Source organism: Algoriphagus chordae (assembly GCF_003254055.1).
Lineage (GTDB): Bacteria > Bacteroidota > Bacteroidia > Cytophagales > Cyclobacteriaceae > Algoriphagus > Algoriphagus chordae.
In genome coordinates this window covers 57,042-114,712 of sequence record NZ_QKZT01000007.1, presented here as the reverse complement: position 1 = coordinate 114,712, position 57,671 = coordinate 57,042, and the positions used below count along the sequence as shown (strand labels likewise).

Genomic DNA, 57,671 nt, shown 5'->3' with positions numbered 1-57,671 from the left:
TTTATTCTCGTACTCTTCTTTTTTGAGATTTCTTCGTTGATGGCCCAGCAGGATCCTCAATTTACGCAGTACATGTATAACGGCATGTACTACAACCCTGCTTTCGCAGGAAAAGATGGAGGGTATAGGTTTTCTGCCTTGCATCGCTCGCAGTGGTTGAATTATACGACCAACTCGGGACAAGGTGGAGCACCAGTCACACAGTTGGTGACTGCGCAAGGAAGACTGGAAGGTAAAAATATTGGCTATGGTCTTACCTTAGTCAATGATAAAATAGGTGCTATAGGTAATTTGGAAGTTAATCTCCAGGCTGCTTATCACAAGAAATTTAATAGATCTACATTGAGCTTTGGCGCGTATGTAGGAATGTATTCTAGTTCGATAGATTATGGTGAGCTGATTGTAGTGAATCCTGAACCTAATCTTCCAAGTTCGGGAAAGGAGAGCCAGATTAATTTCAATGTAGGCGCTGGTTTGTTATTTGATGCAGGAGACTATTATATAGGATTGAGTAGTAGACACATCAACGAACCTAACTTTGATTTTGGGGATGGTTCTTATGCTAATCAGTTGAAAAACCATTCGTATTTGCTCGTCGGTTATAGGTTTAGACCTGTAGGGCAACTTTCTATTGAGCCTAGTTTATTATTAAAATCAGTGTCCTTCAATAATTTTTCTTATGAAGCTAGCGTTATTGCTACGCATCAGAATAAGATAAGTGGAGGGATTGGATTTAGAGGAGATGAATCGGTGTCCTTAATCCTTGGATATAGTCTGTTGAAAGACAATTCTCTTAAATTGGGCTATTCGTTTGACATGGTATTTAGCGGCGTAGAGGCTAAATCTCCTACAAGTCATGAGTTGATGCTTCGCTATACATTGTCAGATGTGAGTAGAGAAGTACAGCGGGTAATCCAGCGGACACCAAGATTTAGGTTTTGAAAATATCTGAAATAGAGCAGATTTGAGTATGATAAGTTTTAACTAGATGTTATCATTGCACTACAATTGGCAGGTTATTTGCATTATTGTGCCAAATTCAGCTAAATTTCGAGTCTTGAAAATACTTTACACAGCGTAATTATTTGATGAACGAAAAAACGTCATTTATGTATAGAAAAATTAATGTTCGCTTACTGCCCATAACCTTAGGGTTGGCACTGGTGACGCTTTTGCCGAGTTGTGGCCTTTTTAACAAGAAAGGTTCAGCTAGCGAAAAGATGAATAGAAGAGGAGAAGTGACGGGTGTACCTAAGCGTACAAACTGGCAACAGAATCTTCCTTATGATATGGTGCCAGTAAAAGCAGGGACTTTTTGGATGGGGCAGGCTGATGAAGATATCGCCTACACGCAATCGGTTTTGAATAAGCAGATTACCATATCAGAATTTTTCATAGATAAGTATGAAGTGTCTAACAATAAGTACCGTCAATTTTTGGAATCCGTAAAAAGCGGAACTTTGGAGACTGGTACTCCTACTACCTTGAAAGATCCTCCTCAATTGAATTATGATGAGCTCAAGCCAGATACGACAGTTTGGTCTACTAGCTTTGCTTATCATTATGGAGATCCTTTGATGGAATTTTATTTTGATCACCCAGCATTTGATAATTACCCAGTTGTAGGTGTTACTTGGGATCAAGCCAAAAAGTACTGTGAGTGGAGAACCTATCACCAGAGAGCAAATGATGATAGTGATTTTGATGGCCCAGCATTTCAGCTTCCATCAGAAGCAGAGTGGGAATATGCAGCTAAAGGAGGCAAGGAAGTTGCCAAGTATCCTTGGGGCGGTCCTTACTTGAAAAACAAGAGAGGTTGCTTGATGGCCAATTTTAAGCCAGGAAGAGGTAATTACATTGACGATGGCTTTGCATACACTGCTCCAGTTGATGTGTTTGCTCCCAATGGTTATGGATTGTACAATATGTCTGGAAATGTCGCAGAGTGGGTACTTGATGCCTATGCCACTACCTCTAGTTCTATTACTTGGGATTTGAACCCAGTATATGATGTTCCATCTGAGCCTAGAAAAATCGTAAGAGGTGGTAGTTGGAAAGACATCGCTCATTACTTAGAAACTAGTACAAGAGCATACGAATACGAAGATGTTGCTCAGGCACACATCGGATTTAGAACGAAGATGACGTTTATTGGCCGCTCTGGCTCAATGGATGTGAAAAGTTCATCTAGAAGAAGAAGATAATCTATTATCAAAAAAACGAAAACAACTACCTAACAATTTATTATATCATTTCACATGGCTAGTAACAGCAACTCATTTTCAGCAAAATTTTATTCTAGCATCATGCCAAAAATCTATGGCATTGGTGCTGCTATAGTTATTCTTGGTGCGATGTTCAAAATCTTAGATTGGACTGGAGCCAATTGGATGATTGGTATTGGACTTTCTACTGAGGCATTAATATTTTTCCTTTCCGCATTTGAGCCAACTCATACTGAGGTGGACTGGAGTAAAGTATATCCAGAACTTGAAGGCGGTGCGCCAGGTTCTCCAAGAATGCAAAAAGTAGTAGCTGGTGGAGATCAGGTTTCTCAGAAGCTTGATGAAATGCTAGCAAACGCTAAAGTGGGTCCAGAATTGATCGAAAGCTTAGGTAAAGGAATGCAGAATCTTGCTACCTCAGCTCAGAAAATGGGTAACCTTTCAGATGCGGCTGTAGCTACGAATGAATATGCTACGAATGTAAAATCTGCTGCCAAGACTTTGGTGGATATGAACGCATCTTACAGCAAAACTGCAGCGGCTCTTACAGAAATGTCCTCTGCTTCTCAAGATGCAAAAGCATACCACACGCAGGTGGTGACTGTTACTAAAAATCTTTCTGCTCTTAATTCAGTCTATGAGATGGAGCTTCAGGATGCTAACAGCCACGTGAAGACATTGAATAAGTTCTATGCAAATATGACTGCTGCTATGGAAGGTCTTACCGAAGCTGGTAAAGAAACCCAAGCATTTAAAACAGAATTATCAAAATTGAATCAGAACGTCAGTTCATTGAATAAAATCTATGGTGGAATGCTATCCGCTATGAAAGGTTAATTTCTCTTCAATTCATTTTAAAATCCATTAAAACTAAAAAATGGCAGGAGCTAAAGAGACACCTAGACAGCGGATGATTGGTATGATGTACCTGGTATTAACGGCCCTATTGGCCCTCCAGGTAAGTAATAAGATCCTCCAGAAATTCGTCTTGATTAATGATGGGATGGAAAGAACTTCCCAGAATTTTATCAATAAAAATACAAAGACCGTTGAGTCTATCGCCTATACGGTAGAGCAGCAAGGAAATAAGGAAGTGGATGTGCCAAAAGTGGCAGCATCTGAGGATATTAGAGAAGCAACATCTGAAATCTTTGATTACTTAGAAGCAATCAAAGAAGATTTGATTGTGCAGTCCAACGCAAAGAATGATGAAGGAAACTTCGTTAATGCAAACTTGAAGAATACGGAAATCACCGGTAATATCTTTGTGAATAATGGTAAAGGCGCAGAGATGAAGACAAGGCTAAATGAGTATCCTGTAAAAATTACAGAGATTTTATCTAGTGTAGGTCTTGGGGATTTGAAATTCGATGCTATTGCTAAGGATGCTAAGGACATAGAGTTGTTCAATAATGACAGGGAAGCGCAGAATTTGAGTTTTGAGAAACTTAACTTTGTGAAATCTCCAGTAGGTGCAGTAATTGCTCTGATCTCTCAGTATCAAAATGAAGTATTGAATATAGAAAGTGAGTCATTAACTGCAGTGCAGAATACTATTGGTTCATTCTTTTTCAAGGCTGATGTGACAGAAGCTAGAATTGCTGCTTCATCTAACGTAGTAGCAGCGGGTACAAAGTTCGAAGCTGATATGTTTATCGCATCAAGTTCTACCTCAGCGGCACCTACGATGACTATTGATGGTCGTTCGGTTACTGTAGATCCAAAAGGATTCGGTAAAATAGAATTCACTGTTACTCCAGCAGGTCAATATGACGAGCGTGGATTGGCAAAAAGAACACTGAAAGGAGAGATTATAACTAGCATCGGTGGAGAAGATAAAGTTCTTCCTGTGGAGTATGATTACTTCGTTGCTCAGCCAGTTATAAAGGTTTCCTCAGAAGTTGTTCAGCAGTTATATGCAGATTGTGCTAATGAGTTGTTGATAGAGGTTCCTGCTTTGGGAAATACTTATTCTCCAGAGTTTGCTGTAAGCAATGGGCAGTCTATCAAAGGATCTAAGCCTGGACAATTGACAGTTATACCTGGAGCATCTGGGAAAGTTAATATCGGTGTAAGTAGTGGAGGTAATAAGATTGGTACTGTTGATTATGATATCAAGCCAGTTCCTGCTCCTACCTTAGTTCCTGCTACATCCAATGGATCTGAACTTGATTTGAGCCAAGCTCAGGCGATCAGCTCCCTAATGGGACTTAAGATGCTCGCTAAAGCAGAACCTACTTTCGCTAGAACAATGGCTAAAGATGCCGCTTTCGAAGTGACTGGTGGTGAAATGAGATTGTTGAGAAACGAGGTTCCAAGACAGACAGTTCAAATCACTAATGGTAATAGTTTAGCGATGCGTTCGTTATTAGAAAGTGCTAGAGCTGGTGATGTAGTTGTATTTGAAATCAGACAGGTTACCAGAACTAACTTCAGAGGAAATAAAATTCCTTCAGAATTAAGACAAGTTGTTCCTATTCGAGTTAAATAAAACTCAAAGTGGGATTAAGATAAACGAATGATTATGAAAAAGTTTCTTCCAAAATTAATCTTGTCCCTGCTGATAGCAGCAGGCATTGCACCTCTTACATCTGAGGCGCAGATAGCTGCTACCAGTGTGAATCCATCAGGCTTTGGCGATCGTCAGTTTGATATGGACACCATCTACTCTGCCAAAAGAATCAGAGAAGATGATAAGATGTACCAGATAGGCGTATGGAGAAGAATTGACCTTCGTGAGAAATATAATAGACCGCTTTACGGAGCTGGAGATACAAAGTCTAATGGTATTGTAAATCAGATTTATAAGGCTATCGTTGAGGAGAATGCACTAGAGGTTTTTGGTGATGAGGATTTTACACAGCCACTTTCTATTGCTGAATTCCAAGATAATTTCTGGTTGAATGCTACCGGAGATAGTATCTTTGCCAAGCAGCTTTATTACTTAGATTTCAAAGAGGATTTTGTATTTGACAAGCATCATTCAGATATGTTATTTGACATCAAGTATCTTGAGTTGGTAATGCCTTCTGAGACGAATTCCAATGCGGGTCAGAAAACTATTGCTTTCATTCGATATAAAGATTTCTACAATTACTTCAAAGATCATCCAGATGCTAGATGGATTAACTTCCAAAACCAAGCAAAGAACTTGACTTATTCTGAGGCTTTTGAAACTAGGTTGTTTAGATCTGTGGTCAGAAGGTTTACCAACTCCGAGGATGCGTTGATCGCTGATTTGGTACCGCTAGACAGTCCAAATCCTGAGGTGCAGGCCTATGTGGATGCGATTAACTTTGAATACAAACTATTAGAATACGAAAATTCCCTATGGGAGTGGTAATATAAAAAGGGGCTTCATGCCCCTTTGTTTTTTTCTTTCCATGCGATCAAAGTCTTTGCTCGACTGGCACCAATTACTTCCGCAATTTCCTCTTCGGTTGCTTCACTTATTTTTTTCACGGATTTAAACTGACTTAATAACTTATCCGCTGTGTTCTGCCCAATCCCAGGTATAGCAGTCAGTTGTGTCCCAAAAGCATTTTTGCTTCGCAAATTTCTGTGAAAGGTAATCGCAAAGCGGTGAGCCTCATCACGAATTCGCTGCAATAGCCTTAAGCTCTCAGATTTCTTATCTATGTGAATTGGGTAAGAATCCCCCGGGAAATAAATTTCTTCCAAGCGTTTTGCTATTCCGATAATTGGCATCTGGCCATAAACTCCTAATTCTTTCAGGGCATCCACAGCAGACGATAATTGGCCTTTTCCGCCATCTATTACAACCAGCTTCGGCATAGGCTTGCCTTCTTCTAATAGACGCTTATATCTCCTCCCAACCACCTCTTTCATGCTGGCAAAATCATCTGGGCCAACTACTGTCTTGATGTGATAATGCCGATATTCTTTAACAGCTGGTTTTCCATTTAGAAAGCACACCATACTTGCCACAGGATTGGTACCTTGGATATTTGAGTTATCAAAACACTCAATATGATCAGGGATTTCAGGTAGGCTGAGGTCTTGCTGGAGTTGTCGTATTACACGATCCTTCTTGTCTTGATTCAGTCCAAGAAGTAATGCCTTTTCCTTTTTATAGTACAAAGCATTTTTTAATGAGAGTTCTATCAATTTCTTCTTGTCACCAATTTTGGGCACAAATACATTCAATCCCTCGATTGGCTCAGTCAATTCGATATTTAGTAGCACTTCTTCTGCATCGGTTTGGAACTGGTCTTGCAGTCGGATCAAGGCTGTTAATAGCAATTGCTCGTCCGATTCATCCAGTTTTTTCTTGAGCTCCACATTCTTCGAGGTAGTCAAGGAGCCATTTTTCACATGCATAAAATTGACATAGGCACTCTTATCGTCGGAGACAATAGTACATACATCCAGGTTGTTAATCGAGGGACTTGCTACTAGGGATTTGGCTTGGTAATTTTCTAGTGATTCTAGTTTTTCCTTAAACAGCTGTGCCTTTTCAAATTGCAAATTCTCAGCCTGATACTGCATTTCTTGCTTGAAATAAGTCTTCGCAACAGCTAGATTTCCTTTCAAAATATGTTTTGCCTGCTCCAAATCTTGTTGATATTCCTCTTCTTTTTGAAGGCCCACACATGGCCCTAAGCAATTACCAATGTGGTATTCTAGGCATACCTTGTATTTGCCTTCCGCTATTTTATGTGGCGCTAGATCCAGCTTGCAGGTTCGTATGGTGAACAACTCCCGTATCAATTCAAGCACGTTGTTCATCGCTTTGACACTTGCAAAAGGCCCGTAATAAGTGCCTTTTTTAGGGATTACTTTCCTGACAGGGAATATCCTCGGGAAGTTCTCCTTGGTCAATAGGAGGTATGGGTAGGTTTTATCATCCCTCAGTAGGATGTTATACTTAGGATGAGATTTCTTGATCAGGTTATTCTCCAGCAGTAGCGCATCAAATTCGGTGTTTACTAAGGTTATTTCTATCCTTCGAATCTCTTTGACCATTTTTCTAGTCTTGAGATTGACTCCTGCATTTTTATTGAAATAGCTACTGACTCGTTTTTTGAGGCTTTTGGCTTTGCCGACGTAGATCAGTTCATTTTCCTCATTGAAATACTTATACACTCCTGGATGATCAGGGAGACTAAGGTGTTCAGTAGGTAAGAATGAAGATGAGAGCATGGTCTAAAATTAAAAAAACAGCCTTGGATTAAGGCTGTTTTTGAAAGAGGATTTATGTTTTTCTAGAAATCATTTTTCTTAGCATCGTAATCAAAATCAGCAAATCGTTGACTTTCTGTTTCATAGACATCACAATCGATCTCTATGCTCAATGGACGATCTGGTCTAGGGAAAGGCCCCTTAGTGTAACCAAGGCTTTCATCTCCATAGACTTTTATCATATAATTCTGCCAGATCGGTCTTGCAGTTCTACCGCCTTGGCCTGCTATCCAGCTTCTGAAGTGAATAGCGCGGTCATCTCCACCTACCCAAACACCGCTGACTAGGTCTTTACTCATTCCCATATACCATCCATCGGAAGCATTCTGAGTAGTACCTGTCTTGCCACCTAATTCGAGTCCATTTCTTAAGTCAAAATTAACACCTTGACTGGTTCCACCTCTTTCCTCAAACCCTCCTCTTAACATGTAAGTCATTAAATATGCATGTTCTTCACTCATCGCAGGTCTTTTCTTAGCGGTGAATTGCTGGATTACATTTCCGTTTTTATCCTCAATTCGGTCTATGTAGAAAGGAGTAGTATGCTCGCCTTTATTGACGAAAGTCCCAAAAGCTCCTACCATTTCGAAAATAGACACATCATTTACACCAAGGGCCAAAGCAGGTACTTCTTGAAGATCACTTGTGATGCCTAGCCTTCGAGCAGTTTCTACCACTATTTTAGGGCTTAATTTCTTCATCATATAGGCTGTGATGGAATTGACCGATTGAGCCATTGCCTGTCTGATAGTCATTTTCTCATAGGTGAACTTGCCGTCTGCATTGTCAGGACTCCATGCTGGCTGATCTGGGATATACACTTCCACTGGCTGATCGATTACGCTATAGCAAGGGCTATATCCATTCTCAATCGCGGCAGCGTATACAAAAGGCTTGAAAGTAGAGCCCGGTTGTCTCTTACCTCTTAGTACATGGTCAAACTTGAAGTATTTGTGATCTAATCCACCCACCCATGCTTTGATTTGTCCAGTGTGGGGATCCATACTCATAAAGCCTGTTTGAAGGAATTTTTTGTAATACCGCATGGAATCCATAGAGCTCATTAGTGTATCAACTTCGCCTTTTTCCCATGAGAATACCTTCATTTGCTTCTTCTCATTTAGCTTTAGGTTGATAGAATCGGTGTCGTTTCCGTATCTAACCTTGAGCAATCTATAGGCCTCCGTTCTTTTTACAGCATCTTCTATGAAATTTGGAATGACACGATTATCACCATCCACCCAAGGATCCCGTTTGCCCATTTCTTTATAAAAAGCAGCTTGAAGTCCTTTCATGTGATCCGCTACAGCTTCCTCAGCATAGCGCTGCATACGACTATCAATAGTCGCATAGACTTTTAATCCATCACCATAGAGATCGTAAGCAGTTCCGTCTGATTTGAGATTTTCTTTCGTCCATTTTACCAAATCAGCCTTTACGATTTCTCGGAAGTAAGTTGCCAAGCCCTTATTCTGGTTGGCTACACTATAGTTCAATTCTATAGGTAAACTCGCTAAAGAGTCAAACTCAGCCTCAGTGAGCACATCATTATTTCTCATTTGTCCTAATACTGTATTTCTTCTTCGAAGAGAATTTTCAGGATTATATACAGGGCTGTAATAGGAAGGAGCCTTGAAGAGTCCCACAAGTACTGCAGATTCCTGAATAGCTAGATTGTCAGGAGTCTTATTGAAAAAGGTTTTAGCGGCAGTTTTGATTCCAAAGGCATTGGAACCAAAATCTGAAGTATTGAGATACAGAGTTAGAATCTCATTTTTGGTGTAAGATTTTTCTAATTGGGTAGCTACTATCCATTCTTTGGTCTTAACAATAAGCATACGTAACCCAGGAATTGAACTGAGCAATCCACCGCTGACATCTGTTCTGGTCTTAAAAAGGTTTTTGGCAGTCTGCTGACTTAGTGTAGATCCACCACCGGCATTTTGACCAAGTAAGATAGATTTGACAAAAACCCGCATCATTGCTTTCATATCTATACCGGAGTGATCTTCGAAACGAACATCTTCCGTAGAGATCAAAGCATTAACTAGATTGGGCGAAAGGTCTTCATATTTCACAGGACTTCTGTTTTCTCGGAAATATTGTCCTAGAAGCACTCCGTCTGCCGAGTATAATTCTGATGCGATCTCAGAATCGGGATTCTCTAGCGCTTTGAAATCTGGAAGAGATCCAAATAGCCCAAGGAAATTGATACTGACCATCCAAACAAACAGAATGAAACCAAGAAATCCTGCAATAAAGGCGATCCAAAGGAACTTGATTGTTTTGGATACCCAGGTGGATGTTTGGGGTTTTGCTTTGTTACTCATAGTTTACTTATAAGCGGACTTAAAGAAAGTCCTGTATTCTTCTAATTCTTCTAATTTTTTGCTTTTGCTCAGCACCTGAAAGTTTTCAATTGAAATCACAAATGAGTTTGACTTTACCTCATCAGAGAGTCCTTCAGATTTGAAATCTTTTAGAAACTCATTGTAATATACTTTCGCTTTTTCAGCATTTGAAAAAGGGCTAATGATGAAAATCGCATTCTCCCACTTATTCATATTTCCTGTTCTCAGTCTTTCCTTAGGGAAATTCTTTGAATGGAAATTCTCCAAATCTGCCAATAAATTCTTTGCAGCATCTGCTTGCCCAGGTTCCATTGCCAGCACAAAGATATGGGTGCTGTTTTCATTGTATTCGTAAGGTGACTCAGACAAGTCTTCATCTCCTCCATTTTCAGCCAATTCCTTATTTTCTACTTGGGTGGAATCAGCAGCTTCAATGTCTTTTGGATTAAGCTCCGCCAACTCTGCCTCGGATAGTAATGGTTTTAGCATAATCCTTGCCAATTCTACCAAAGCTTCATCTTGAGTATTCTGAATATAATTTTCCAGCCGTTCTCGATACCTGACACGGCCCTCAGTTTGGCCAGTATTCATAATATCCAAGAGTAAAAGGCGCTCGGTATTTCGCGTAAGGGGGAATTCTTCCAGGGCAGACTTTATAATGCTTTTGCTCGTTTGATATTGCCCAGCGTAATAGGCATTATAGGCTATTTCGTATCTTTTTGAAGACTCTACATAAGCCAAATTACCAGAGGCTGCATCTGGATTATTTACCGAAAAAGTATATTGAGAGTCCGGATACTCTCGATTCAGACCTGTGACGTATTGCTGTGAATTTCCTCCCAGATCTTTTTGCGCCAAGTATAATAAATAGTAAGCTTCAGGCTTTCTGGAGGAGTTAGGATACTCCCGAACCAAGGTTTCTAAATAATCTATGCTTTGCACCGTTTCTTTCAAATCAAAATATAGGAGTTTCCCCAATTCGAAATAAGACTCCTCTAGTTCATGATTTAGGGTTTCTATTTGCTCTGGAGAATTGGGGATATTTGCCAATAGATCTTCTACGGTTGGAAGTTGAGAGACAAGACTTTCTTTTTCAGTCCCCGTTGAATCATTTTCTGAAGGCTCCGGGATCGTAGGTTCTGTACTTTGGAAGCTCACTGCGCTTCTCCTCCAGTTGTCTTGTAAGGGTCTGTTTCCCCAAGTACGTCGGAAATCTATCGCTCCCTGCTGCATAGCTACCCCATTATCAAAATAAAATGACGAGCCCGAGCCTCTATCACTGAATGCTAATAGATTGTCAAAAATACTGGTGTTTTTGGGCTGCTGAAGTGCTTGTGCCTCGCTTATCAGTCGTTCTTCTTCCGATTGGATGTAATTTTCAGCGACTAGTTTTTGCTCGTCGGGAGTCAAGCTTGCTAAGCTGAGCAGACTATCATTCCCTTGAATTCGCTCATAATGGAAAACATACTGATCAAGAGATTCTTTTTGACTTGTGATTTGGATAGCGACTGGATCAGATTCATTGATAAAAGTGAGTGCGGAATCTAGGTAATACTTGGAGGCTCTATAATCGTGAAATTCATCAAGATTTATTACCGCCAGTTTCTGATAAATATAGCCTTTCACCCGTGGGTTGCTCCCTGGTTCCTTAGCCGCCTGATGTAGTAGATCTAAAGTGAGCTCGGTATCACCCTGCTTCTGCTCAAATAAAGCCCTTTCGTAAATAACTACGTCTTTTAAATCTTTGTTTTTAGGATCTTCATATAGATCGTCATAGTACTTTCGGACTTTCTTGAGATCCTTTGAAGCATTCAGTTCTGCTACTTGTTGGGCGTATAGCTGCGCATAGAAGCTGCGCTCATAAGGAGGATTTCCTTCTAAGGCCTTGCCATAGTACTCGTGCGCCAATGCATCGAACCCTTCTCGCTGGTAGCGCTGTGCTAGAATGAAGTTAATTCTAGACTCTTCTTTCTTATTTTGAGAATATTCTATTGCCTTATCCAAAGCCCCAATTACACCACTTTTATCACCTCTTTTTTCATAGTAATAAGCGAGTGTTCTATAGAGTTCATAGCGGTTCTTCTCGGATATCTTACTTTCCTTAGAAAGATAATCAATGGTGAAGTTTGCGTTTTCAAATTCTCCTTGATCCACATAGAGACGAAGTAAGGTGATCAAAGTCTGATGTCTCAGGTCCGGGGTTTTGGAGTTTACATTGATATATTTAAAGGTGTTCTGCGCATCATCAAAGTGCGATTGATAATAATCGAGCTTCCCGAGTATATAGTAACTGTCATCAACCCATTTACTGATTTTATGCCATTCGATGGCTTTTGAAGCTAATTCCCGGGAAGATTGAAGTTTTTCTGAATTAGCCTGGATAGTCGCAGAATCGAAGGGAATAAATACTGGAAGTATCTGAGTGTAGTCCTCTTTGTAATTTTGGAAAACTTCCGTTTCTACCTCTTGCAATTTGACATCCGCAAGATAATAGGCATTGAAATGTGCAGTGACATTATGAAATGTCCTGTTTGTAAAGGTGTTGCGTTCGGAAGAACACGCTCCGCTAAAAAGTAAAATGACTATCGCTAGTCTAGAAAATATTCTCATGAGTGGTTTTGCCCAATTCAAGTAGCAAAATAGGTTTTTTGCTTTACTTAGTGAACGAATTCACTGGTCTATTATTTGTATCGTTTAAACTCAGTATCATTTACCTCAAGATTTTTAATAAATTAAGACTTCTACAGCAGCAATTATGAGCCAAGATCACAAAGATACAAAACCAAAAAGTACCCCAGTTTATGTAAAATACATTGGGCTTTCTTTCCAGCTTTTTGGGATAATAGGAGCAGGCACATGGTTTGGATGGTGGCTTCAACAGCGATCTGACATGAAGTTTCCAGTATGGTTACTAGTATTTTGTTTTCTGTCGATAATCTTGGCTTTCTACCAGCTGTGGATGTCGATGAAGCAGGATAATAAGTGAGTTAATAAAAATGCGCTAATTTTGCAGGCAAAAGTCAAAAACTATGCGCTTGCCAAAAAACATGCACCTTCAATTCCTGCTTTTCTCAGCTGCAGTTGCGGGGTTGATCGGTTTATTTTGTGTTTTATTGCCTGATATTGTACACGAAAAAATCTGGAACATTTATTTTTTCATGGTAATTATGTCTTTTTTGATCAGCTTATTGAATGGGTTTCTCTTGAAATCATTTGCTGAAAATTTCTTCAATATCATGGTTTTAGCTATGATTCTGAGATTTATAGCCACAATAGTGTTTATAGGAATAGCTGTTTGGCCAGGAATGGAGAATATTATTTTGTTTATAGCAGATTTCTTCGTGGTTTTTTTGTTCTACTTAGTTTTTGATATCTACACCTTTCTGTCTAACTTGCGCCCGATTTCAAAGTAGCCCTCAAAAAAAAGAGTTAATGAAGCGTAAATTACTGGCCCTAAGTCTTTTAATTTCAGCATTTTTGCTTGTTTTTAATAGCACCACTTTCGCCGCAGGGCAAGAAGAAGACAAGACTAGCTTCATCATGCATCACGTGAAGGATTCGCATGAGTGGCATTTGGTGACTTTGGGGCATACTCATGTTACTTTGCCACTTCCAGTGATCGTATATTCTGGTGATCGTGGTTTGGAGTTTTTCAAATCTTCTGATTTCCAAAATCACGAAACACATGCATTTGGTGAAGCTTATGCACATGAAGGGTATTTCATCGATGAGCACGATCACCTAGGTAGATCGGATGGAGGTAGCTTTATAGAATTCTCTATTACCAAGAACGTGGTGATGCTATTTATAGTCTTGATCGTCGTAGGTTGGTTGGCACTTTCTGCTGCTTCATTCTATAAGAAAAATGGTGCTGTAGCTCCAAAAGGGGCTGCTGCTATCATAGAGCCGATCGTTATTTTCGTAAGAGATGACATCGCAAAAGAGTCTATTGGTCCACAGTACAAGCGTTTTGTACCATATTTGATTACACTTTTCCTTTTTGTATGGTTTGGTAATTTACTAGGGCTTATCCCCGGTGCTGCCAACATGACTGGAAATATTGCGGTAACTTTTGTATTGGCGATCTTGACCTTCATCATTACCAATGTGAATGGAAATAAGGATTACTGGAAGCACGTCTTTATGACGCCAGGTGTTCCGCCATTGATGTTGTTGATCATTGTTCCTGTAGAGATTATCGGTTTGTTTACCAAGCCTTTCGCCTTGATGGTTCGTCTTTTTGTAGCGATCACAGCAGGACACATTGTAATCCTAGGCTTTATAGCTTTGGCCTTTATCTTCGAATCGTATACTATTGGTGTCGCTAGTACACTGATGGTTACCTTTATAAATCTAATTGAGTTGTTAGTAGCCACTATTCAGGCATATGTATTTACGTTGTTCTCAGCGATGTACATAGGTTCTGCGGTAGCTGAGCATGCTCATGCAGATCATTAATTTTAGTAATTTCTTTGTTCAATTTATAAATTCAAACTTATGTTAACTATTATCTTGTTGACTGCTGGTTACGCTCTAATGGGAGCTGGTATCGGTGCAGGTATTGTTGCGATTGGCGCAGGCCTAGGTATCGGTCGTATTGGTGGTCAGGCTATGGAAGCTATTGCTCGTCAGCCAGAAGCTGCTGGTAAAATCCAGGGTGCAATGTTGATTATTGCAGCCTTGATTGAGGTAGTTTCTCTATTCGCAGCAGTTATCTGTTTGTTGATCGCGCTAAACATCGCGGAGATCGCTTAATTTACTTTGAAAAGGGATTGGCGTTTGGCCTTTCCCTTTTCTTTCTTCTATTGAACAATCTGAAATAAAACATACCCCATGGATTTAATCACACCAGGTACCGGTCTTATTTTCTGGCAATTATTTGGCTTTTTAGGCCTACTTTTCATTCTAATCAAGTTTGCATGGAAGCCTATGCTAGCGGCCTTGGAGGAAAGAGAAAGCAGCATCAATAATGCATTGAAAGCAGCTGAAACAGCTAGAAATGAAATGGCAAATTTGAAAGCTGAGAATGAGAAACTTCTTGCTGATGCTAGACTGGAAAGAGATACTATTTTGAAGAAAGCACAAGATGCTTCTGTAAAAATGATCGATGATGCAAAGAACGATGCTGTAAAAGCTGGTGCTTTGATGATCGAAAATGCCAAAGCAGTCATTGAAACTGAGAAAAAAGCTGCCTTGGCAGACGTGAAATCTCAAGTTGCTGCTTTGTCTCTAGAGGTTACAGAGAAATTATTGAGAAAAAATCTATCTGACGACAAGTCTCAAAAGGATTTGGTAGATGGATTTATCAAAGAACTTAAGCTTAACTAATACTCCTCCATGTCAAACCAGAGAGTAGCATCCCGCTATGCCAAGTCAATCATGGAACTTTCTTTGGAAAAAGGAAGACTAGAGGAGGTGCACACAGATTTTCTAAGGCTAACTGCCTTGGCAGATAGCAATCACGAGTTGAGCGCGGTTCTAAAGAATCCAATTGTCAATTCTGATAAGAAACTGAATGTGCTGAAAGCGCTTTTTGCTAAAGGAGCTGATCCACTTACATTGACTTTCTTCGAGATTGTTTCGCGTAAGAATAGAGAAGAAATTCTGCTAGATGTAGCAAAGGAATTTGAAAACCAGTATAATCTACATAAATCTATTCAGGTAGCTGAAGTGACTACTACGTTCCCTATCGGTGACAAACTACGTAAGGAGTTTGCGGAAGTGGTGAAGGAGATTTCCGGTAAGCAATCAGTACAATTGGTGGAGAAAATAGATCCAGCCTTGATAGGTGGATATATTTTGAAAGTAAATGACCGTCAGCTTGACGAGTCGTTGAGTAGCAAACTGAGACAGTTGAAAACTCAGTTTATCCAAAATCATTACGAAAGTAAAATCTAATCAAAAGCATTAATCTTAATATATCATGGCAGAAGTAAGACCTGATGAAGTTTCGGCAATTTTAAGAGAGCAACTCTCTGGTGCAAGAACCGAAGCAGAACTCGAAGAAGTGGGTACAGTCCTTCAAGTGGGGGATGGTGTAGCTCGTATCTATGGACTTTCTAAGGCGCAGTCCGGTGAATTGCTCGAATTCGACAATGGTCTGAAAGCAATGGTTCTGAACCTTGAAGAAGACAATGTAGGAGCTGTACTTTTCGGTGATTCCAAATCTGTAAAAGAAGGAGATACCGTAAAAAGAACAAAAAGAATTGCCTCTATTCAAGTAGGTGAAGGAATGCTAGGCCGTGTAGTGGATACCTTGGGTAATCCTATTGACGGTAAAGGCCCTATCACTGGTGAGTTGTACGAGATGCCATTGGAACGTAAAGCTCCAGGTGTAATCTATCGTCAGCCAGTAACTGAGCCTCTTCAAACAGGTATCAAATCTATCGATGCGATGATTCCAATCGGTAGAGGACAAAGAGAATTAGTAATTGGTGACCGTCAGACTGGTAAGACAGCGGTAGTTATCGATGCTATCTTGAACCAAAAAGAATTTTACGATAAAGGTGAGCCAGTTTTCTGTATCTACGTTGCAATCGGTCAGAAAGCATCTACCGTAGCAGGTGTAGTAGCAGCTTTGGAAAAAGGCGGTGCACTTCCATATACAGTAGTTGTAGCTTCTCCAGCATCTGAGCCAGCTCCAATGCAGTTCTTTGCGCCATTTACAGGTGCTTCGATCGGTGAATTTTTCAGAGATACAGGTCGTCCAGCATTGGTTGTCTATGATGATCTTTCTAAGCAAGCAGTAGCTTACCGTGAGGTATCTCTACTTTTGAGAAGACCTCCAGGACGTGAAGCATATCCAGGTGATGTATTCTACCTTCACTCAAGATTGCTTGAAAGAGCGGCCAAAATCAATAAATCTGATAAGATCGCTAGTGAAATGAACGATTTGCCAGATTCTATTAAGCATTTGGTAAAAGGAGGCGGGTCTTTGACTGCACTTCCTATTATCGAAACTCAAGCTGGTGATGTTTCTGCATATATCCCGACTAACGTAATCTCTATTACAGATGGTCAGATCTTCTTGGAGACTAACTTGTTCAACTCTGGTATCCGTCCTGCGATTAACGTAGGTATCTCGGTATCTAGAGTAGGTGGTAACGCACAGATCAAAGCAATGAAGAAAATTGCCGGTACTCTGAAATTGGATCAGGCAGCTTTCCGTGAATTGGAAGCATTCTCTAAGTTTGGTTCTGATCTAGATGCAACTACCAAGCGTACAATCGAAAGAGGTAGAAGAAACCAAGAAATCTTGAAGCAGGCGCAGTACTCACCAGTACCAGTAGCGCATCAGGTAGCTATCATTTATGCCTCTACAAAAGGCTTGATGGACACAGTTCCTGTAGAAAATGCTAGAGCTTTTGAAAAAGAATTCTATACACTTTTGGATACTTCTTATCCTGAGGCGCTTCAACTGATCCTAAAAGGTGATGTGGATGGAGCTGGTAAAGTTCTTTCTAAGGCAGCTGCAGAATTGGCTCCTAAGTTCTCTAAATAATTGATTTGAATTCCGGAAGGCGAAAGTCTTCCGGTTAGTTAATACCCAAGCACAAAGCAAGCAAGATGGCTAACCTTAAGGAAGTAAAGGAACGGATAACCTCAGTAGTCTCTACTCAGCAGATTACTAAGGCCATGAAAATGGTTTCCGCCGCCAAACTTAGAAGAGCGCAGGATAAAATCGTACAGATGCGTCCTTACTCTCAGAAGTTGACCCAAATCCTGAACAACGTATCCGCTGCTTCTGATGGAGCCGCAGATATTGTATTTGCTGAAAAGCGTGAAGTGAGAAATGTATTGATCATTCCAGTGACTTCAGACAAAGGACTTTGTGGTGCTTTCAATTCAAATGTTATCAAAGGAGTGAATCTTGCTATCGCAGGACAATTTGCTGGAAAGGATATCACTATACTTCCTATTGGTAAAAAGGCTTTTGAATCTTTCAAAAAGCGTGGATTCAATATGGTGGCTGATTATTCTCAGCTATTCCATGACCTTACCTTTGGAAATGCTCGCAACGCAGCTGAATATGCTATGAACGCATTTATTGCTGGTGAATATGATCAGGTAGTGTTGGTTTTCAATGAATTCCAAAACGTAGCGACTCAGGTGGTTAAGGTTGAGCAGTTTTTGCCTATGGCAAATGATGATTCTGATGATGAGAAAACGCCTGACACAGATTACATCCTCGAGCCATCTAGAAAATACATTATCGAAGAGTTGGTGCCAACTTCTTTGAAGATCCAGTTTTACAAGGCTGTTCTAGAAAGCAATGCCGGTGAGCATGGCGCTAGAATGACAGCGATGGACAAGGCAACAGACAATGCCGGTGAATTGTTGAAAGAGCTTAGATTGATGTACAACAGAACACGTCAGGCAGCAATTACCAATGAAATACTTGAAATTGTCTCCGGTGCAAATGCACTTGAGGATAGTTAAAATACGATAGACCTATTTTCCAAAACCACAGCTCGCAAGGGTTGTGGTTTTTTTATGAACTGTTTATAACCACATTGGCCGCAGTGGTTTCGTAGAGAGCAGAGTTTGGAGTAATCCTGCTTCTCCAGAAACTGGACATCTTTTTCTGATTTTGTCCTAAATTTTGTTCTACTTAGCGCGGCAATAGGATAGCCAATCTATTTAGTTTTAAGGACTAAGATTAAATGCTAGCACAATCAACTCCCCCTTGATTTCATGAGTTCTTTTGGAAATTAAAATTCTTTAAAGGGGGTAGGGGGATTTTTATCGTACTTCTCGAAATTGTTCAAATCAACCAATAACCTTTTTATTCCCAAAATTGGTTCTTTTGCCCTAAATTGCTAATTAATTATATTCCTCCTATGAAACATCTACTCCAGTTATTTGCTCTAGTCTGTATCATCCAGATTTTCTCCTGTACTCCCCAAGAACCTGAACAAGAAAAACAACCAAACATTATCGTCATTCTAGCGGATGATTTGGGCTATGGAGATGTGAAAGCTTTTAACCCTGATAGCAAAATACCAACACCGCACCTAGATCAATTGGCCTCAGAAGGAATGATTTTCACTGATGCACATACGCCTTCAGCAGTGTGTACGCCTACCCGCTACGGCTTTATGACAGGCAGATATAATTGGAGGAGTACGCTCAAGTCTGGCGTATTGACAGGGAATTCCAAAGCCTTGATACCTGATGATAGAAGCACCATGGCTTCTGTGCTCAAAGGCCAAGGATATAATACCGCATTTATAGGTAAATGGCATTTAGGTTGGGACTGGGCTACTCTGGACGGAGATCCGCTTACGGCTGAAGGCTGGGGGCCACATGATTTCGATAAGATAGATTTCACCAAACCGGTGACGCATACCCCAAATGACTTGGGTTTTGACTACGCTTATGGTCATAATGGGTCTTTGGATATGGCTCCTTATGTCTATGTGGAAAATGGGCAAATAACTGCGATTCCAGATACAGTAACTGTAAATAAAGGCAAATATTCCTGGTGGCGAGAAGGGCCAACGTCCCCGGATTTTGATCATGAGAAAGTAACTCCTAATTTCTTCGAAAGATCGATCCAGTACATCACTGAAAAATCCAAGGAGGATAAGCCGTTTTTCCTGTATCTAGCACTACCATCACCGCATACGCCGATCTTACCTCCAGCAGAATGGCAAGGTAAAAGCGGTTTGGCTCCCTATGGCGACTTTATGATGATGATCGATGATTATATAGGTCAGGTCAATAAAGCTTTGAAAAAGGCCGGAATTGAGGAAAACACACTTGTTGTATTCACGAGTGACAATGGAGGTTCGCCAGCAGCAGGTCTGGATGTAATGCAGGCAGCTGGGCATTTTTCCAGCTATATCTACCGTGGGCATAAAGCAGATATTTTCGAAGGAGGACATCGAGTTCCTTTTATTGCCAAGTGGCCAGCTAAGATTCAGAAAGGGACTTCAAGGAGTGAAACGATCTGTTTGACTGATTTGATGGCAACAGGAGCGGAGCTTTCTGGCTATACGCTTAAAGACAATGAAGGTGAAGATAGCTACAGTTTGGTATCGCTTTTTGATGCAAATAACAAAGTGGAGCAGTTCCGTGAAGCCACTGTTTCACATTCCATCAATGGTTCTTTTGCGATCCGTCAAGGCGACTGGAAATTGATTATGGCCAAAGGTTCAGGAGGATGGAGTATTCCTAAGCCTAATACTCCAGCAGAAGAAGGTCTTCCAGATGTACAGTTGTACAATTTAGCTTCTGATCCAGGTGAGACCAATAATGTCTATGCTGACAATGAGGAGAAAGTTGTTTCGCTAAAAGCACTCTTGATCAAGTATATCAAAGAGGGCAGAAGCACCCCTGGCGCTCCACAATCCAATGATCATATCGATGGAGAATGGAAGCAGATTGGCTTTGTGGAGTAGTGGTAGCCTAATTAGGATTTACAATAAAGTTGTTGCTTCACTTTTATCAGGAAATTACAAAGAGTATTTAAGAAATTCAGGAATGAGTTCGACCGCCTTCGGGGTCGTGGTTTCTTTCGTCATTTTTGTAAACCATGGGTTGCACCCATGGCTAGTAATGGTTTGACCCCGTTCGGGGTCTTGCTTTTACATTTGGATTCATATTCACGACTACGAAGTGGTCCAACTTTCAATAACCGCGGGTGAAACCCGTGGGAATTAAAGAATATGATATGATAACTCCAAAGGGGTTGAACTCTTCAATTTGTAGAATCAGAAGTAGCTGAAAAAAAACAAAAAAATGTACTTTCAAACTAACTTTAGGGGGGTGAAATTCCTCATTTTAATTAAATGTAAATTCTAGGTCTGTTAAAATGTTCAAAAAGCTACAGCTACTCTTCTATTTTTTACTATTTTTTTCTGTTTCATCCTGTCAGAATAAAGAAGATTCTCATGTAGAAAGGACTTTTGAAGAGGTGTCATTCTACGAGATAAATCTGGATCAATTTACATCACCAGTTGAAGACTATGTTCAGTACGTTAAGAACTGGAAAGGAAAGGAGGTTTTTGCCTTCCATATTCGCGGAAAGGATGAAATAAAAATTTATGACCTAGCAAGCGGTGAATTGTTCGATACATTCTCATACAACTCCAAAGGTCCTACTCCATTTCAAGGGATATATGATTTTCATATCATTAATGAAGACAGTATTTTTCTAAATAAAAGATATCTCTATACGACTTATTTGGTCAATAGTCAATATGAAGTGACTTCAGAATTGAATTTTTTAAAAGATGATATTGAAGTTGATGCTAAAACCAGAATCCCTGTTAGTGGGGATACGTTTCTGCCTGTATTTTCTCATAATAGGATATTTACACTAGTAGATGGAGTGGCATATCTAACTGCTTCTTCTGATAAAAACGCAAGACAATCAGAATACTTTGACCTAGGAACCGTTCTGGTTTCTTATGATTTGGCAGAGGATTCAATCAGCAAAATGCTTGGATTTTCTGAAAAATTAAAAAATAATGCTTGGGGACCTCTTCACGCAAATGCATATGCGGATTACAATACAGAAGGAAATAATTTCATTATCAGCTATGAAGCGGATGATAATTTATATTTGGTGGATAAAGAATTTAAGGTTATCCAAAATTTCGAAGCTACACCAAATAATTACAACGACATTCTGCCAATTTCTGCTTCTGCTATTAATAATGAAGCGGCTTATTTGGCACATTATAACGAGCAGTTTCGATTTGGTTCAGTACTCTACGATTCTTACAGAAAATTAATTTACCGAATTGCCTTAGAGCCAAATCCAGATTATGGGATGGAGTTTATTAAAGATCCTTTGTTCAAGCCTAGAAATATGATAGTGATGGCTTTTGATGCGGTTTCATTTGATAAGAAGGCAGAGATGAAATTAAGACAAAGTGATGCAGGTGTTTTTTTAGATCGATGTTTTGTGAACGAACGAGGATTAAATATTTTTTATTCTGATTTTGAGGATGAAGATAAATTGTTTTTCAAGACCTTCTTATTGGATTAATAAAAACAAAACCCTCCAAATATCTAAAAACTTGGAGGGTTTGTGACACCGGGCATCGGACATCCGACACCTAGCATCCTACAAGCGTATCGCCCTTGCGACCACCTTCGCCATAATGCCCAATCCTTCAGTATTTGGATGTACGCCATCAGGTAGCAAGTCTTCATGACCCATAAATGGCGTGTAAAGATCGATCAGCTCGGAGCCTGAATCTAAAGCAATGTCCATGATCATCATGCGCTGCTCATTGTTCATCACCACTGGCGTAATTCCGAAATTTTCGCGGGTTACAGGTACGGGCATGACCACATACACTTTGCCATCTGCCGGCATGGTTTCCTTAAACTCTGCGATCATATCCAAATAATCCTGTCTGAATTCAGAAGCATACTTCCAATTCTGCGGCTTTGAGTCATTCGTACCCAGCATGATCACCAGAATGTCTGCACCGAAGTCCTTCACCTGCTGAAACTGTGGTTCATTCCAATACGGATAATCACCTTTTCTCAGAAGCGTTCTGCCGGATACTCCAAAATTGCCGACTTCATAAGCATCACCGAGTATGGCCTGCATCTGTAGCGGCCAGCTGTCAGGATTGTCTCTGCCTGGGCCCTGCGTGATGCTGTTGCCTACGCAGGCGATTTTAATGGGTGCTTGCGCAAAAGAAAGAGTGTCCTGCGCAAAAGATACGGTGGCAAAAGAGAGCAGGATAGCTAAAAATAAATTGAATTTTTTCATAAGTTAAATAGGGTCATTTTAATTGTTGATACTCGATTTTAGGTATTTGTTTCTTTTAACTAGAGGATTGTTAAGAGTAAAAATAGCTTAAAATACTGATTTTTATAAGGCTAGGACTAGATTATCAGGAAGGACCCCGCAGCCATTTTTAGAATAAGGATAAACTAAATCATTACAATTTGTCCTGAAGCTAAACGCCTACTTTCACGATTTTTATAAAAACATGCTAGCCTTGAGTTCTTGTATGCGAGAACAATAATTAAGCCCAAGCTTTTCTCAAAAACCTTAACCAGTTTCCAGACATTACTTTGATAATATCTTCCTCCGAGAATCCTCTTTTGCGAAGCAAGTCAGGAATAGTTTCCAAATCTGCAATTGTCCTTAAATCATGCGGGGACTGCTCGCTACCAAAGGCACCATCCAAATCTGACCCGATTCCTACGTGATCGGCATTTCCAGCTAGTTGGCAAATATGCTCCATGTGATCTAAAACAGTATTCAAGGTCACATTTCTTTCTTGGGGAGTAGATTTTCCTCTTTCCCAACCCGGACTAAGCATCCAGGCATCCATCGCTCCACCGATTACAGCTCCTCGATCGATCAGTGCTTTGATCATCTCATCAGAAAACTGGCGGTTGTGATCCACCAAGGCTCGACAGTTATTATGACTTGCCCAGACCGAGCCATTGTAAATCTCCAAAGCATCCCAGAAAGCCAAATCACATAAGTGGGTGGCATCAAGGATAATCCCCAATTCATCCATTTTTCGGATTAGGGCTTTTCCATCTTCATTCAAAGGTGCCGAGGCATCTGTTCCATGAGCGTATCGTCCTGGGCCATAATGTGCTGGCCCAAGCGCACGGAGCCCATTCTCATAGGCTTTTTCCAAATAGTCTACAGTGACTATGGAATCAGCCCCTTCGAGAGAAAGTATGAAGCCCAGGGGTTTGATGGAATTGTCTTCTCCATTTTCCCAAAGTGCCAGATGAGCATCCAGTTCTGCAAGATTTCTGATTTGAGACATTTCGCCTTTGTCCACCATCGCCTGATACCAAGCCAGCTGACCTTGGGTCTGTGCCCAAGCCTGCTCTGGAGAATGCCATCCTGGAAGTGAGTTGTCTGGGGCTACATAACGAGCGATTTGCGTAGCGACGACAAGACCTATATTACCTTTTCGAAGTGCCGGTAGAGAAACTACCGCATTCCCGCGATCGGGCTTATCGGAAAGTCCTTTTTCTCTCGCATTTATTTCTGAGACAGGCACCGTGAGATCACGATTCCATTCCAGCGCATTCATACTTAGGTCAAGGTGGGCGTCGATTGTAAACATGGTCTAAAAGCTTTGAAGTACGAAAACGGTTGGAATTTTATGTAGATCAAGTGGAAGTTGTTTCCATTCTTGAACTGTTTTAGTCAGAATCATTTCATCCGAACCAGTGATGTTTTTGGCAATACAAAGTTTGGTCTGAGGCGAGAGGACTCGCAGTAAATCTGCTAGTAATTGATTGTTTCGGAAAGGGGTTTCCATAAAGATTTGCGCCCTTCTTTCGCGTAGAGATTCTGCTTCCAGCTTCTTGATTGCGGTAGCTTTATCTTTTTTGTCAATGGGCAAATAGCCATGAAAAGCGAATGACTGACCGGAAAAACCAGATCCCATGAGCGCCAAAAACATGGAACTAGGCCCCGAAAGTGGTATAACTTGAATTCCTTTTTTGTGTGCATGCTCGACAGCCAAAGCCCCAGGATCAGCGATACCTGGACATCCTGCCTCGGAGATAACGCCGATGTCAGCACCATTCATCAAAGGCTGCATCAGGCGATTGATGAATTCTGGAGAGGTGCCTTTGTCAAGGATCTCCATGTGAACCTGCTCCAGGTTTACACCAAGCTTCAAGCTAGAAATATAGCGACGAGCGGTACGCATATTTTCCACCAAATAGACTTTGGTGTTTGCGATGACTTCTTTTACCTGTGGGGTAATGACAGCATCTTGCGTGTTGTCCGCTAGTACATTCGGTATGAGGAAGAGTTTTCCTTTAGGCATTTTAGAGGTTGGTTGTTTAAAAAGGAACGAGAATTTAGTTGAAATGAGACTTTTCCAAGTTGGAATTTCTCAATTAATACGAAGAATTTGGCTGTAAGCCTAATCAAGAAATTTCCTGATTTCCTCTACCACGGCATCTGGCTGCTCAGCATGAAGCCAGTGTCCAGCATCCGCAATGAATTCCACCTCATTGTTTGGGAAAAATGCATCAATATCATCCAAATCAGATTGTTGAATATAGCTAGAATTAGATCCTGCCATGAATAGCGTAGGGCCAGTGAATTTATTTCCTTCTGGAAGCGCTGTCCCTACCTCATTGATTTTCTCAGTGATGACTGGAAGATTGATTTTCCACATAAAACCATCCGAATCTCTACCCAGACTTTTTAGCAGAAACTGGCGCACTCCGATCTCTGGAATGTACTTAGCCAATTCGTCATCGGCCTCTTTTCTGGATTGAATTTCGGAAAGATCTAAGGCATTCAATCCTTCCAAAATACTCTGGTGGTGAACTGCGTAATAACGCGGTGCAATATCTGCAACAATCAATTTTTCTACTTTCTCAGGGTATTTCAAAGCGAAATTCATCACCGTTTTTCCACCCATAGAATGTCCCATCAAGAATGCTTTTTTCAAGCCTTCACTATCCATTAGTTCTTTCAGATCTTCTACCATCACCTCGTAATTCCACTCATCAGACTGAGGAGAATCTCCGTGATTTCGCTGGTCGATAAGGTAAAGGGTGAAGTTATCCTTGAGTTCTTTGGAAATACTGAACCAATTATCCGCCGAACCAAAAAGTCCGTGAAGTATGATTAATGGCTTTCCAGCGCCTAGTTTTTTAAAATTTAACTGCATTTTGGATTTACGATTTTTTGAATTACGATTTACGAGATCCTTTGTACCTCAAACCTCTATTTTTCTACTCTAGCCTCTTTCATATGTGACATAACATCTGGCATCGGGCAACAAACATTGGACAATATTTACTCTAGTTTTCTTCTATACATCTGAATCGTATTTTCCAAGCCATAATACAGCGCGTCACAAACTAGCGCATGGCCAATGGAGACCTCATCTAGGTGTGGAATGCTTTGTTTCAAAAAGGCTAAGTTCTGTAGGTCTAGGTCATGTCCGGCGTTTAGTCCCATTCCCAATTCCCGAGCCAATTCGGCCACTTCTATGTACGGCTTCACCGCTGCATCTCGGTCTTTGTGATAATTGACAGCATAAGGCTCGGTGTAAAGCTCTACGCGATCCGTGCCGGTGAGTTTTGCAGGTTCGAAGTATTTGGTTTCTGGATTGATGAAAATCGAAACCCGTACGCCAGACTCATGAAGTTCGGCGACGATGTCCTTCAACATGCTTTGATTTGCAATCGTATCCCAACCATTATTTGAAGTAATTGCCGTCGGTGGATCCGGGACAAGTGTAGCTTGAGCAGGTTTAATCAAGCGAACCATTTCCATAAAGCGCTTATCAGGATAACCTTCGATATTGAATTCAGTGGTGACTACCTTAGCCAAATCGATTACATCTTGGTAACGAATGTGGCGCTCATCCGGTCTAGGATGCACGGTAATGCCTTGAGAACCAAAGCGCTCTGCGTCCAGAGCTACTTTGACTACATTTGGATTATCCGCTCCGCGGGCGTTGCGAAGGGTGGCGATCTTGTTAATATTTACGCTTAGCTTGGTCATATCCGAGTCGAAAAAGGTATTTTTGTCAGTATTATTAGAAGTGTAACACAAACTTAGGACTAATGAGTTTAAAGCAGAAAATAGAAAGTGAAATAAAATCAGCAATGATCGCCAGAGACAAGACCCGTTTGGGAGCTTTGAGATCTATCAAATCGCTGATTCTTTTGGAAGAAACGAAAAGCGGAGCGAAAGCTGAAATTTCGGAGGAGGATGAGTTGAAGTTGTTGACCAAAGCAGCTAAGCAACGTAAAGATTCTGCAGAGATATACAAAACGCAGGGTCGTGAAGACCTATTAGAAGTGGAAATGGCTGAATTAGAGATTCTTCAAGAGTTTCTTCCGGCGGCAATGACCGATGAGGAGATCACGGCAGCAATCCAAGAAATCATCGCTCAGACAGGCGCTTCAAGTCCAAAAGATATGGGTAAGGTAATGGGAGTTGCGAGTAAGCAATTGGCAGGAAAGGCTGATGGTAAAGTGATTTCGGAGAAAGTGAAAGCCATACTGAACAGCTAAGGTGAATATCATAGATATCATCATAGTGATCATTCTTGGCCTAGGAGCTTACGAAGGATACCGTTCGGGTTTTCTTCTGGGTGTTCTAGGCCTATTTGGTTTTGTGATTGCAATTATCCTGGGAATTTATTTTATGTCACCAATGAATGATTGGTTGGCAGAGAATGTCACAGAATTCAATCTTGGCTTTCCCATTCTTGGATTTATAGTCGTTTTTGTCCTCACTTTACTATTTATCAAAGTTGCAGGATGGATACTGAAGCAGGTGATGAATATGATACTACTTGGGCCATTAGATGCGATAGTAGGGGCTGTTTTTGGTGTGGTGAAAGCGGCGTTTTTTATCAGTCTGTTCTTTTGGCAAGCAGGTCTTTTTAAGCTGGAGATGACTGAGAAATGGACTAAAGATTCTGAGATGCTTTATTTCATCGAACCTATAGCTCCAGGAATTGTAGCTGCTGTAGAGCCATTTTTCCCAAGTATAGAAGAGAGTTTGAAGAAGTTGGAAGGAATCGTGGAAGACATCAAAGATGCTGCTACTGATTGATAATTTTGATTCTTTCAGTCATATGTTGGCTGATTTGCTGAGACAGACCGGGGAAGATTTAATCGTGCTTCGCAATGATGTTTCAGTTGAGGAAATCAAAATGATGGAGTTTGATGGCTTGGTCTTGTCTCCTGGACCAGGAGTGCCATCTCAAGCAGGGAATCTCAATAAAATATTGGCCTACTATCATGACAAAGTCCCGGTGCTGGGAGTTTGTCTTGGGCATCAGGCTATCGGCGAATTTTTTGGAGCTAGCCTGAAAAAGAATGCCGTTCCTACTCATGGAAAAGTGCATCAAGTCAGAAAGACTAAAGCCCATCCATTCACGGAAAGCATACCTGAATCTTTTAAAGTAACCCGTTACCATTCCTTACAATTAGCCAATTTACCTGAAGGACTCGAAGTGATTTTGGAGACTGAGTCTGGAGAAGTAATGGGGATTGCACACACTAGTTTACCAATTCTTGGGATTCAATATCATCCGGAAGCGCACTTGACACAGTATGGGCTGCAACTAGTACAAAACTGGGTTCAAGCCATGAAAGTGGTTAGTTAGTAGGAGATGCTTTGCTAGTTACCTATTGTTAGGTTGTCTGGTGACAAATAGATAATTTCCCTATAGTACTAGTGAAAATATTGGATAATGCTTCTAAGAAATAGCTCTAAAATATCTTTTGCGAAGCTTATGAAAATTCAATTATTCAACTCCTTCGAAATCCTTACCTTTGTCAGAGATTATGAAATCGAGCAATATTCTTTAAGTGATAAAGAGAAATGCTTAAATGCGCTGTGAGATTCCATCTGACAATTGAAGTACAATTAAAAACAGATGAAAAAGAAACCATATAGCGTTGTCTACGAAGACAACCACCTTTTGATAGTAAATAAAGCTGCGGGCGTATTGGTGCAGGGAGATAAGACGGGAGACAAAACTCTTACGGATTACCTCAAGGAGTACATTGCCAAAAAATATGATAAACCGGGAGCTGTTTTTTTACACCCTATTCATAGACTGGATAGGCCAGTAAGTGGATTAGTAGCTTTTGCCCGTACTTCTAAAGGGCTGGAGCGCATGATGGAGATTTTCCGTAAGCGAGAGATCCATAAAGTTTACTGGGCACTCGTAAAGAGAAAGCCAAGGGAGGAAAGTGGGAAACTGACGCATTATCTAGTCAAAGACGAACAGAAAAATGTGGTGACGGCACATGATCGTGAAGTGCCAGGATCTCAAAAAGCAGAGTTGAATTACAAGACACTCGGTTTTATGAATGACCACTGGCTGATCGAAGTTCGTCCTATTTCAGGTCGTCCTCACCAGATTCGCGTCCAGTTGGCGTCTATGGGTTGCCCGATTCGTGGAGATATCAAGTATGGCTTCGCAAAGCCAAATCCAGATGCAAGCATCAATCTGCATGCATTTAATTTGATATTTGTTCACCCGATCAAAAAAGAGAAGCTTTACCTAAGAGCCGCCGTGCCAGAGGAGGAATTCTGGGAGCAGTTCCTAGAATATGAAAGCATCAAAACGAAAGACCAGCATTTGGATAATTCGTTCAGCGGATAAGAATTTAACCTTTGAGATTTCAAAAATCTCGAAGGTTTTTTTGTTATAACCGCGAAGTCCGCAATGATTTTCGCAGAGAAGGAACAGCGGTTATTTCCCATTACATCATAGGGCTTTTGTTTTCTATGCTTATTTATAATTCATTTTCAAAATTGATTAACTTTTGGAATGAAATATATTTTACTCTTTTTAGTTGCCTCATTATTTGCAGCATGTTCTACTTCTCAAGAGCCGAAAACCATCTACATCGTTCGCCATGCTGAGAAACAGCTGACGGGGAATGACCCCGAACTTTCGGTAGCAGGAAATGCCCGAGCGGTGAAGCTTTCACAGATCCTAGCGGATAAGGATATAAAGCATGTCTATAGCACGGATTACAAGAGAACGCGCTTGACTGCCGCAGCCACAGCTAGCGCAGCTGGGGTTGAGATCGAAAGCTATGACCCGCGAAATCATGACGAACTTGTTGAAAAACTAAAAGAGACTGATGGAAATGCATTGGTGGTCGGCCACAGCAATACTGTTGGGCAAGTTGCTAATTATTTTGTAGGTGAAGGTGAGAAGTATGCTGATCTCAGTGATTCAGAATACAATTTTATCTATGTGGTGACGCTGAATGAAGATGGAACTTCCTCGGTGAATCGGCAAACCTATAAGGAATTTTGATTTATTGCAGATTGCTTACTTCCATTGTTTGCTCATTCTGCTCTTTCCCAATTTTTTCCCTACCTTAAAACGGTATTTTATAGTCTATGAATAGAGAAGAGAACTTAAGCCAGCTTCAAAACACAAGTAAAATTTGGGATATTGCCGTGATAGGTGGAGGCTCCTCAGGCTTAGGAGTTGCCTTAGATGCCATTTCAAGAGGCTTGTCTGTGATTTTATTTGATAAATCTGATTTTGCCAAAGGCACCTCCAGCCGAAGCACCAAGCTCGTCCATGGAGGAGTGAGATATCTAGCCCAAGGAGACGTAGGACTAGTGTTCGAAGCGCTTAAAGAGCGAGGGAAATTATTGCAAAATGCGCCACATCTTGCCCATGATCAGCCTTTTATCATTCCTATTTTCTCTTGGAAAGATCGCATGATGTACAGCGTAGGCTTGAAAATGTATGACTGGATGGCAGGTCGCTTGAGTTTGGGGAAATCCGAGTTTATCTCCAAAAAAGAAACCCTCAAGCGTTTGCCTGGTCTGAAAGCCGACGGGCTTTACGGAGGAGTAGTCTATCATGATGGACAGTTTGACGATGCTAGACTAGCGCTGAATCTAGCGCAATCCGCAGACGAGGCAGGCACCTGCGTGTTGAATTACGTCAGTGTAAATAGTTTGGTGAAAGATGAAGCTGGCAAGATCAGCGGTTTGAATGTTTCGGATAAACTTTCCAGAAAAAGATACGAGGTGAAGGCCAAAATGGTGGTGAATGCTACCGGAGTTTTCGCAGATAAAATCCTGAAAATGGATAATCCTGAAGCCACGAAAATGATACAACCAAGCCAAGGAATTCATTTGGTGTTGGACATTGATTTTTTAGGAGGGAAAGATGCCTTGATGATCCCAAAAACACGGGATGGAAGGGTGTTATTTGCTGTTCCATGGCATGGGAGATTGGTAGTAGGAACTACCGATACCCTGCGTGAAAAACCCAAACTAGAACCAGAAGCACTGCAAAAGGAAATAGATTTTGTGCTGGAAACTGCCGCGGGATATTTGGCAAGAATTCCAACTAGGGCTGATGTAAAGTCAGTTTTTGCAGGTCTAAGACCACTTGCAAGACCCAAGGAAGGAAGTACAAAAACCAAAGAGATTTCACGTTCTCATAAAGTGATTTTGTCAGAATCTGGCCTAGTGACTTTGACTGGCGGCAAGTGGACGACTTTCCGGAAGATGGGAGAGGATACCGTAGAGTATTTTACCAAAGTCACTGGCGAAAAGCTGAAAGCAAGTAAATCCTTGGACATGAAAATCCATGGAGCCACCTCCAGAGTCCCAAAAGGGCACTGGGGTATTTATGGTTTCGATGCCAAACCTATCCAAGATTTGGTAAAAGAGAAGAAAGCTTGGGAGGCACAGCTGCATCCTGATTTTCCAAATATAGCAGCAGAAGTAGTCTGGGCAGTACGAGAGGAGATGGCGGTGAAAGTAGAAGATGTGTTGGCGAGAAGGATTCGCATGCTTTTCCTAGATGCCCAAGCTGCCATTGATACCGCACCCAAAGTGGCAGAATTGATGGCCAAAGAACTTGGAAAAGATGAGGAATGGATCGCATCAGAATTGGCTGAGTTTAACAATACAGCTTCCAAATATTTGATAAAAAAATAAACCCTAATGACCGAGCATAAAACGTATTTAATGGCCTTGGATCAAGGAACTACCAGTTCCAGAGCCATTCTTTTTGACAAAAAAGGCAAGATTGTATCTATCGCCCAAAAGGATTTTAAGCAATTCTTCCCCAAACCAGGATGGGTGGAGCATGATCCAAGTGAAATCTGGACTTCCCAGTCTACAGTAATGATCGAATCTCTGGTCAGCAAAAGTATTCGAGCCGATCAAATAGCTGCGATTGGGATTACTAATCAACGCGAGACGACTATTGTCTGGGATAGAAAAACAGGCAAAGCAGTTTATAATGCTATTGTTTGGCAGGATAGAAGAACTGCGGAATATTGCAATGAACTCAAGGATCAAGGTCATGCCGAAATGGTAGTTTCCAAAACAGGTTTGATCATCGATGCTTATTTCTCTGCCACTAAAATCCGCTGGATTCTCGAAAATGTAAAAGGTCTGAGAGCGCGTGCTGAAGCTGGAGAACTTGCTTTTGGAACGGTGGATTCTTGGCTGGTGTGGAAACTTACAGCTGGTAAGACTCATATCACAGACATTACCAATGCTAGCCGTACCATGCTTTTCAATATCCATACCCAAGAATGGGATCAGGAATTGTTGGATTTATTTGGTATTCCAGCTTCACTTTTACCAGAGGTGAAATCATGCTCTGAAGTATATTGTGAGACTGCGGGAGATGTGCTCAGCGTGAAAATCCCTATCGCAGGGATTGCTGGAGATCAGCAGGCTGCATTATTTGGACAGATGTGCACTGAGCCAGGGATGGCAAAGACTACCTATGGAACGGGATGTTTTCTGGTGATGAATACTGGGAAAGAAGCAGTACGATCCAAAAACCAATTGCTTACCACAGTCGCCTGGAAAATCGGAGACGAAATCAATTATGCCTTGGAAGGTTCGGTCTTCATTGGCGGAGCAGCGGTACAGTGGTTGAGAGATGGATTGGAGCTTTTCAAACACGCGCGAGAAAGTGAGCATTTGGCTGATAGTATTGATGGTAATGATGGGGTTTACTTTGTGCCTGCTCTTTCAGGTTTAGGAGCGCCACACTGGGATCAAAATGCACGTGGCGCTTTTTTCGGAATCACTAGAGGAACGGAGAAATCACATATGGCGAGGGCGGCTCTTGAAGCTATCGCCTACCAGGTTTACGATGTGCTCAAAGCCATGGAGAAAGATGCAGGGAAGCCTATTCGCGAGCTTCGTGTGGACGGTGGAGCCACTGCAAATAATTTCTTAATGCAGTTTCAGGCAGATCTCTTGAGTTGCGAAATCAAGCGTCCGGAGATTATCGAAACGACTGCAATTGGAGCAGCATTCTTGGCAGGTTTGGCAGTTGGGTTTTGGAAAGACCAGGAAGAAATCAATGCACTGTGGAATGCTGATAAAAGCTTTACACCACGAATGGAGAAGGAAGAAAGAGAAAAGTTGATACATTTTTGGCACAAAGCAGTAGAGCGCTCTAAAAACTGGATAGAATAATGAATGTATATCTAGCGGAATTAATTGGAACAGGACTTTTATTGTTATTGGGTTCTGGAGTAGTTGCCAACATGCTTTTGCCGCAAACCAAAGGAAATGGTGGTGGCATAATGGCAATTAGTACAGGATGGGCATTGGGTGTGTTCGTAGGCGTAGTTGTAGCTGGTCCTTATAGTGGGGCACACTTGAATCCTGCGGTGACCTTAGGTTTAGCTTTGACGGGGCAATTCGAATGGGCTTTGGCTCCAGGATATATTATCGCTCAGGTTCTTGGAGCTATGATTGGTGTGGGAATAGCTTGGTTGTTCTATAAAGATCACTACGATGCTTCAAATGATGCTGGCTTGAAGGCTGCTCCTTTTGCTACTTCTCCAGCTATTCGAAATCTACCTTTGAATTTCTTCTCAGAGCTAGTCGGTACATTTGTGTTGATTTTAGTCATCCTTTATAATGATGGAGTCGAAATAGGCGATGGTGCCAATACGCCCATAGGAATGGGTTCTCTGGGAGCAATTCCTGTTGCGTTTTTAGTATGGGTAATTGGTCTTTCTCTAGGAGGAACAACAGGTTATGCCATTAACCCAGCACGTGATTTTGGTCCGAGAATAATGCACTCAATTCTGCCGATCAAGGATAAAGGAAGTTCAGATTGGGGCTATGCCTGGGTTCCTATTCTAGGGCCATTTGTGGGAGCCGCTTTGGCTGCAGGATTGTATTTGGTGGCGGGAGCTTAATTTTATCTCTTAAGGACAAGCTTGTAAGTTTAGTGATCGTAATCACCAAATATACGTATATTTGGTGATTACGATCACTGAATACACTTCCAACACAAAAGCCTGAAATTCTTACAGATCTCAGGCTTTTATCATTTTTCAGTATTTTGAAATTATTTCAATATCTCACGGGCAATTACCATCTTTTGAATTTCAGATGTTCCTTCGCCAATCGTACAAAGCTTGGAATCACGATAGAATTTTTCCACCGGATAGTCTTTTGTAAAGCCATAGCCACCAAAGATCTGTACCGCTTCATTTGATACGGAAACAGCAACTTCAGAAGAGAAATACTTTGCTTGAGCTCCTGCCAGAGTCACTTTTTCTCCACGGTTTTTAAGATCAGCAGCTTTGAATATCAATAGACTGGAGGCTTCTACCTGAGTAGCCATGTCTGCAAGTTTGAAGGAAATTCCCTGAAATGAGCTGATTGGTTTATTGAACTGATGTCTTTCTTTAGAGTACTGAATGGAAGCTTCTAAGGCCCCTTCAGCGATTCCTTGCCCTAGTGCTGCAATAGAAATTCTACCGCCATCTAGGACTTTCATAGATTGTATGAAGCCATTGCCGACTTCTCCTATCACCTGACTTTCGTGAATTTTGCAATCCGTAAAAATCATTTCAGCAGTTTCGGAAGCACGCATTCCTAACTTATCCTCTTTTCTTCCACCTTCGAATCCCGCAGTACCTCGCTCCACAATGAACGCAGTCATTCCATGAGAATCCCCGATCTCTCCAGTTCGGGCAATCACAACAGCCACATCTCCGGAAACGCCATGCGTGATAAAGTTTTTAGCGCCATTAATGATCCAGTATTCACCTTCTTTTTTGGCTACTGTACGCATATTCCCTGAATCCGAACCTGTATTCGGTTCTGTTAGTCCCCAAGCCCCAAGCCATTCGCATGTAGCGAGTTTGGGTAAATATTTCTTTTTTTGCTCCTCAGAGCCAAAAGCCATGATGTGACCACAGCATAGTGAATTGTGTGCTGCCATAGAAAGTCCTACGGAAGGGTCAAGCTTCGAAAGCTCTACGATAGCCGTGACATATTCATTGTAGCCGAATCCTGATCCTCCGTATTCGGTAGGGATCAAAACTCCCATCAGCCCGAGTTCACCGAGTTTCTTGAATAAGTCAATGGGGAAAAATTGCCTGTCATCCCAATCTTTGCGAAAAGGGCTGATCTCTTTGGCTCCAAAATCACGAATCATCTGAGCAATCATTCGTTGATTTTCGTTTTGTGTGAAGTTTAACATATAGATATTTGGGTTTATTCTAAGTATAGAAGTCCTAAGGTTCAGAAATAGTTTGGTTTCAGCAAATCTTTGAGATAACTGACGGAGATTAAGATGCTGACGGTTTTCGAAGGCATAACCCTCAAAAGTGTTTATTACGGGTTTTAATTTTAACTGTTTGATAATAAGAGAAATAATATTGCTTGGCATAGGCTTATTACAGATTATGTGAGCAGGTCAATTTTCTCTAAAATAGAATTGATGGGAGGGCAATGAAGAAGGAAATGTGCGCATTGTGCTGATGAGAATCCAAATTCTTGCAAAAAGAGATTGGCTAAGTAGAAGGATTTCAGGATATTGGATTTATTCTATGTGAATGACCAGGTGAACTGGTTAAGTCAAGATTTTTGGATGAAGAATAAAAAAAGAACTTTTAGGGGCAAAATAGGGAAAATCCTCGGTGGAGCAGGGAATATAAGTATAGGCTACGGGATTTTGAATGGTCTAAAAAATCTCAACTCTTGGGATGATATCAAGTTATTAGTGGCAGACTTCAGCCAAGAGCTACTCGCGATCTTGCTTTGGTTAGGAAAGGTGATTCATATTATCTGTATTCCTTGGAACTGGCTCACCTCACATGTTTTTTCATTGCTGCGGATTGATATTCCAGAGCAGTTGCATGATCCTATTATTTTGGTTTCCTTCCTGATATTTGTACCTGGGCAGCTAAGTGCTCAGGCATTGATCATTCGACCGACACTACTCAGTTGGGGGCTTTTTAAGGAGCATGTCTTGCCATTTTTTAGTCTTGATCCCATAGAAAATGAACCTTCATCTATTGCAAAGCAAATAAATGAGGAAAGTCAAAAATTCGATTTCAATAAGATTCTAATCTATCTGGTGGGGCCAGCTTTGGAATACTTGGTCTTTTTAGAGAAATCCGTTTTTCCAGCTGCTTTGGTTCAAAAGCAAAACGAAGCGATGGATTACCTAGATGAACTGGATGGGTATTTCATTAGATTGAAAACTGTCAGAAAAGAATTTTGGAGAAAAAAGCGTTTAAAAGTGTGGGTTATGCTGACTATTGTATTGCTGATTGCAGTCGATAGAAAGCTCTATGTGGATAATTTTGAGCTGTTTAGCTTTTTGGGTTTCGTGCTACTTGCAGGAATTCTGTTGCCACTTGTGTTCACCATATTGATGAGTTCTTTTGGCTTTAGCATTGTCATGTTGCTGAAGCGAGCCAAAAACCCAGTACGCAGAGCCAAACTCTATGATACTCTTGATAAAGGAGTACCAATACTAAGGTCTATCAATAGAAAGCTCAATAAAATAAACAAACCTCCTGAGGCTTGGCTAATGAATTGGGGACAAAAACTCAGTACAGGACAAGCGGCTTTGTTGGTCTTTCCGAACGAAAGAAATATCTACAGCACTTTTTTATCGAGCCCAGAAGGACGGAGTGAATTGGCTAACAAAATCAACGGAATATTTTGGACATTAAAATCTTTTAGATATCGGGATAGGATCGCTCAGATACTTCAGGTGCCTGTAGATGCTGAGGTCGAGAAAGTACAACTGAAAAAATATGCGTCAAGGGTAAAAATAGTCAAAAGGACTTCGAGCTATTCATCTATAGATTGGTATATACTGGCAAGACATTATAAGCAGGAATCCAATTTCAAAGAAGCGCTCCAAGCTATAAATAATGCGCTTTCGATTAATGCTGAGAATTTCAATTTTTTGATAGTACTCGGCGCTCTCCTAGAAATTACTAATGAATTGACTGCTTCCATCAAAGCATTTGAGAAGACCTTGGCTATTAGACCTTTTGATGAAAATGTAATGAATCAACTCGGTCTGCTGTATTTGAAAACCAAGAGGCATGATCAAGCCTTAGATTGTTTTTCGAAAGCGATCAAACAAAATCCTGCTCAGAGTTATTTCTGGTACAATCGTTCACTGGCCTTTAGAGGGCTGGCTAGCTTTCCTCAGGCGCTCTCTGATATAACTCAATCGATAGAACTAGCACCTGAGAATGATCAATATTTCTTGCAGAAAGCAACCTTATTGATCGACACTAAGGAATATGAGGAAGCATTAGGGTTATTGAATAAAGCGATAGCTCTAAACTCGGAAAGAGTGACTAATTGGATGACGAAGGGCATCCTTGAAAACCATCTCCAAAAGTATGAGGTAGCTCTAGAGAGTTTTACGCAAGCTTCAAATTTAGATCCTACTGAAATCAATAGCAGGTTGTGGATAGCATCTTTAAAAAACCGCTTAAAAGAGCATGAAGGATCTCTGATAGTATTGGATCAGGTGTTGGCCATAGAGCCTAAGAATTATAATGCGCTGAATGAACGAGGTATCACAAAAATCAAATTGGGGCAATTGGATGAAGCAATTGAAGATCTAAGCTTGGCTATTCAAATAAACCCATCAATTCCTAATGCCTTCGGGCATCGATCTACAGCATATATATCCTTGGAAGAGTGGGAGCTCGCATCGGCAGACATCGCAGAATCCCTCAAGATAAAAGCTGATTATGGTGTAGCACTTTACAATCAGGGCCTTATACAGGAGTTCAGAAGGCAAATTACAGAAGCATGTACTTCTTGGGAGAAAGCCTTATTGACTGGTTTTATGGAGGCTAAAGAGAAGTTAGATTATTATCAGAGTAACTAAATCGGCAGACTTACATCCAGCTCTTTGGGGAGAACTGTAATAGCACAACAGACTAAGAGTTTTCTACCAGTTAATCGGTCCTTTTCCCAGGTACTTCTCAGCAATCGGCAAGTAATAATCCTTCACATCTTCCAGATCATAGATTTTTGGAGACTTGGTGTACAAATCATATCGATTGAAATCCAGGATCCAATCCTTGTACTGTGCATCATGTGGAGCTTCAAATTGCGAATAACTTCCACCATTGTGCCAAGGATAAAAAGAGTGATAGCGAACCATCACCATGCCTGCCTCAGGAATTGTGTTTTCTGGATGATTTTTTAAGACTTGGTAAAAGTACTCATCATGTCCCCAGGCCAGCTGAAGGTTGTCCAAACCACAGCCTTTTTCATAAATCCCCAATTCTGTGTTGTAGCGTGGATCTTTCATGTCAGGATTCAACTCATTGAATTCAGGATAGACGCAGGTGTCAGGCAATTTTGCCCCTACGACAAATACATCTCCAACCAATCCCCATTGCTCAGCTTGACTTGTGCCGTCTTCATCAGATCCGAATAAATACATGACTTTGCCGAGATCGTGAATCAAACCAACCAACTGCATCCAGTCTGGGCGATTGTCCTGACGCAAAGCTTCAGCCGACTGAATTAGGTGCTGCACATTTGGCAAATCAAGATCTGGATCACTCACATCGATTAGCGCATTCAGCTTTTCCATCGCATCCCAAAGTGACATTGGCTTGTCAAAGGTGAGATACTTAGCCTTCATTTCTTGCACGTAATCATAGGTCTGATATAGGCGCATTTTTCGGTAATGCTCCTTCACGGCAGCCTTTATGTCAGCGTGATTATAATTTCTGAATTCCTTTTCTGTAGTTTCCATAGTATTAAGCAATTGACCCTAAAATTACATAAATAATTACTGTGATTGCAATCAAAATCCAGCCCAGTGTTTTGGCATGTTTCCAGGGAACAATGCTCAATTTTCCTGAATCCTCCATTACGAAAGGAATCGCAACTGGATACTTTGCCGATACCAGATGCATTACGATCAGATTGAGGACAAACTCAATGCCCCAGATGTGAACAAAATGAATGTTGACTTGGAGAACCAAATCCATGAGAATGTAGAATGCTAGTCCGAAAACCAATCCTGCTTTGGCTCCACTAGCAGATACTTTTGGGAAAAAGAATCCGGCTATAATCACCGTTGCCATAGGGATAAAGAAGATGCCATTGAGCTGTTGCAAAAGCTGATAAAGTCCTGCTGGCGCATTGGCCACGAAAGGTGCAACGAGAATAGATACTACAGCCAAAATTGCAGAAACCCACTTTCCTACTCGCACGAGTTGACCTTCTTTAGCTGATTTTTTGATATAGACTTTGAAAATATCCAAGCTGAAAATGGTTGCTGCACTATTCAGAGCACTATTGAAGGTGCTCAAAATCGCTCCCATGATCACCGCTACAAAGAAACCTGTCATCCATGGTGGAAGTACCCGCTTGACTAGCTCAGGGTATACGCTATCCTGAGCATCAAAAAGCGTATCTCCGAAATAATAAAAACCAATAATTCCCGGTAACACGATCACCAGAGGAATCAAGATTTTCAAAACCCCAGTAAACAACAGACCCTTTTGAGCTTCCTTCAGACTTACCGCTCCCAAAGCTCGCTGCACGATGGATTGGTGCATGGTCCAAAAGTAAAGTTGATTGATGATCAAGCCTGTGAAAAGTACGCTAAAAGGTAGAATAGAATCCCGTGATCCCGGCCCGATGGAAGGTTCTTTGCTGATTACATTGAATTTCTCTGGCGCGTTATTAAATACCTTTGTCAGACCTTCTATGATATTCCCATCTCCGATATCCCAAAGGGCAAAAATAGGAACAAGCAAACCCGCGATCAGCAAACCAAAACCATTAATCGTATCTGTATAAGCCACCATTTTCAGTCCTCCAAAAATCGCGTAAACAGCTCCGATTACTCCCACGACGACGACAGTAAGCCAAATTCCTTCTGCTTGAGTGATTCCCAGCGTTTCCGAAATCCCGAAAATTGACTCAATATTTATTGCGCCAGTGTAAAGTACGATTGGCAAAAGAGTCACTACAAAAGAGATGATAAGTAGCAGGGAAATCAGCGCCTGCGTCATTTTATCAAACCTTTTCTCCAAAAACTCAGGAATGGTGGTTAGTCCCATTCTTAGGTATTTGGGGATAAAATACAACGCACCGATTACCAGAGCGATAGCGGAAGTGACCTCCCAAGCGATTATGATTGCACCGTTTTTATAAGCCGAACCGTTCATTCCCACCAAGTGTTCCGTGGAAATATTGGTCAGCAGCATGGACCCTGCGATCACTACGCCCGTCAGGCTACGTCCGCCTAGGAAATATCCGTCTTGAGTAGCAAGATTTTGCTTGCGTAGCATCCAGGTGGAATAGATGGCTACAAAGCCTGTGAAGGCTAGGAAACTAAAAAGTGTCAGCACTGAGGTTGGGTTTGGGTGAGGTTGTTAATTGTAGAATGGAAAATAGGGAATTAGAATGAAGGAGACAATTGTTGTCTTTGTTTGCAAGGGAAATAGAAGCTGTTTTCGAAGACTTAGATAAATTGGCTACTTCATCTTAGCTATTAGCCTAGCTCCGAAGGAGCGCGACGATTCATGACGCCGTACGCAGTGCGGGGTAAGAGAATAAGGTAGATTTTTAGAGCCCCGAACGGGGCGAGACTTTGTTTAATGATTTCTTAATTACTATAAAAATGTAAAATTTTTTAGGACGAGTCAGTTAATAGTTTCTCTCCATTCGGGGCTAAGACGACATGTGCTTATCCGCTATTTGCCACAGTTAGAAATTTTTCAACTAGCAATTATTTCGTCTAAGCTGTATTACAATCAATCTAGTATTCATGAGCCTATTTTGGCAAACAGTTTCTTTTACTTTTCTTTAGTCATTCTTAAAGTTTCAGTCTACCCATTTCATATGAAAACTCTGCCACTACTTCTTATTGCTTGTCTCTTTTCAGTTTCATCATTCGCCCAAGACATCACTGGACAATGGAATGGTGCGCTGAAAGTTCAGACTGTTCAACTCCGATTGGTTTTCAATGTGAAGAAAACTGAAAGTGGCTATAGCGCGACCATGGACAGCCCGGACCAGGGCGCTTTTGGAATACCGGTGACTTCGACCAGTTTTGAAAATGGCAACCTGAAAATCTCCATTACCAACGCGAATATCAACTACGAGGGAACGCTGGGAGATGATAATATCATTATCGGGGTTTTCACGCAAGCTGGCCAATCTTTTCCAATGAATCTCTCGAGGGAGGAGATCGAAAATCCACTTTCAAAAAGACCTCAGGAGCCAAAGAAACCTTTCCCGTATCGCTCTGAAGAAGTTGTTTTTGAAAATATCCAGGGGGAGATATTGCTTGCTGGTACATTGACTTTGCCTGAGCAGACAGGGAGCTTTCCAGCCGTGGTGCTGATCTCGGGATCTGGTGCGCAGAATCGTGATGAAGAGTTGATGGGACATAAGCCGTTCCTGGTCTTGTCAGATTACCTGACCAAAAATGGGATTGCCGTATTACGCTTTGATGATCGAGGGACAGCGGCTTCTACAGGTGATTTTAGCAATGCAACTTCAGTTGACTTTGCGACAGATGTAGCTTCGGCTGTGCAGTATTTGCAGGCTAGGCCTGAGATTGACAAAAGTAAAATTGGTCTGATAGGTCATAGCGAAGGAGGAATTATCGCGCCGATGGTAGCTGGGAATTCAGATGATATTGACTTTATCGTGTTGCTTGCTGGCACAGGAATTCGAGGGGATAAGCTACTTCTTGCGCAACAGGCATTGATAGGAGAAGCTTCTGGGATGAGCCCCAACCAACTGGCTGAGAATGATATGATCAGTAAGAAAACTTTTGAAATCATGCTAAAAGATCAGGGTGAAGCAGAACTGAAAGGTGAAATCACAAACTACATGACTCAGGTTTTTAGAAATATTCCCGCGGAAAATATTCCTGAAGGAATGAGTGAGGAAGAATTTGTCAATGCACAGGTAGAACAGCTTACCAGTCCTTGGATGCAGTATTTCATCAAATACGATCCTGCTCCTGCCTTGGAAAAAGTAAGCTGTCCAGTCTTGGCGATTAATGGAGAAAAAGACCTCCAAGTCCCGCCAAAGGAGAACTTGGAAGCAATAAAAGCAGCCTTGGAAAAGGGAGGTAATACGAACGTGACTACGATGGAATTACCTGGGCTGAATCACCTATTTCAAGAAGCCGAGACTGGCGCGCCAAGTGAGTATGCTGAGATTGAGCAGACTTTTTCGCCGAAAGCTATGGAAGTGGTGTTGGAGTGGATTAAGGGAAGGGTGAGGTGAGGTATAAGTGTGAAAAAAAATCTCATACGATCTAAGAAGATAATTCTTAAATACAGACCAAAACTCGAAGGAGCTTCGGTTTTTTTGTCTTTAAACGACAGAAATGGTCAGTTTTTGATTAAATATACCCTGTATAGGGTATGGTAGTGCAAAGATAAATGGAGATCTTGGAATAAATGTATAGAAGTATATTTGTAATTTATAACTAAATATAGTTAAAGAATAACAAAACGAGTTTAGTCGTATATTTCAAAGAAACAATAAAGCTTCAAAAATGAATGAATTAAGTAGCTCCTTAATCGAGATGGAAGGGGCAGGAAATAAGGACTACCTCTCGCTACCAACCAATGATTTGCTAGATGCTTTTGGTCAAGGAAGCCATATTCCTGGATCAGGCAGTGCATCTGCACTTTCTGGGTTAATAGCAGTTGAGTTGATGAAAACAGTTGTCACATTATCGCTAGGTAGAGAGCAATATAGTGAACATGCAAGTCAATTCGAATTTATACTTAATGAATTGAATACTAGATCAAAACCAAAATTTACGGAATTATTTAATGCTGATATTCAGGTGTTTCACAAGGTTTCATATCATAGACGTTTGAGAGATACAGCAAAAGAAAACACTCCTGAAAAGAGCGAGAATGCAAAACTAGCACTAGATAGACTCAGGGAGGCTACTGATATACCTATTGAAATTTGTGAAACATCGTTGGTGTTGATGGAGTATGCATTCAGAATTTTTGACAATGGATTTAAATCTGCTAGAGGTGATTCTGGTGTAGCCATAAGTAATTTACTTTCTGCTGCCCAAGGAGCTTTATTCGTAGTGTTTTTAAATCTTAAATCATTTCAAAAAAGTAAATGGAAGGAGGATAAAATGAATGAAGCCGTTAAGCTTGCTCAACGTTTTACCAAGATTCAAAAAGAAGCTTATCAAAGAGTGGTAACGCTTTATAATGAGAATACCGATAATCAGCAGCTTACACTTGATTTTTACAAGTAGTAAATAATTTTTAGTAATGTGATGTGAAAAGGGAGATTTTGATGGAAATAGAAGTCGTTAAAGAAAATGGGGAAATTTTAAAGCAAGTTGTTGAATTAGGGACTAAGAACAGTAAGACTCTTGGACATTTCCCCGAAGGAGCATATGTAGACCATGCACGCAAAGGGTTTCTCATTTGTGCACATCAAGAGAGAATTCTTCTAGGGTATATACTTTTTTCCATTACAAGTAGTAAAAGCTATGTTCGAATAATACAATTATGTATAGCTGATGAGGCGAGAGGCACTGGGGTCGCAAAAGAGTTATTAAACTCATTAAAAAATAAATTTCGATTTTCTCTAAAAGGCATAGCCCTAAGTTGCAGATGTGATTACATAGAAGCTACATCACTTTGGGAAAAGTATGGGTTCAAGGCTATGGACAAGGTTAGGAGCCGTAGTTTAAAAGAGAATTACTTATTTAAATGGTGGTATGACTTTGGTAATCATGATCTTTTTTCCCTGTCCCATTCTAATTCTAGTAAGCAAAAAGCACTCTTAGATGCTAACATTTTAATTAAATTAAGAAATGATAGGAAGGATGAAATAAGTGGAACTAATTTCTTACTTGATGACTGGTTAATTTCTGAAATTGATTTTTTCTATGCTCCAGAAATTTATAATGAAATTAAAAGAGATAAAAATGATCAGCGTGCTAGAGAAACGAGAGCTTTTTTATCTAATTTTTATGAGGCTAAATTTGATCCAGATTTGCGAGATATAATCTTGGAAAAGCTTCATCCTATTATTTCTGGTAGTTCTGAAAATGACTTATCAGATAAAAGACAGCTTGCTGAGTGCATTGCTGGGGAAATTAATTATTTTGTCACAACAGATGAGAAAATACTAGTCGCTGACTCTGAAGTAAATAAGTTGTTTGGAATTCAAATACTTAGGCCAATTGATATAATTTTAAGAATTGATGAAGACAACAATAAATCAAATTACCAGTCAACAAGAATTGCAGGAGTTAATTATGAAAATGGTTTTTTGAAATCTGGCGAGATTGATGATTTAGTAGATACTTTATTTGACAAAAACAACTCCGAGAAAAAACATGAATTGAGGAGTATATTCACCTTAGCTTCAGTAAATATTAAGGACTGTCGAACAAGGGTTATTAGGGACAATAATAGGGTAATTCTTGGCGTCTGGATAAGCGAGTTATCACCAGATAGATTGTTAATACCATTGCTAAGAACGACTAAGTCAAAATTGTCAAGTACACTTTTTAAACAAATTGTCTCTGAATTAATTAATTATGCTGTCATTAAAAAAAGAAACCTTATAGTGATTTATGATGGTTTCATCGCAACTAATGACCAAGAAACTCTTGAAAATATGGGATTCCTATTGAAAGATGGGGAGTGGTCTAAATTAGCAATTAGAGCAATTATTAGAAGCTCTCAGTTATTTGATTTCGGTTATGTGTCTGATCATTATGATGAAAAGAGTATTAAGAGAAGGCTATCTGACATTTCTAATTCAGACGAATTTTTAATAAGTCTAGAAAGAAAATTATGGCCTTTGAAATTTTCTGATGTTGACATTCCGACATATATTATCCCTATTAAACCATTTTGGGCTAGTCAACTATTTGATTATTATGCAGCAAATGATTCAATATTTGGGGCAAAAGCCTCAGTCGTATGGAATCGGGAAAATGTTTATTATAGAAATGTAAAACCTGTTTCTGAAAAAAATCCTTCCCGGATACTTTGGTATTCAAGTAGCTCTTCGGACAAATACAGTATTAGGACAAGCTCAATAGTTGCCTGCTCATACTTAGACGAATCACAAATAGGAGAGGCAAAAGAACTATTTCGTCTTTTTAAACATTATGGTATTTATGAATGGAAAAATATTTTCCAGCTTGCTAAGCACAGCCCTAAGACTATAATTAAAGCTCTTAAGTTTAGTGATACTGAGGTCTTTAAGTATGCAGTTCCCTTTAGTCAAGTAAATGATATTTTATTTACGAATGGTCGTAAAAGAAATTCATTTACTGGTCCTTTAGAAGTGTCTAATCAAATTTTCCTTGAAATATATAAATTGGGAGTAAATCACAAATAATGAGTAAGTTAATTTTAGTTTCGATTAAGCCTGAATTTGTAGAGAAGATCTTTGATGGTACTAAAAAAATTGAATTACGTAAAGTTTCTCCACATGTTGAACCAGGTGATTTAATGATTGTCTACAGTACATCTCCGGAAATGGCCATTGTAGGAGTGTGCCAAATTGAAAAAGTAATCAGGTCTACTCCAAAGGAGATTTGGAACAGTCATTCAGAGGTGCTTGGAATTGATGAGACAAGATTTTTTGATTATTATTCTGAATCTTCTAGGGCTGTAGGCATTGTGATTAATAGTGCAAAAAGACTTAAGTCAAAAATTTCATTAGAAAGTATTAAGAGGAAATTCCCGAGATTTGCTCCTCCTCAAACCTATAAATATTACAGTAAAGATGTGATTTTTAATCTTTATCCGCAGGATTATAGTTACTTATCGAGTTGAGCGTTAAAATTAATATTAAATCATCTCTTCTTTTTTAGTTTTATGAGACTCTCGACTACATTATATCATGTTATTGTGACATAGTTGATCTCACCACCTCCTTCTTCCCCCTCAACCCCACTTTCCACATCGAATTGACCTCCACCGCATAGGTGCCAAATTCCTCCATGACCCTGCCTCTCATTTTATAAAAACCCTTGCCTTGAAATGGATAGCGCTTCAGCGAAGGAGGGAAATGCACCGTATCCAGCCAGTCACCTTTGGGGTCTAGGAATGTCCCAAAAGCCATGTGCTCCCGATGGATGGTTCGCACATCTTTGGTCACGACCAGTTGTCCAAGAACTTCTACATTTTTTCCCAGCAAGCTTGGAAGCTGCTCGGCGAAGACGGTTCCGCTGCCGTCATGCGCACATAGTCTGAACATATCCGTAAGCGCAAAACCCAGCACATTGATCTCGTCCAGCGCATCTTCGAGGGGGTAATCCGGGAAATCCGGTAGCGTGAAGTCCATGGGAGGTTCTCTGAAAAGAGCGGGAGAATCAGGAATAGAACTGAGATGCTTCTGTGCGAAATTCGCTTTCCAGAGCAGTTTCTTTTTCCCTAAACCCGTAAATCCAAATGCGCCCACGCTGATCAGAATATTCAGTTGCTCTGGCCCGGCATGTGTGCGCTCGATGAAATCCTCCAAACTCAGGTAAGCGCCATTGGCTTGCCTTTCTACGAGAATGAAATCACAGAGCTTTTTCTCCAACTGCTGTATATGGATCAAACCTACAAAGACCTCTTCGCCGCGGATATTGGAGAGGTATTCGCTGCGATTGACGCAGGGCGGATTTACTTTGGCTCCGGTACGCTTCAGCTCGTGGAAGTAAAATTCGGTGCTGTAAAACCCTCCGAAATTATTGATCACGGCCACCATAAATTCCATGGGGAAATAGGTCTTCAGGTACAGACTCTGATAGCTTTCCACGGCAAAAGAAGCCGAGTGCGCCTTGGAAAATGAATAGCCACCAAAGGACTCCATTTGCCTCCAAACTTCTGCGGTTACCGTTTCTTCATGCCCAATTTCCTTGCAGTTTTTGAAGAATTTTTCCCTGATTTCGTTGAATTTGTTATGTGATCTATACTTGCCGGACATAGCTCGGCGCAGGATATCTGCCTCGCCCATGTCCAAGCCGGCAAAGTGATGCGCGACCTTGATCACATCTTCCTGATAGACCATCACGCCGTAGGTTTCTGCTAGCAGTTCCTTCATTTTGGGATGGAGGTATACGACTTTTTTAGGATCGTGGAAGCGCTCGATGTACTGCTTCATCATGCCTGACTGTGACACGCCCGGGCGAATGATGGAACTCGCCGCCACCAGCGTGAGGTAATCGTCACACTTCAGTTTGGTGAGGAGCTGCCGCATAGCTGGGCTTTCGATATAGAAACAACCGATGGTATCCGCCTTCCGGATTTGTGCGGCGACTTTTGGGTCGCTCATGAATTCCTCTACTCGGTGAATGTCGATATCGATTCCCTTGTTTTGCTTTACCAGTCGGATGGCTTCTTTGATATGTCCGAGTCCGCGCTGACTGAGGATATCGAGTTTGAACAAGCCAATTTTCTCTGCCAAAAACATGTCGATCTGCGCGGTGCAAAATCCCTTCGGTGGCATTTCATTCACCGTGTATTGATAGATGGGGTTCTCCGAAATCAGCATCCCGCCAGGGTGAATGGAATGATGATTGGGAAAATTCTCCAGCAGCTGTCCGTATTTCAGAATGGTGCGCTGGATTTTGTCCTCGTTCATCGGCTGATCTTTGCCACGCACGAGTTGGTCGATTTCTTCTTTTGGCAGGCCAAAAACCTTCCCCAGTTCACGGATGACTGCTCTCCGCTGGAAGGTACTGTACATTCCGAGTAGGGACACGTGGTCTTTGCCGTAGCGCTTGAAAATGTAATCGATGACTTCATCCCGATCTTTCCAGGAGAAATCCATGTCAAAATCTGGTGGAGAGGTCCGGTGCGGATTCAGAAATCGCTCGAAGTAGAGGTCGAGTTTGATGGGATCCACATCCGTTATTTTCAGACAATAGGCCACGATGGAATTGGCTCCGCTACCTCGACCTACGTAGTAAAAGCCACGGTTTTGGGCATAGCGGATCACATCCCAAACGATCAGAAAATAGGCATTGAAATTTAGCTGATCGATGATCTTCAGTTCTTTGATCACCCGAGCTTTGGCTGTAGGATTATTTCCGTAGCGATACTGCAGACCTTCCATGGCGAGTTTTTCCAGCAAAATCCTATCGTCTTCCTTGCTTGCAGAGTAGTGCTTTTTGTTCTTGTCGGTATGGAGTTCTGTTTTGATTTCACAGCTATCGATCAGTTGGAGTGTATTGCTGATCATGCCGGGGAAATTCCGAAAAGCACTCATCAGCGCTGCTTCCGGTACAAACATTTCGTCTGGAGAAGCAAAGTCTTTTTCCCCCAACTTACTGATCAGCGTATTCTTGCCGATGGCTCGAAGCAGCCGATGGATATTGAAAGCGGTTTTGTCCTGAAAAGTCACGGGATGTCGGATGATCCATTTCTTGGGCGCGGCTTCCACTTCCTGTTTTTTGATGCGGTTCAGTTGGCTTGCCAATACCCCGATGAATTCATACTCTTTGAGATTTTGTGCGGCTAAGCTCCCAAAAGGATAAATGATCAACACTTCCGAAAAGCAAGTTGGGCGCTCAGGAAAATCTTTTTTTTCCTGCAAATGCTTCGAAAGAAAATGATTAATCTCCAGTAATCCAGCATCACTTTTAGCCAATAAAGTATAGCAGAAAACATCGGCATTGTGGATTTCTGCCCCTACGAGCGGTTTGATTTTCTTTTCCCTACAGAAATCCACAAAATCCCAGATGTCTGCCGTGCTGTTGATATTGGTAAGGCCAAGGGAAGTTAGGCCGCGCTCTGCTGCCGCATTCACGAGTGCCTCGGTGCTGAAGGTGCCGTAGCGATAGCTAAACCAGGTTTTACAAGTAATAAACATCTTAGGCGCGGGTTAAGGTGATGGCTCGGGTGAGGCTTTTTTCGCCGTAGCGGTTTTTGATCCAGTCGATGGCTTGGTACAGGCTCACACCTTCTTCGGTGTCTTGGAAAAGATCGATCTGCTGACAACCTTGCACGAGATGAGAGACTTTCACACCAACCAGCCGCACAAGCATTCTCTTTTCATAGAGCTTCGCAAAGAGTTCCTTGGCTCGCTGTAGCAGTACTTCGTCCGAACTGGTGTAAGATATAATGCACTGCCGGCTGACCGTGTCGAAATTGGCATAGCGAAGCTTCACCGTGATGCAGCCACAGAGTTTGTTTTTTTGGCGAAGTTCAAAGCCGACTTTCTCCGTCATCCGTACCAATTGGCTATTGAGAAAAGCCATGTCGATGGTGTCCGATTCAAAGGTGTTTTCGGTGCCTATGCTTTTCTGCTCGGTGTAAGGAATGACTGGAGATTCGTCGATTCCATTGGCTTTTCTGGAAAGGTCGATTCCTGATTTTCCCAAGAGATTTTGCATCATCCGTGGAGGAATCTCGCTGAGCAGTTTGATGCTTTCCACGCCCATGCGCTCCAGCAGTGTGGAGGTTTTTTCGCCCACGCCTGGCATTCTCCTGATCGGGAGAGGAGCGAGGTAGGGTTTTTCATTTCCAAAAGGAATAGTCCTCTGCCCATTGGGCTTGGCGTCATGGGTGGCTACTTTGGATACCAATTTGTTTACTGCCAAAGCACAGGAAATCGGCAAACCAGATTCTCGGACGATCCTTTCCCGTAGTTCTTTGGTGAATTTCTCACAACCAAAAAACCTGTCCATTCCCGTCATATCGATGTAAAACTCATCAATCGAAGCCTTCTCCATCAGCGGCACTTGCTCTTGAATAACTTCGGTGACCAAGCGGGACTGCTGGCTGTAGCTGTCATGATCGCCTTTGATATAAAATGCCGAAGGGCAAAGTCTCCGCGCCAACTTCATGGGCATGGCCGAATGCACACCGAATTTCCGTGCCTCGTAACTGCAGGAAGCTACTACCCCACGATCGGAGCTGCCGCCGATGATGACAGGCTTGTCCTTGAGGGCAGCGTTTTTCAACCGCTCCACGGACACAAAAAACGTGTCCAAATCCAAATGCACGATATGCCTTTCCATTTCTCAGATTACTTGCTATATTTGATACTATTAATATCATTTTATTGTCATTAATTGTATCGAATAAAAATGGGAAGTCAAAGCTTTTTCTGGGCGAGCAATCTGAAATTTCTTAGAAAGCGACGCAAATTGAGTCAGGACATGCTTGCTGAAAATCTTGGCATGACCAGGGCTAAGTTGAATGCACATGAGAATGGGCATAGCAAGTCGCCGGCTATCGAGGATTTGCTGCTCTGTGCCGATTACTTTAGGATGAGTGTGGATACCCTGCTGCGGGTGGATCTTTCGAAGCTCAGCGAGTTGAAAATCCGGGATCTGGAAGCTGGCAATGATGTCTTTCTGAGCGGTTCGAAAGTTCGGATTCTCGCCACCACCGTGAGTTCAAGTAATGAGGACAACATAGAGCTTGTCCCGATTAAAGCGAAAGCGGGTTACTTGGGAGGCTTCGGAGATCCAGAATATCTGAGCACACTACCAGTTTTCAATCTTCCCAATCTGCCAAAGGACAAGAAATATCGCATGTTCCAAACTGAAGGAGACAGTATGCTACCGATCGCAGATGGAGCCTATGTGATCGGATCTTATTTATCTGAGTGGCGACTTGCCAAAGAAACTCCCTGCATCGTGGTGACGGCAAGTGAAGGGCTCAGTTTTAAGATGCTGAGTTTTCAGGCCGAGGAAAGAAACTTTTTGCTGCGCTCGCTCAATCCTGTCTATACCTCCTATCAAGTTCCAGCTGAGGAAATTCGTGAGATCTGGAAATTTGAATACTATATGAGTGATGAGTTTCCGCAGGAGCCATTGACGCTACAGCAAGTGGGAATCGAGATCTCGGAGATCAATAGGAAATTGGGGTTGATGCAGAAGGGTGAGTTGTAAGGGGGGCTCTCGCAACGGCGCGGCGGCGCAGCGAAAGGGGTATAACCTTTGAGATACTATCCCGAACGTCGCTAGACTTCGGGACCTCCTCGAAGGTTTTAGGTTCTGTTAATTTGTCTCTCGCGGCGGCGCCACTGCATGCACAGACGAATAGAAGTCTGAAGACTTCATTGATCTGGGTCCAAGTCCTGAGACTTGAACCAAAGAAGGTTGTCTCAAGTGATGTCAGGCTGAGTATTAAATATTCTTTGAACATACAAAAATGAAATGACAGTAATTTGGTTTGGAACCATAACCATGGTCACCTTGAGCACTTGAGAGACGAGAGTCTCGAAGTCGAAAGGTTCTCGAACCTCTAGACTCCCGTCTCTCGGGTACTCGAACTGACCAGCTTTTGATGTCCTCAAATCAATCTGTCATTGGTAGTGAAGTCGAAGCCTCCCTCGACTCCGCTCGGGATGACCAGCATACTGTTCAGTCAAATAATCCAGAAGTCTACCAATGCGTCACTAATTCACTTTAAATTTCCCTAGTTTTACTGAGCTTAATGAGTCGCTAATATTTCATTCTTAGTATTCTTTAATTTTTATAATCAGCCTTGACTAAATCATTTTCCACCCAATCACTTCTTATCACTGGAATTGTCTTGGTTTCGATCAATTTGCGCACCTCGATAGCGTCTGTTGGTCCCTTGATTCCATTTATCCGTGAAGACTTGGGTTTGTCTAATGGCTTGGCGGGATTTCTCACGACGCTTCCTTTACTGACTTTTGCGACTTTTTCGCTTTTTGCTCCTGGCATAGGAAAGCGACTGGGGATGGGGCGAGCCGTGTTTTTGGGAGTTGCGATTTTGACTGCCGGCGTGATTCTTCGTGTCTTGGGAGGGATTGAATTGATGCTCTTCGGTACCGCACTGACAGGGATAGGTATCGTGATCGCCAATGTGCTGTTGATTCCTTTGATCAAAGTCAGACTGCCGGAGAAGCTGGGTTTGATGACCGCCTTGCTGGCGACGATGATGTCACTTTTTGCGGCGATTGCAGTAGGTATGAGTGTGCCTATTGCAGTGGATTGGGATTTTGGATGGAGAGGATCTTTGGCGTTCTGGGCGATATTTATGGTGCTGGCGATGATTGTATGGATTCCACAGCTACAGCGACCTAAGGCAAGTCTCGAGGAGGTCACTGATCCTGCAAAAAATGTATGGAAATCCAAATTGGCTTGGCAGATCACCATTTTCATGGGATGCCAGTCGGTGATGTATTTCACTATGGTGACTTGGTTGCCGGATATGCTGATTTTTCGTGGTTGGACTCCGTCCCAAGCGGGCTTTGTGTCTTCGATGATGCAGGTAGTTTCTCTGCTGGGATCTTATTTTGCCCCCAATTTCCTGATCAAACTCAAGGAACAGAGCGGAGTGGTGTTGGCCGTGGGAGTAGCTTATGTACTGGGGTATCTGGGATTATTTATAGAAAATGAACTGCTGACTTATGTTTCGCTGGGATTGGTGGGACTGTGTATGGGCTCGAGTTTGAGTATTGCTTATACCTTGATCGCTTTGCGTACTGCTGAGGATCAAACTACCGCCAAACTTTCGGCTATGGTGCAGTCTTCTGGCTATTATTTGGCGGCACTTGGACCATTTCTTTTTGGGGTTTCACTGGATCTTTTTGACAACTGGAATGTGTTGATTTTCTTTTTGTTATTCTTCGCACTGGCATTTACCATTTTTGGAATAGCAGCAGGTAGAGATCGTAAAATCTAATTCCAAATATTATTTCGCTCTCACTGGAATAGAATGTAGTTTTGCGGCTCCAAACTGAATCCGAATTTCATGCAAGAATTCTTTCAAACCCTAGGTGTTTCCGAACAATTGTTCGATTACCTAATCATGCCTTTACTTATTTTCTGCGCGAGAGTAGGAGATGTGTCTATCAATACCCTGAGAATCATGTTTATGATGAATGGGAAAAAGAACATTGCTCCGGTTTTGGGCTTTTTTGAAGCCTTTATTTGGTTGCTTGCTATAGGTCAGATTTTTCAAAACATAAACAATCCACTTTCTTATGTTGCCTATGCTGGTGGCTTCGGGATGGGAACTTATGTGGGGATGTACTTTGAGGAGAAGCTAGCCCTTGGAAGGGTGCTCGTGAGAGTGATTACACCACAACCACTTCCTGACCTGATTGAATATATGAAGGAGCGGGATTTTCGCTTTACGAATGTGGGCGGAGAAGGACGTTTTGGTAAGGTCAATCTGTTATTTACAGTGATGAAAAGAGATAGCCTCACGGAGTTTGTCGCTAAGGTCAAAAGTATAGATGAGAAGGCGTTCTATACCATTGAGAGTGTGAAGCGGGTGTCTGAGGATGATTTGAATGTGATGGATGATAAGCCAAGATTCAATATGAGTTTCTTTAGTAAGCCTCGTACCTAGATGGCCAATACCTGGTTCCAGTTTCAGCATTTTCGAGTCAATCAGGATCGCTGTGCGATGAAAATCAGCACGGATGCTGTGATGCTCGGGGCCTTGGCTAAGGCCTTGTCGCCAAGAGAAATTTTGGATGTAGGAACTGGCACAGGCGTGATTGCTCTTATGCTTGCCCAGCGTTTTCCTTTGGCCAGAGTTCAGGCTGTTGAGATAGATCCGGAAGCAGCAGCTCAAGCATTGGATAATTTTCGCTCAAGTACTTTTTCTGATCGTATGCAGCTTTGGGAGGGGAGATTTCAGGACTTCGCAGCTCAGCAGAACTATGATCTTATCGTCAGCAACCCGCCCTATTTCCCTGATCACTTGAAATCATCTGATATGCAGCGCAATATGGCTTTGCATACGGACGAGCTTTCTTTTGAGGATTTGTTGGGGAAAGTGGCTCAACTTTTAAAAGAGGATGGACAGTTTTGGATTATTCTACCTCCCAGACAAATGCAGGATTTTCGGAAAGAAGCTGAGCAGCATGGCTTGTTTCTAGGGGTGAAATACACGCTGCAAGACAAACCTGGAAAGCGAATACAAAGAGAGATTTGTGCTTTTTCCAGAAATCAGAATGAGGTAGAAACTTCAGCCATTTTCATCAAAAACGAAGATGGAAGCCCACATGAAAGCTATGCAAATCTGGTAAGGGGGTTTTTGTTGGGTTTTTGATAGTAGGGTGATATTGGACAAATGAATAAGTTGTTTGTCGGGGTTTTGCCAAAAAGGGGTTCAGAAATCTATGGTTTCTACAAGATATTTTTTATGAATTAGTTATTCGTGGTTGTTTCTGCTATCTATTTTTCTATTTTTGGACTAAGTAGTCAACTAACTTAATTAATGAGAAAATTTCTGTCTCTAGGAATCCTAGCGATGCTCTTATTGGGATGGGCCTGTACAGAGGATGAGGAGGAAAGTGTCATTCTCGTCACCGAAGAGGTTCTGTATACTAGCGGAGAGCAAGTTCGGCTTTTGGGACGCTTGATAGCAAACCAACCCGTCAAAGCTAGTGATCATGGTTTTTACCTGTCCCAGGATGAGAGTTTCTCTATGCCGATTGTTATTTCTTTGGGTACAAAAGAAGGTGCAGGGAGATTTGTAGGCTTGATAGATGAGTTAACTATTGGGAGCTCCTATTTTGTAAAAGCCTTTATGGATATTGGCAAAGGACTGGAATTTGGTAATGTGATCGAATTGTCCACATTAAATCCAGGACTGGAAAGTTTTTTACCTGCATTTGGTTCGGCAACTGAGACGGTGACGATTCTGGGGCGTAATTTCACTAAGGACACTCGGGTATTTTTCAATGAGGTAGAAGCAGAGGTACTCAATATTGAATTTGAATCTAGGCTTAGCGTTAAGATTCCTCCAGCAACTTCTGCAGACCCTGTTTTCATCAAAGTACTGGTTCAGGATAAGCTGTTGAGCTTTGACTCCCCATTCGAATATCAAACTGGTGCCTACCAACTAATAAGCACATTTCCAGAACAAGTCAAACTTTACGATAACGTCTCCTTTCAGAACTCGGCAGGTTTCTATATAGGTCTTGGCAATATCTCAAAGAATGAATTTTACACTGGATTTCAACGATATAATCCAGCGACATCTTCCTGGGAGAAAATTGATTGGCCGGGGACTTCACGGAATTATGCCTTTGCTACTTCAAATTACATTGGTGCTGGAGTGGCCAAATTGGGAAGGGGGCCTTATACCATGAATTATGGTTTTTGGAAAGTAAGTGCCTCAGGGTTTCAGCAATTGGCAGATTTAACCTTTGATAGTAGGGAGTCTCTGGCTTTCGAACTGAATCAGAATTTGTATGTCGTAGGTAGCAAAGAAGGAGATTCTTTGGCCGTAAGGAAATATGCTGCTGCTACTAAACAATGGACAACGCTAAGTCCTAGCCCAGTTGCATTTGGGGCAGCAAACCCTCATTTTGAATATCAGGGTAAAGCTTATGTGGTAGATGATTCTGCGGCTTTATGGAGATACGATCCAGCGACTGATTCTTGGAGTAGTACTGGGCTGACTTATCCAGGTTCTTTGGGACAAGGATATGGCATAGCACATGTGATCGGGTCCAAGGCTTATGTAGGCTTGTATAGAAGAGCGACTGATCTCTGGGAGCTTGATATGAATACTATGAGCTGGAAATCAAAAAATGCGATTCCGGGAATTCCGCAAAGCTTCACTGTAGGGAGTTTTGTACAAGGAGAATCTCTATACATGATGAGAGTTCCAGATATCTCTCTGGCCGGACCATATCCGATGGAATTGTACCAATTTGATCCAAACGGAATTTAAGCCAAAACCTATGAGAAGAAATTTACTCTTACTTTTTCTGTTTGTTTCCCAGCTAGGCTTCGCTCAGACACCCGTGAAAAAGGAGGTGGTAGGTCGGGATGTCGGACAACTCAAAGGGCTTAAGATTTCGGGTAGAATCATCGACGAAATCACAGGAGAGGCCTTGGTAGGTGCCACCGTGACTGTGACGGAGACCAACCTGAATATGATTACCGATAACAACGGGACATTCGAATTGACTTTAGACCGGGCAGAATACAATCTTCAGTTTCGATATGTAGGTTATGAAACCATTGATTATCCGATAGTGGCAGTGGGAGATGGGAGGATTTCCATCAAAATGCTCCAGGAGGATTTTCAGCTAGATGATGTGGTGATATTTGGTAGAGATCCGGAGAAAAACATCCGTTCTACCGATATGGGGGCGATTACGCTTAGTATGAATACGATCAAGGAGCTGCCACCTTTTTTGGGTGAGGTAGATATTATTCGTTCTATGGCGACCTTGCCTGGGGTGAGTCAGGTGGGGGAAGCTTCGGCAGGGCTCAATGTTCGTGGAGGAGGAGCAGATCAAAATTTGATACAATTCTTAGGCGCTCCGATTTACAATCCTACGCACTTGTTTGGTTTATTTACCTCCTTCAATGCTGATGTGGTGAATGACGTTACGCTGTACAAATCTGTGATTCCATCTCGCTATGGCGGTAGAGGCTCTTCGATTTTGGATATTGTGCCAAAGGCCGGAAGTGTTTCAAAATGGGGAGCGGATGTAATGCTGAGCAATGTCTCCGGAAAACTGTCTATCAATGGCCCGATTGTCAAAGACAAGGTTTCCATACTCGGTGGGATTCGGGGGTCTTATATCAATTGGTTTTTGCATGCCATGAGCAATCCAGATTTGAAGAATTCCAATACTAATTTTTATGATGGGAATCTGATTATTTCGGCTCCGATTTCTGATAAAAATGAATTTACATACAGTTTCTATCGCAGTTACGATGACTTTTCTTTTGCTTCAGATACGACCGTTTCTTGGGCCAATACCAGCCATTCCTTGCAGTGGAAAAGCGTTTTGTCAGAGAAACTCAGCCTAGAAGCATTAGGATACTACACGCAGTACGATTACAGTATTTTCAATCGCTCAGGTATCAATGATTTTGATCTCAATTCTGGCATTCAAGATTATGGAGCAAAGCTATTTATGAGCTATCAATTTTCTGAGACCAATAAAGTGAGTTTTGGAGGAGATTTCAAGCAGATGAAGTTGCAACCTGGAGAATTGATTCCAACTGGGCCTGATGAGGGGGTTTTACCAGATAAAGTCCAAGATGAATATGGACGGGAATCCGGCCTGTATTTTCAGCAGGAGTTTGAGTTGGGGGAGAAATTTGGGATGTCTTATGGATTGCGTTACGATATGTACCAATACTTAGGGCCTCGAATTGTCAGGGATTATGCGGAGAACCAGCCGATTTCGGATGGAACGGCCATTGGCGAGACTAGCTATGGAGATGGCGAGCAGATCGCTAATTACAATGGTTTGGGACCTAGGGGCTCCTTGCGTTATTCCTTTTCCAAAAACAGCTCGATCAAAGTAGGCTACAATAGAATGTATCAGTTCATCCACCTGATTTCCAATACAGCAACTATAGCACCCACAGATATTTGGAAGTTGAGTGATGCTTTTCTTGAACCACAGATAGTAGATCAGTATTCCTTGGGCTATTACAACAACTTCAAAGGGAATATTTTCGAAACCTCAATCGAAGTGTATTATAAAGACATTCAAAATGTAGTGGAGTATAAGGATGGAGCCAATCTGATCATGCAGAATCATATCGAGACGGAATTGGTACCAGCACAAGGGAAGGCTTATGGTGTTGAATTGTATGTGAAGAAAAACTTAGGGCGATTGACCGGTTGGATATCCTACACTTATTCGCGTAGCCTCAGAAGGGTGCTTACTCCCTATGAGGAGGAAATCATTAATGGGGGGGATTGGTACCCATCCAATTATGATAAGCCAAATGAGTTTAGTGTAATAGGTAATTATAAAGTGAGTACTAATTTGTCTGTATCTGCCACTTTCGGCTATAGCACGGGAAGGCCAATCACTTATCCGGAAGCGAAGTTTAACTACTCAGGAAACTCCTTGGCTTACTTCAATCGAAGAAATGAGCAGAGACTTCCAGATTTTCACCGATTGGATTTGGCGGTCAACTTCAAACTCAATGGTGAAGGAAGGTTCTTTGATGGAGACTGGACCTTCTCAATCATAAATGTTTACGGCAGGAAAAATCCATTCTCACTTTTCTTTGTGGATGAATTTGGTTCGCCTCCTCAGGCTATGAGACTTGCTATTTTGGGCGTGCCTCTTCCTAGTATTAGTTATGCGATTAAGTTTTGAGCTATGTATAAAAGACTGATTTATTTACTGTTGTTGGTTCAGGTTTCTTGCATAGATCCTTATGAAGTGACTGTGGCTGAAGGTCCG

General features: G+C 41.6%; 47 protein-coding genes (2 of these 47 cut by a window edge). 34 read left to right on the top strand and 13 right to left on the bottom strand.

The genetic code is table 11. The features are described from left to right. The 5 genes from LV85_RS09405 to porN form a co-directional block, all read left to right on the top strand. Positions 1-942 carry the 3' portion of a PorP/SprF family type IX secretion system membrane protein gene (locus tag LV85_RS09405; RefSeq protein ID WP_111318683.1) on the top strand. The gene continues 39 nt to the left of window position 1, outside the view, so only the last 942 of its 981 coding nucleotides appear in the window; its start codon lies beyond the left edge, outside the window; the stop codon is at positions 940-942. A 167-nt stretch (positions 943-1,109) separates the two neighbouring features. After that, positions 1,110-2,204 carry a T9SS ring complex lipoprotein PorK/GldK gene (porK, locus tag LV85_RS09400; protein WP_111318681.1) on the top strand — a complete coding sequence of 365 codons (1,095 nt, stop codon included), beginning with the start codon at positions 1,110-1,112 and terminating at the stop codon, positions 2,202-2,204. 54 nt (positions 2,205-2,258) lie between these two features. Beyond that, positions 2,259-3,062, top strand: coding sequence for a type IX secretion system motor protein PorL/GldL (porL, locus tag LV85_RS09395; RefSeq protein ID WP_111318679.1), 804 nt, complete (start codon positions 2,259-2,261; stop codon positions 3,060-3,062). A gap of 40 nt (positions 3,063-3,102) precedes the next feature. Next, the gene (gene porM, locus LV85_RS09390) at positions 3,103-4,716 is read left to right on the top strand and encodes a type IX secretion system motor protein PorM/GldM (RefSeq protein WP_111318677.1); all 1,614 of its coding nucleotides are present in this window, start codon (positions 3,103-3,105) and stop codon (positions 4,714-4,716) included. Positions 4,717-4,749: 33 nt separating this feature from the next. Then, entirely contained in the window at positions 4,750-5,568 is an 819-nt protein-coding gene (porN, locus tag LV85_RS09385) for a type IX secretion system ring subunit PorN/GldN (RefSeq protein WP_111318675.1), read from the top strand. 14 nt (positions 5,569-5,582) lie between these two features. On the opposite strand, the gene uvrC is transcribed toward porN, so the two are convergent. From uvrC to porW, 3 genes are all read right to left on the bottom strand, one after another. After that, complete coding sequence (gene uvrC, locus LV85_RS09380; protein ID WP_111318673.1) at positions 5,583-7,388, bottom strand: excinuclease ABC subunit UvrC; 1,806 nt, start codon at positions 7,386-7,388, stop codon at positions 5,583-5,585. A 62-nt stretch (positions 7,389-7,450) separates the two neighbouring features. Continuing rightward, entirely contained in the window at positions 7,451-9,757 is a 2,307-nt protein-coding gene (locus LV85_RS09375) for a penicillin-binding protein 1A (protein WP_111318671.1), read from the bottom strand. A 3-nt stretch (positions 9,758-9,760) separates the two neighbouring features. Continuing rightward, entirely contained in the window at positions 9,761-12,388 is a 2,628-nt protein-coding gene (gene porW, locus LV85_RS09370; protein ID WP_111318669.1) for a type IX secretion system periplasmic lipoprotein PorW/SprE, read from the bottom strand. 145 nt (positions 12,389-12,533) lie between these two features. On the opposite strand from porW, the gene LV85_RS09365 reads away from it, so the two are divergent. From LV85_RS09365 to LV85_RS09320, 9 genes are all read left to right on the top strand, one after another. Next, the gene (locus LV85_RS09365) at positions 12,534-12,764 is read left to right on the top strand and encodes an AtpZ/AtpI family protein (protein ID WP_111318667.1); all 231 of its coding nucleotides are present in this window, start codon (positions 12,534-12,536) and stop codon (positions 12,762-12,764) included. A gap of 446 nt (positions 12,765-13,210) precedes the next feature. Next, positions 13,211-14,236 carry a F0F1 ATP synthase subunit A gene (gene atpB, locus LV85_RS09355; RefSeq protein ID WP_111318663.1) on the top strand — a complete coding sequence of 342 codons (1,026 nt, stop codon included), beginning with the start codon at positions 13,211-13,213 and terminating at the stop codon, positions 14,234-14,236. 39 nt (positions 14,237-14,275) lie between these two features. After that, on the top strand, positions 14,276-14,533 hold the full coding sequence (atpE, locus tag LV85_RS09350) for an ATP synthase F0 subunit C (protein ID WP_111318661.1): 258 nt from the start codon (positions 14,276-14,278) through the stop codon (positions 14,531-14,533). A 78-nt stretch (positions 14,534-14,611) separates the two neighbouring features. Beyond that, positions 14,612-15,106, top strand: a complete 495-nt coding sequence (locus LV85_RS09345) for a F0F1 ATP synthase subunit B (protein ID WP_111318659.1) — start codon at positions 14,612-14,614, stop codon at positions 15,104-15,106. A 9-nt stretch (positions 15,107-15,115) separates the two neighbouring features. Beyond that, a complete protein-coding gene (gene atpH / locus LV85_RS09340; protein WP_111318657.1) occupies positions 15,116-15,676 on the top strand; it encodes an ATP synthase F1 subunit delta in 561 nt (186 codons plus the stop codon). Positions 15,677-15,701: 25 nt separating this feature from the next. Continuing rightward, positions 15,702-17,279, top strand: coding sequence for a F0F1 ATP synthase subunit alpha (gene atpA, locus LV85_RS09335; protein WP_111318655.1), 1,578 nt, complete (start codon positions 15,702-15,704; stop codon positions 17,277-17,279). 65 nt (positions 17,280-17,344) lie between these two features. Beyond that, positions 17,345-18,217 carry an ATP synthase F1 subunit gamma gene (gene atpG / locus LV85_RS09330; protein WP_111318653.1) on the top strand — a complete coding sequence of 291 codons (873 nt, stop codon included), beginning with the start codon at positions 17,345-17,347 and terminating at the stop codon, positions 18,215-18,217. A 401-nt stretch (positions 18,218-18,618) separates the two neighbouring features. Next, complete coding sequence (locus tag LV85_RS09325; RefSeq protein WP_111318650.1) at positions 18,619-20,181, top strand: sulfatase family protein; 1,563 nt, start codon at positions 18,619-18,621, stop codon at positions 20,179-20,181. A 413-nt stretch (positions 20,182-20,594) separates the two neighbouring features. Beyond that, a complete protein-coding gene (locus tag LV85_RS09320) occupies positions 20,595-21,776 on the top strand; it encodes a DUF4221 family protein (RefSeq protein WP_111318648.1) in 1,182 nt (393 codons plus the stop codon). 78 nt (positions 21,777-21,854) lie between these two features. On the opposite strand, the gene LV85_RS09315 is transcribed toward LV85_RS09320, so the two are convergent. From LV85_RS09315 to LV85_RS09295, 5 genes are all read right to left on the bottom strand, one after another. Next, positions 21,855-22,514 (bottom strand): GDSL-type esterase/lipase family protein, encoded by a 660-nt coding sequence (locus tag LV85_RS09315; RefSeq protein WP_111318646.1) that lies wholly within the window; start codon positions 22,512-22,514, stop codon positions 21,855-21,857. Positions 22,515-22,773: 259 nt separating this feature from the next. Then, entirely contained in the window at positions 22,774-23,844 is a 1,071-nt protein-coding gene (locus LV85_RS09310; RefSeq protein WP_111318644.1) for a dipeptidase, read from the bottom strand. Positions 23,845-23,847: 3 nt separating this feature from the next. Next, a complete protein-coding gene (locus LV85_RS09305; protein ID WP_111318642.1) occupies positions 23,848-24,558 on the bottom strand; it encodes an SAM-dependent methyltransferase in 711 nt (236 codons plus the stop codon). Positions 24,559-24,657: 99 nt separating this feature from the next. Then, entirely contained in the window at positions 24,658-25,416 is a 759-nt protein-coding gene (locus LV85_RS09300) for an alpha/beta fold hydrolase (protein ID WP_111318640.1), read from the bottom strand. Between the two features lie 128 nt (positions 25,417-25,544). Beyond that, positions 25,545-26,258, bottom strand: coding sequence for a pyridoxine 5'-phosphate synthase (locus LV85_RS09295; protein WP_111318638.1), 714 nt, complete (start codon positions 26,256-26,258; stop codon positions 25,545-25,547). A 62-nt stretch (positions 26,259-26,320) separates the two neighbouring features. On the opposite strand from LV85_RS09295, the gene LV85_RS09290 reads away from it, so the two are divergent. The 8 genes from LV85_RS09290 (at position 26,321) to LV85_RS09255 (ending at position 33,442) form a co-directional block, all read left to right on the top strand. After that, complete coding sequence (locus tag LV85_RS09290; RefSeq protein WP_111318636.1) at positions 26,321-26,773, top strand: GatB/YqeY domain-containing protein; 453 nt, start codon at positions 26,321-26,323, stop codon at positions 26,771-26,773. A 1-nt stretch (position 26,774) separates the two neighbouring features. After that, the gene (locus tag LV85_RS09285) at positions 26,775-27,320 is read left to right on the top strand and encodes a CvpA family protein (RefSeq protein WP_111318634.1); all 546 of its coding nucleotides are present in this window, start codon (positions 26,775-26,777) and stop codon (positions 27,318-27,320) included. Then, positions 27,304-27,876 (top strand): anthranilate synthase component II, encoded by a 573-nt coding sequence (locus tag LV85_RS09280; RefSeq protein WP_111318632.1) that lies wholly within the window; start codon positions 27,304-27,306, stop codon positions 27,874-27,876. The genes LV85_RS09285 and LV85_RS09280 overlap by 17 nt, the downstream gene beginning before the upstream one ends. Positions 27,877-28,149: 273 nt before the next feature. Beyond that, positions 28,150-28,884 (top strand): RluA family pseudouridine synthase, encoded by a 735-nt coding sequence (locus LV85_RS09275; RefSeq protein ID WP_111318630.1) that lies wholly within the window; start codon positions 28,150-28,152, stop codon positions 28,882-28,884. Positions 28,885-29,052: 168 nt separating this feature from the next. Beyond that, positions 29,053-29,550: a SixA phosphatase family protein gene (locus tag LV85_RS09270; protein WP_111318628.1), complete on the top strand. Its 498-nt coding sequence runs from the start codon at positions 29,053-29,055 to the stop codon at positions 29,548-29,550. Between the two features lie 86 nt (positions 29,551-29,636). Next, on the top strand, positions 29,637-31,202 hold the full coding sequence (locus tag LV85_RS09265; protein ID WP_111318626.1) for a glycerol-3-phosphate dehydrogenase/oxidase: 1,566 nt from the start codon (positions 29,637-29,639) through the stop codon (positions 31,200-31,202). Positions 31,203-31,208: 6 nt separating this feature from the next. Continuing rightward, positions 31,209-32,708 carry a glycerol kinase GlpK gene (gene glpK / locus LV85_RS09260; RefSeq protein WP_111318624.1) on the top strand — a complete coding sequence of 500 codons (1,500 nt, stop codon included), beginning with the start codon at positions 31,209-31,211 and terminating at the stop codon, positions 32,706-32,708. Continuing rightward, a complete protein-coding gene (locus LV85_RS09255) occupies positions 32,708-33,442 on the top strand; it encodes an MIP/aquaporin family protein (protein ID WP_111318622.1) in 735 nt (244 codons plus the stop codon). Before glpK ends, LV85_RS09255 begins: the two co-directional genes overlap by 1 nt. A gap of 152 nt (positions 33,443-33,594) precedes the next feature. On the opposite strand, the gene LV85_RS09250 is transcribed toward LV85_RS09255, so the two are convergent. Then, a complete protein-coding gene (locus LV85_RS09250) occupies positions 33,595-34,737 on the bottom strand; it encodes an acyl-CoA dehydrogenase family protein (protein WP_111318933.1) in 1,143 nt (380 codons plus the stop codon). Positions 34,738-35,127: 390 nt separating this feature from the next. On the opposite strand from LV85_RS09250, the gene LV85_RS09245 reads away from it, so the two are divergent. Then, positions 35,128-37,404 (top strand): tetratricopeptide repeat protein, encoded by a 2,277-nt coding sequence (locus LV85_RS09245; protein WP_146260460.1) that lies wholly within the window; start codon positions 35,128-35,130, stop codon positions 37,402-37,404. Positions 37,405-37,467: 63 nt separating this feature from the next. On the opposite strand, the gene LV85_RS09240 is transcribed toward LV85_RS09245, so the two are convergent. Together LV85_RS09240 and LV85_RS09235 are read right to left on the bottom strand one after the other, a co-directional pair. Continuing rightward, positions 37,468-38,286, bottom strand: a complete 819-nt coding sequence (locus tag LV85_RS09240) for an inositol oxygenase family protein (protein ID WP_111318618.1) — start codon at positions 38,284-38,286, stop codon at positions 37,468-37,470. A 4-nt stretch (positions 38,287-38,290) separates the two neighbouring features. Then, positions 38,291-39,895 carry a solute:sodium symporter family transporter gene (locus tag LV85_RS09235; protein ID WP_111318616.1) on the bottom strand — a complete coding sequence of 535 codons (1,605 nt, stop codon included), beginning with the start codon at positions 39,893-39,895 and terminating at the stop codon, positions 38,291-38,293. A gap of 493 nt (positions 39,896-40,388) precedes the next feature. On the opposite strand from LV85_RS09235, the gene LV85_RS09230 reads away from it, so the two are divergent. The 4 genes from LV85_RS09230 to LV85_RS09215 all read left to right on the top strand — a co-directional run bounded on the left by LV85_RS09230 (position 40,389) and on the right by LV85_RS09215 (position 45,346). Then, the gene (locus LV85_RS09230; RefSeq protein WP_111318614.1) at positions 40,389-41,789 is read left to right on the top strand and encodes an alpha/beta hydrolase family protein; all 1,401 of its coding nucleotides are present in this window, start codon (positions 40,389-40,391) and stop codon (positions 41,787-41,789) included. Positions 41,790-42,063: 274 nt separating this feature from the next. Then, a complete protein-coding gene (locus LV85_RS09225) occupies positions 42,064-42,795 on the top strand; it encodes a cyclodeaminase/cyclohydrolase family protein (protein ID WP_111318612.1) in 732 nt (243 codons plus the stop codon). Positions 42,796-42,818: 23 nt separating this feature from the next. Next, complete coding sequence (locus LV85_RS09220; protein WP_158531164.1) at positions 42,819-44,906, top strand: GNAT family N-acetyltransferase; 2,088 nt, start codon at positions 42,819-42,821, stop codon at positions 44,904-44,906. Further along, entirely contained in the window at positions 44,906-45,346 is a 441-nt protein-coding gene (locus tag LV85_RS09215) for an ASCH domain-containing protein (protein WP_111318608.1), read from the top strand. The genes LV85_RS09220 and LV85_RS09215 overlap by 1 nt, the downstream gene beginning before the upstream one ends. Before the next feature lie 70 nt (positions 45,347-45,416). Here LV85_RS09215 and LV85_RS09210 read toward each other — a convergent pair whose 3' ends face one another. Continuing rightward, positions 45,417-48,371 carry a DNA polymerase III subunit alpha gene (locus tag LV85_RS09210; protein WP_111318606.1) on the bottom strand — a complete coding sequence of 985 codons (2,955 nt, stop codon included), beginning with the start codon at positions 48,369-48,371 and terminating at the stop codon, positions 45,417-45,419. Position 48,372: 1 nt separating this feature from the next. Then, positions 48,373-49,521: a DNA polymerase IV gene (gene dinB / locus LV85_RS09205; RefSeq protein ID WP_111318604.1), complete on the bottom strand. Its 1,149-nt coding sequence runs from the start codon at positions 49,519-49,521 to the stop codon at positions 48,373-48,375. Between the two features lie 69 nt (positions 49,522-49,590). On the opposite strand from dinB, the gene LV85_RS09200 reads away from it, so the two are divergent. The 7 genes from LV85_RS09200 to LV85_RS09170 form a co-directional block, all read left to right on the top strand. Then, complete coding sequence (locus LV85_RS09200; protein ID WP_111318602.1) at positions 49,591-50,400, top strand: XRE family transcriptional regulator; 810 nt, start codon at positions 49,591-49,593, stop codon at positions 50,398-50,400. Between the two features lie 598 nt (positions 50,401-50,998). Beyond that, entirely contained in the window at positions 50,999-52,165 is a 1,167-nt protein-coding gene (locus LV85_RS09195; RefSeq protein WP_111318600.1) for a CynX/NimT family MFS transporter, read from the top strand. A gap of 69 nt (positions 52,166-52,234) precedes the next feature. After that, complete coding sequence (locus LV85_RS09190) at positions 52,235-52,837, top strand: DUF2179 domain-containing protein (protein ID WP_111318598.1); 603 nt, start codon at positions 52,235-52,237, stop codon at positions 52,835-52,837. Then, positions 52,838-53,545: a tRNA1(Val) (adenine(37)-N6)-methyltransferase gene (locus LV85_RS09185; protein ID WP_111318596.1), complete on the top strand. Its 708-nt coding sequence runs from the start codon at positions 52,838-52,840 to the stop codon at positions 53,543-53,545. A gap of 168 nt (positions 53,546-53,713) precedes the next feature. After that, positions 53,714-55,177 (top strand): IPT/TIG domain-containing protein, encoded by a 1,464-nt coding sequence (locus tag LV85_RS09180; RefSeq protein WP_111318594.1) that lies wholly within the window; start codon positions 53,714-53,716, stop codon positions 55,175-55,177. A gap of 10 nt (positions 55,178-55,187) precedes the next feature. Beyond that, on the top strand, positions 55,188-57,584 hold the full coding sequence (locus LV85_RS09175) for a TonB-dependent receptor (RefSeq protein ID WP_111318592.1): 2,397 nt from the start codon (positions 55,188-55,190) through the stop codon (positions 57,582-57,584). Between the two features lie 3 nt (positions 57,585-57,587). Further along, positions 57,588-57,671 carry the 5' portion of a DUF4249 domain-containing protein gene (locus LV85_RS09170; RefSeq protein ID WP_111318590.1) on the top strand. Its footprint extends 969 nt past the window's final position, so only the first 84 of its 1,053 coding nucleotides appear in the window; it begins with the start codon at positions 57,588-57,590; its stop codon lies off the right edge, out of view.

Coding starts and splice junctions, on each gene's coding strand:
- porK (WP_111318681.1), top strand. CDS start 1,110: ATGTATAGAAAAATTAATGTTCGCTTACTGCCCATAACCTTAGGGTTG.
- porL (WP_111318679.1), top strand. CDS start 2,259: ATGGCTAGTAACAGCAACTCATTTTCAGCAAAATTTTATTCTAGCATC.
- porM (WP_111318677.1), top strand. CDS start 3,103: ATGGCAGGAGCTAAAGAGACACCTAGACAGCGGATGATTGGTATGATG.
- porN (WP_111318675.1), top strand. CDS start 4,750: ATGAAAAAGTTTCTTCCAAAATTAATCTTGTCCCTGCTGATAGCAGCA.
- uvrC (WP_111318673.1), bottom strand. CDS start 7,388: ATGCTCTCATCTTCATTCTTACCTACTGAACACCTTAGTCTCCCTGAT.
- LV85_RS09375 (WP_111318671.1), bottom strand. CDS start 9,757: ATGAGTAACAAAGCAAAACCCCAAACATCCACCTGGGTATCCAAAACA.
- porW (WP_111318669.1), bottom strand. CDS start 12,388: ATGAGAATATTTTCTAGACTAGCGATAGTCATTTTACTTTTTAGCGGA.
- LV85_RS09365 (WP_111318667.1), top strand. CDS start 12,534: ATGAGCCAAGATCACAAAGATACAAAACCAAAAAGTACCCCAGTTTAT.
- atpB (WP_111318663.1), top strand. CDS start 13,211: ATGAAGCGTAAATTACTGGCCCTAAGTCTTTTAATTTCAGCATTTTTG.
- atpE (WP_111318661.1), top strand. CDS start 14,276: ATGTTAACTATTATCTTGTTGACTGCTGGTTACGCTCTAATGGGAGCT.
- LV85_RS09345 (WP_111318659.1), top strand. CDS start 14,612: ATGGATTTAATCACACCAGGTACCGGTCTTATTTTCTGGCAATTATTT.
- atpH (WP_111318657.1), top strand. CDS start 15,116: ATGTCAAACCAGAGAGTAGCATCCCGCTATGCCAAGTCAATCATGGAA.
- atpA (WP_111318655.1), top strand. CDS start 15,702: ATGGCAGAAGTAAGACCTGATGAAGTTTCGGCAATTTTAAGAGAGCAA.
- atpG (WP_111318653.1), top strand. CDS start 17,345: ATGGCTAACCTTAAGGAAGTAAAGGAACGGATAACCTCAGTAGTCTCT.
- LV85_RS09325 (WP_111318650.1), top strand. CDS start 18,619: ATGAAACATCTACTCCAGTTATTTGCTCTAGTCTGTATCATCCAGATT.
- LV85_RS09320 (WP_111318648.1), top strand. CDS start 20,595: ATGTTCAAAAAGCTACAGCTACTCTTCTATTTTTTACTATTTTTTTCT.
- LV85_RS09315 (WP_111318646.1), bottom strand. CDS start 22,514: ATGAAAAAATTCAATTTATTTTTAGCTATCCTGCTCTCTTTTGCCACC.
- LV85_RS09310 (WP_111318644.1), bottom strand. CDS start 23,844: ATGTTTACAATCGACGCCCACCTTGACCTAAGTATGAATGCGCTGGAA.
- LV85_RS09305 (WP_111318642.1), bottom strand. CDS start 24,558: ATGCCTAAAGGAAAACTCTTCCTCATACCGAATGTACTAGCGGACAAC.
- LV85_RS09300 (WP_111318640.1), bottom strand. CDS start 25,416: ATGCAGTTAAATTTTAAAAAACTAGGCGCTGGAAAGCCATTAATCATA.
- LV85_RS09295 (WP_111318638.1), bottom strand. CDS start 26,258: ATGACCAAGCTAAGCGTAAATATTAACAAGATCGCCACCCTTCGCAAC.
- LV85_RS09290 (WP_111318636.1), top strand. CDS start 26,321: ATGAGTTTAAAGCAGAAAATAGAAAGTGAAATAAAATCAGCAATGATC.
- LV85_RS09280 (WP_111318632.1), top strand. CDS start 27,304: ATGCTGCTACTGATTGATAATTTTGATTCTTTCAGTCATATGTTGGCT.
- LV85_RS09275 (WP_111318630.1), top strand. CDS start 28,150: ATGAAAAAGAAACCATATAGCGTTGTCTACGAAGACAACCACCTTTTG.
- LV85_RS09270 (WP_111318628.1), top strand. CDS start 29,053: ATGAAATATATTTTACTCTTTTTAGTTGCCTCATTATTTGCAGCATGT.
- LV85_RS09265 (WP_111318626.1), top strand. CDS start 29,637: ATGAATAGAGAAGAGAACTTAAGCCAGCTTCAAAACACAAGTAAAATT.
- glpK (WP_111318624.1), top strand. CDS start 31,209: ATGACCGAGCATAAAACGTATTTAATGGCCTTGGATCAAGGAACTACC.
- LV85_RS09255 (WP_111318622.1), top strand. CDS start 32,708: ATGAATGTATATCTAGCGGAATTAATTGGAACAGGACTTTTATTGTTA.
- LV85_RS09250 (WP_111318933.1), bottom strand. CDS start 34,737: ATGTTAAACTTCACACAAAACGAAAATCAACGAATGATTGCTCAGATG.
- LV85_RS09245 (WP_146260460.1), top strand. CDS start 35,128: ATGAAGAATAAAAAAAGAACTTTTAGGGGCAAAATAGGGAAAATCCTC.
- LV85_RS09240 (WP_111318618.1), bottom strand. CDS start 38,286: ATGGAAACTACAGAAAAGGAATTCAGAAATTATAATCACGCTGACATA.
- LV85_RS09230 (WP_111318614.1), top strand. CDS start 40,389: ATGAAAACTCTGCCACTACTTCTTATTGCTTGTCTCTTTTCAGTTTCA.
- LV85_RS09225 (WP_111318612.1), top strand. CDS start 42,064: ATGAATGAATTAAGTAGCTCCTTAATCGAGATGGAAGGGGCAGGAAAT.
- LV85_RS09215 (WP_111318608.1), top strand. CDS start 44,906: ATGAGTAAGTTAATTTTAGTTTCGATTAAGCCTGAATTTGTAGAGAAG.
- LV85_RS09210 (WP_111318606.1), bottom strand. CDS start 48,371: ATGTTTATTACTTGTAAAACCTGGTTTAGCTATCGCTACGGCACCTTC.
- dinB (WP_111318604.1), bottom strand. CDS start 49,521: ATGGAAAGGCATATCGTGCATTTGGATTTGGACACGTTTTTTGTGTCC.
- LV85_RS09200 (WP_111318602.1), top strand. CDS start 49,591: ATGGGAAGTCAAAGCTTTTTCTGGGCGAGCAATCTGAAATTTCTTAGA.
- LV85_RS09190 (WP_111318598.1), top strand. CDS start 52,235: ATGCAAGAATTCTTTCAAACCCTAGGTGTTTCCGAACAATTGTTCGAT.
- LV85_RS09185 (WP_111318596.1), top strand. CDS start 52,838: ATGGCCAATACCTGGTTCCAGTTTCAGCATTTTCGAGTCAATCAGGAT.
- LV85_RS09180 (WP_111318594.1), top strand. CDS start 53,714: ATGAGAAAATTTCTGTCTCTAGGAATCCTAGCGATGCTCTTATTGGGA.
- LV85_RS09175 (WP_111318592.1), top strand. CDS start 55,188: ATGAGAAGAAATTTACTCTTACTTTTTCTGTTTGTTTCCCAGCTAGGC.